Annotated in this window: 50 protein-coding genes and 1 tRNA gene (1 of these 51 running past the window's edge); 21 read left to right on the top strand and 30 right to left on the bottom strand. The window is 64.8% G+C overall.

The features are described 5' to 3' along the window. The 8 genes from ACODTW_RS21875 to ACODTW_RS21840 all read right to left on the bottom strand — a co-directional run. Nucleotides 1–2357: the 5' portion of a tetratricopeptide repeat protein gene (locus tag ACODTW_RS21875; RefSeq protein WP_488948208.1), read on the bottom strand. Its footprint begins 925 nt before the window's first position; the window shows 2357 of its 3282 coding nt (coding positions 1–2357); the start codon lies at nucleotides 2355–2357; its stop codon lies off the left edge, out of view. Beyond that, nucleotides 2354–3046: an OmpA/MotB family protein gene (locus ACODTW_RS21870; RefSeq protein WP_488948207.1), complete on the bottom strand. Its 693-nt coding sequence runs from the start codon at nucleotides 3044–3046 to the stop codon at nucleotides 2354–2356. The genes ACODTW_RS21875 and ACODTW_RS21870 overlap by 4 nt, the downstream gene beginning before the upstream one ends. Beyond that, complete coding sequence (locus ACODTW_RS21865; protein WP_488948206.1) at nucleotides 3046–3723, bottom strand: hypothetical protein; 678 nt, start codon at nucleotides 3721–3723, stop codon at nucleotides 3046–3048. Before ACODTW_RS21865 ends, ACODTW_RS21870 begins: the two co-directional genes overlap by 1 nt. 6 nt (nucleotides 3724–3729) lie before the next feature. Beyond that, nucleotides 3730–4386 carry a protein phosphatase CheZ gene (locus tag ACODTW_RS21860; RefSeq protein WP_488948205.1) on the bottom strand — a complete coding sequence of 219 codons (657 nt, stop codon included), beginning with the start codon at nucleotides 4384–4386 and terminating at the stop codon, nucleotides 3730–3732. Between the two features lie 69 nt (nucleotides 4387–4455). Then, nucleotides 4456–5382 (bottom strand): MotE family protein, encoded by a 927-nt coding sequence (locus ACODTW_RS21855; protein ID WP_488948204.1) that lies wholly within the window; start codon nucleotides 5380–5382, stop codon nucleotides 4456–4458. Further along, on the bottom strand, nucleotides 5379–5903 hold the full coding sequence (locus tag ACODTW_RS21850; protein WP_488948203.1) for a DUF6468 domain-containing protein: 525 nt from the start codon (nucleotides 5901–5903) through the stop codon (nucleotides 5379–5381). Before ACODTW_RS21850 ends, ACODTW_RS21855 begins: the two co-directional genes overlap by 4 nt. Next, on the bottom strand, nucleotides 5900–6985 hold the full coding sequence (gene fliM, locus ACODTW_RS21845) for a flagellar motor switch protein FliM (protein ID WP_488948202.1): 1086 nt from the start codon (nucleotides 6983–6985) through the stop codon (nucleotides 5900–5902). Before fliM ends, ACODTW_RS21850 begins: the two co-directional genes overlap by 4 nt. 19 nt (nucleotides 6986–7004) lie before the next feature. Then, on the bottom strand, nucleotides 7005–7547 hold the full coding sequence (locus ACODTW_RS21840) for a flagellar basal body-associated FliL family protein (protein WP_488948201.1): 543 nt from the start codon (nucleotides 7545–7547) through the stop codon (nucleotides 7005–7007). A gap of 304 nt (nucleotides 7548–7851) precedes the next feature. Between ACODTW_RS21840 and ACODTW_RS21835 the strand changes: the two genes are divergently transcribed. From ACODTW_RS21835 to ACODTW_RS21795, 9 genes are all read left to right on the top strand, one after another. After that, entirely contained in the window at nucleotides 7852–8430 is a 579-nt protein-coding gene (locus ACODTW_RS21835; RefSeq protein WP_488948200.1) for an isochorismatase family protein, read from the top strand. A gap of 2 nt (nucleotides 8431–8432) precedes the next feature. Then, the gene (locus ACODTW_RS21830; RefSeq protein ID WP_488948199.1) at nucleotides 8433–9440 is read left to right on the top strand and encodes a GlxA family transcriptional regulator; all 1008 of its coding nucleotides are present in this window, start codon (nucleotides 8433–8435) and stop codon (nucleotides 9438–9440) included. 100 nt (nucleotides 9441–9540) lie between these two features. Continuing rightward, nucleotides 9541–12861, top strand: a complete 3321-nt coding sequence (locus ACODTW_RS21825) for a transglutaminase family protein (RefSeq protein ID WP_488948198.1) — start codon at nucleotides 9541–9543, stop codon at nucleotides 12859–12861. Then, on the top strand, nucleotides 12854–15361 hold the full coding sequence (locus ACODTW_RS21820; protein ID WP_488948197.1) for a circularly permuted type 2 ATP-grasp protein: 2508 nt from the start codon (nucleotides 12854–12856) through the stop codon (nucleotides 15359–15361). Before ACODTW_RS21825 ends, ACODTW_RS21820 begins: the two co-directional genes overlap by 8 nt. Then, nucleotides 15339–16292 (top strand): transglutaminase family protein, encoded by a 954-nt coding sequence (locus tag ACODTW_RS21815; RefSeq protein ID WP_488948196.1) that lies wholly within the window; start codon nucleotides 15339–15341, stop codon nucleotides 16290–16292. The genes ACODTW_RS21820 and ACODTW_RS21815 overlap by 23 nt, the downstream gene beginning before the upstream one ends. A 112-nt stretch (nucleotides 16293–16404) precedes the next feature. After that, the gene (locus ACODTW_RS21810; RefSeq protein WP_488948195.1) at nucleotides 16405–17961 is read left to right on the top strand and encodes a helicase HerA domain-containing protein; all 1557 of its coding nucleotides are present in this window, start codon (nucleotides 16405–16407) and stop codon (nucleotides 17959–17961) included. Between the two features lie 153 nt (nucleotides 17962–18114). Then, complete coding sequence (locus ACODTW_RS21805; protein ID WP_488948193.1) at nucleotides 18115–19701, top strand: ABC transporter substrate-binding protein; 1587 nt, start codon at nucleotides 18115–18117, stop codon at nucleotides 19699–19701. A gap of 97 nt (nucleotides 19702–19798) precedes the next feature. Then, nucleotides 19799–20005 (top strand): cold-shock protein, encoded by a 207-nt coding sequence (locus tag ACODTW_RS21800; RefSeq protein ID WP_488948192.1) that lies wholly within the window; start codon nucleotides 19799–19801, stop codon nucleotides 20003–20005. A 119-nt stretch (nucleotides 20006–20124) separates the two neighbouring features. Then, entirely contained in the window at nucleotides 20125–20391 is a 267-nt protein-coding gene (locus ACODTW_RS21795; protein WP_488948191.1) for a hypothetical protein, read from the top strand. Between the two features lie 19 nt (nucleotides 20392–20410). Here ACODTW_RS21795 and ACODTW_RS21790 read toward each other — a convergent pair whose 3' ends face one another. After that, nucleotides 20411–20632, bottom strand: a complete 222-nt coding sequence (locus tag ACODTW_RS21790) for a hypothetical protein (protein ID WP_488948190.1) — start codon at nucleotides 20630–20632, stop codon at nucleotides 20411–20413. A 221-nt stretch (nucleotides 20633–20853) separates the two neighbouring features. Here ACODTW_RS21790 and ACODTW_RS21785 point away from each other — a divergent pair, with 221 nt between their 5' ends. Next, complete coding sequence (locus tag ACODTW_RS21785; protein ID WP_488948189.1) at nucleotides 20854–21309, top strand: hypothetical protein; 456 nt, start codon at nucleotides 20854–20856, stop codon at nucleotides 21307–21309. Here the strand turns inward: ACODTW_RS21785 and ACODTW_RS21780 are convergent. The 4 genes from ACODTW_RS21780 to ACODTW_RS21765 form a co-directional block, all read right to left on the bottom strand. Further along, the gene (locus ACODTW_RS21780) at nucleotides 21304–22899 is read right to left on the bottom strand and encodes an NTP transferase domain-containing protein (protein WP_488948188.1); all 1596 of its coding nucleotides are present in this window, start codon (nucleotides 22897–22899) and stop codon (nucleotides 21304–21306) included. The two genes, ACODTW_RS21785 and ACODTW_RS21780, sit on opposite strands and share 6 nt — an antisense overlap. A 2-nt stretch (nucleotides 22900–22901) precedes the next feature. Next, nucleotides 22902–23612, bottom strand: coding sequence for an XdhC family protein (locus ACODTW_RS21775; protein ID WP_488948187.1), 711 nt, complete (start codon nucleotides 23610–23612; stop codon nucleotides 22902–22904). Beyond that, nucleotides 23609–23941: an XdhC family protein gene (locus tag ACODTW_RS21770; protein ID WP_488948186.1), complete on the bottom strand. Its 333-nt coding sequence runs from the start codon at nucleotides 23939–23941 to the stop codon at nucleotides 23609–23611. Before ACODTW_RS21770 ends, ACODTW_RS21775 begins: the two co-directional genes overlap by 4 nt. A gap of 65 nt (nucleotides 23942–24006) precedes the next feature. Then, nucleotides 24007–24465 (bottom strand): SRPBCC family protein, encoded by a 459-nt coding sequence (locus ACODTW_RS21765; protein ID WP_488948185.1) that lies wholly within the window; start codon nucleotides 24463–24465, stop codon nucleotides 24007–24009. A 223-nt stretch (nucleotides 24466–24688) separates the two neighbouring features. On the opposite strand from ACODTW_RS21765, the gene ACODTW_RS21760 reads away from it, so the two are divergent. The 4 genes from ACODTW_RS21760 (at nucleotide 24689) to tatC (ending at nucleotide 27462) form a co-directional block, all read left to right on the top strand. Next, entirely contained in the window at nucleotides 24689–25897 is a 1209-nt protein-coding gene (locus tag ACODTW_RS21760; protein ID WP_488948184.1) for an ABC transporter ATP-binding protein, read from the top strand. Between the two features lie 110 nt (nucleotides 25898–26007). After that, a complete protein-coding gene (gene tatA / locus ACODTW_RS21755) occupies nucleotides 26008–26199 on the top strand; it encodes a twin-arginine translocase TatA/TatE family subunit (RefSeq protein ID WP_488948183.1) in 192 nt (63 codons plus the stop codon). 6 nt (nucleotides 26200–26205) lie between these two features. Further along, nucleotides 26206–26649, top strand: a complete 444-nt coding sequence (tatB, locus tag ACODTW_RS21750; RefSeq protein WP_488948182.1) for a Sec-independent protein translocase protein TatB — start codon at nucleotides 26206–26208, stop codon at nucleotides 26647–26649. Nucleotides 26650–26655: 6 nt separating this feature from the next. Next, nucleotides 26656–27462, top strand: a complete 807-nt coding sequence (gene tatC, locus ACODTW_RS21745) for a twin-arginine translocase subunit TatC (protein ID WP_488948181.1) — start codon at nucleotides 26656–26658, stop codon at nucleotides 27460–27462. Between the two features lie 52 nt (nucleotides 27463–27514). Here the strand turns inward: tatC and ACODTW_RS21740 are convergent, their stop codons facing one another. The 6 genes from ACODTW_RS21740 to ACODTW_RS21715 form a co-directional block, all read right to left on the bottom strand. Beyond that, nucleotides 27515–29296 carry an ABC transporter ATP-binding protein gene (locus ACODTW_RS21740; RefSeq protein WP_488948180.1) on the bottom strand — a complete coding sequence of 594 codons (1782 nt, stop codon included), beginning with the start codon at nucleotides 29294–29296 and terminating at the stop codon, nucleotides 27515–27517. Between the two features lie 97 nt (nucleotides 29297–29393). Beyond that, the gene (locus tag ACODTW_RS21735) at nucleotides 29394–29735 is read right to left on the bottom strand and encodes a PilZ domain-containing protein (RefSeq protein ID WP_488948179.1); all 342 of its coding nucleotides are present in this window, start codon (nucleotides 29733–29735) and stop codon (nucleotides 29394–29396) included. A gap of 2 nt (nucleotides 29736–29737) precedes the next feature. Further along, a complete protein-coding gene (locus tag ACODTW_RS21730; RefSeq protein WP_488948178.1) occupies nucleotides 29738–30928 on the bottom strand; it encodes a PP2C family protein-serine/threonine phosphatase in 1191 nt (396 codons plus the stop codon). Continuing rightward, complete coding sequence (locus ACODTW_RS21725; RefSeq protein WP_488948177.1) at nucleotides 30925–31695, bottom strand: ATP-binding protein; 771 nt, start codon at nucleotides 31693–31695, stop codon at nucleotides 30925–30927. The genes ACODTW_RS21730 and ACODTW_RS21725 overlap by 4 nt, the downstream gene beginning before the upstream one ends. 16 nt (nucleotides 31696–31711) lie before the next feature. Then, nucleotides 31712–32017: an STAS domain-containing protein gene (locus tag ACODTW_RS21720; protein WP_488948176.1), complete on the bottom strand. Its 306-nt coding sequence runs from the start codon at nucleotides 32015–32017 to the stop codon at nucleotides 31712–31714. Between the two features lie 18 nt (nucleotides 32018–32035). After that, nucleotides 32036–32869, bottom strand: coding sequence for a protein phosphatase CheZ (locus tag ACODTW_RS21715; RefSeq protein ID WP_488948175.1), 834 nt, complete (start codon nucleotides 32867–32869; stop codon nucleotides 32036–32038). A 523-nt stretch (nucleotides 32870–33392) separates the two neighbouring features. On the opposite strand from ACODTW_RS21715, the gene ACODTW_RS21710 reads away from it, so the two are divergent. Together ACODTW_RS21710 and ACODTW_RS21705 are read left to right on the top strand one after the other, a co-directional pair. After that, complete coding sequence (locus ACODTW_RS21710; RefSeq protein WP_488948174.1) at nucleotides 33393–34397, top strand: DUF2786 domain-containing protein; 1005 nt, start codon at nucleotides 33393–33395, stop codon at nucleotides 34395–34397. A 132-nt stretch (nucleotides 34398–34529) separates the two neighbouring features. Next, nucleotides 34530–34605, top strand: a tRNA-Lys gene (locus ACODTW_RS21705). 160 nt (nucleotides 34606–34765) lie between these two features. Here the strand turns inward: ACODTW_RS21705 and coaD are convergent. The 3 genes from coaD to ACODTW_RS21690 all read right to left on the bottom strand — a co-directional run bounded on the left by coaD (nucleotide 34766) and on the right by ACODTW_RS21690 (nucleotide 39622). Continuing rightward, on the bottom strand, nucleotides 34766–35293 hold the full coding sequence (gene coaD / locus ACODTW_RS21700; RefSeq protein WP_488948173.1) for a pantetheine-phosphate adenylyltransferase: 528 nt from the start codon (nucleotides 35291–35293) through the stop codon (nucleotides 34766–34768). A gap of 109 nt (nucleotides 35294–35402) precedes the next feature. After that, on the bottom strand, nucleotides 35403–38183 hold the full coding sequence (gyrA, locus tag ACODTW_RS21695) for a DNA gyrase subunit A (RefSeq protein WP_488948172.1): 2781 nt from the start codon (nucleotides 38181–38183) through the stop codon (nucleotides 35403–35405). Nucleotides 38184–38251: 68 nt separating this feature from the next. Then, on the bottom strand, nucleotides 38252–39622 hold the full coding sequence (locus tag ACODTW_RS21690) for an MATE family efflux transporter (RefSeq protein ID WP_488948171.1): 1371 nt from the start codon (nucleotides 39620–39622) through the stop codon (nucleotides 38252–38254). Nucleotides 39623–39977: 355 nt separating this feature from the next. On the opposite strand from ACODTW_RS21690, the gene trmFO reads away from it, so the two are divergent. Further along, nucleotides 39978–41330 (top strand): methylenetetrahydrofolate--tRNA-(uracil(54)-C(5))-methyltransferase (FADH(2)-oxidizing) TrmFO, encoded by a 1353-nt coding sequence (gene trmFO, locus ACODTW_RS21685; RefSeq protein WP_488948170.1) that lies wholly within the window; start codon nucleotides 39978–39980, stop codon nucleotides 41328–41330. A gap of 270 nt (nucleotides 41331–41600) precedes the next feature. Here trmFO and ACODTW_RS21680 read toward each other — a convergent pair whose 3' ends face one another. The 4 genes from ACODTW_RS21680 to ACODTW_RS21665 form a co-directional block, all read right to left on the bottom strand. Next, nucleotides 41601–43610, bottom strand: coding sequence for a patatin-like phospholipase family protein (locus tag ACODTW_RS21680; RefSeq protein WP_488948169.1), 2010 nt, complete (start codon nucleotides 43608–43610; stop codon nucleotides 41601–41603). Then, nucleotides 43610–44392: a hypothetical protein gene (locus ACODTW_RS21675; RefSeq protein ID WP_488948168.1), complete on the bottom strand. Its 783-nt coding sequence runs from the start codon at nucleotides 44390–44392 to the stop codon at nucleotides 43610–43612. The genes ACODTW_RS21680 and ACODTW_RS21675 overlap by 1 nt, the downstream gene beginning before the upstream one ends. 324 nt (nucleotides 44393–44716) lie before the next feature. Beyond that, entirely contained in the window at nucleotides 44717–45412 is a 696-nt protein-coding gene (locus ACODTW_RS21670; protein ID WP_488948167.1) for a VIT1/CCC1 transporter family protein, read from the bottom strand. Nucleotides 45413–45730: 318 nt separating this feature from the next. Next, the gene (locus ACODTW_RS21665; protein WP_488948166.1) at nucleotides 45731–46576 is read right to left on the bottom strand and encodes a phytoene/squalene synthase family protein; all 846 of its coding nucleotides are present in this window, start codon (nucleotides 46574–46576) and stop codon (nucleotides 45731–45733) included. Between the two features lie 209 nt (nucleotides 46577–46785). Between ACODTW_RS21665 and ACODTW_RS21660 the strand changes: the two genes are divergently transcribed. The 3 genes from ACODTW_RS21660 (at nucleotide 46786) to hpnE (ending at nucleotide 50595) form a co-directional block, all read left to right on the top strand. Continuing rightward, nucleotides 46786–47412 carry a superoxide dismutase gene (locus tag ACODTW_RS21660; protein ID WP_488948165.1) on the top strand — a complete coding sequence of 209 codons (627 nt, stop codon included), beginning with the start codon at nucleotides 46786–46788 and terminating at the stop codon, nucleotides 47410–47412. 166 nt (nucleotides 47413–47578) lie between these two features. Next, on the top strand, nucleotides 47579–49333 hold the full coding sequence (locus tag ACODTW_RS21655; protein ID WP_488948164.1) for a squalene/phytoene synthase family protein: 1755 nt from the start codon (nucleotides 47579–47581) through the stop codon (nucleotides 49331–49333). Beyond that, a complete protein-coding gene (hpnE, locus tag ACODTW_RS21650; protein WP_488948163.1) occupies nucleotides 49330–50595 on the top strand; it encodes a hydroxysqualene dehydroxylase HpnE in 1266 nt (421 codons plus the stop codon). The genes ACODTW_RS21655 and hpnE overlap by 4 nt, the downstream gene beginning before the upstream one ends. Here the strand turns inward: hpnE and ACODTW_RS21645 are convergent. The 3 genes from ACODTW_RS21645 to ACODTW_RS21635 all read right to left on the bottom strand — a co-directional run bounded on the left by ACODTW_RS21645 (nucleotide 50576) and on the right by ACODTW_RS21635 (nucleotide 55763). Continuing rightward, nucleotides 50576–51874, bottom strand: a complete 1299-nt coding sequence (locus ACODTW_RS21645; RefSeq protein ID WP_488948162.1) for a Xaa-Pro dipeptidase — start codon at nucleotides 51872–51874, stop codon at nucleotides 50576–50578. The genes hpnE and ACODTW_RS21645 overlap by 20 nt on opposite strands. 122 nt (nucleotides 51875–51996) lie before the next feature. Further along, nucleotides 51997–54060 carry a methyl-accepting chemotaxis protein gene (locus tag ACODTW_RS21640; RefSeq protein WP_488948161.1) on the bottom strand — a complete coding sequence of 688 codons (2064 nt, stop codon included), beginning with the start codon at nucleotides 54058–54060 and terminating at the stop codon, nucleotides 51997–51999. A 293-nt stretch (nucleotides 54061–54353) separates the two neighbouring features. After that, on the bottom strand, nucleotides 54354–55763 hold the full coding sequence (locus ACODTW_RS21635) for a class II 3-deoxy-7-phosphoheptulonate synthase (RefSeq protein ID WP_488948160.1): 1410 nt from the start codon (nucleotides 55761–55763) through the stop codon (nucleotides 54354–54356). Nucleotides 55764–56004: 241 nt separating this feature from the next. Between ACODTW_RS21635 and ACODTW_RS21630 the strand changes: the two genes are divergently transcribed. After that, nucleotides 56005–57360: an AmpG family muropeptide MFS transporter gene (locus ACODTW_RS21630; RefSeq protein ID WP_488948159.1), complete on the top strand. Its 1356-nt coding sequence runs from the start codon at nucleotides 56005–56007 to the stop codon at nucleotides 57358–57360. 48 nt (nucleotides 57361–57408) lie between these two features. Here the strand turns inward: ACODTW_RS21630 and ACODTW_RS21625 are convergent. Beyond that, nucleotides 57409–57671, bottom strand: a 263-nt coding sequence (locus ACODTW_RS21625; RefSeq protein ID WP_488948158.1) for a hypothetical protein, incomplete at its 5' end; no start/stop codon positions are given.

Raw genomic sequence — 57671 nt, 5'->3', positions numbered from 1 at the left:
GGATACTGGCCGGCAATGGCGTAAACCTCCCCGATCCGGCGCAGATTGGACAGTTCCAGCGCATCGCCACGCCAGGCGAAACGCATGGTTTCCATCTCCTTGGCCGCGACCTTCGGGTCCATCTTGCCGGCGGCCAGGGCGGTGTCGATGTAATCGCGTTTGCCGCGCATGGCATACAACCGGTCGCGGCCGTTGCGGGCCTTGTCGAAATAGGACAGGGCCTTGTCATTGTCGCCCAGTGCCCGGAACACCGCCCCGCGGAAATATTGCACGGCGGGCGCGCTGCTGCCGGTTTCACCGCCCCTTTTGGCGACACGGTCCATGATGATGGCGGCGCTTTCGGGATGGCCGGTCCGCAGTGCCGCGTCGGCGGCCGACAGTGCAAGGCCCGTATAGAACGGGTCGGGATAGTGGTCCAGCAGCTCCTTGTGCGCCATGAACCCGTTATAGGCACCGGCGAAATCCTGCTGCCCGGCCAGGGCTGCCGCACGCCACAGGGCCGTGTCGGGTTCGGCCGCCACCTGCCGGTTGGACAGATCCGCCATGGCGCCGGCTAAATCACCAGTCAGCACCCGTGCTACCCCGCGCACGGCCAAGAATTCCGGCCGCCGATCCACGTCGGGCTGCAAACCCTGGACGCGGGTCAGCATGCCCATCGCTTCGTACCCCATGCCATTGGCCAGATAGAAGCGGGCCACGTCCAGCCGCCCCCGCGTCCGTTCGGCCTCCGGCAATGAAACCAGCTGTTCCCACTTGGCCTGCCGAGCCTTGACGAAATCCTTTGGCTGGACCTGGCCCCAGCGTTTGAAATCGAACAGCTTTTCTTCTTCCACCACGGGCGGCGGCACCGGGGCTACGACCACGGTGTCTGTTGCCGGCGACAGGTGCAAACCACCGGGGACGGTGATTTCTACACCCTCCCGCACGGGCTGTACGGCCAGCCGGTCGTCCAAGGCCCGAATGGCGACACCCTGCAATGTCGGCAGCAATTGGGTTTCCGAAAACCGCAACGGCGCCGGCACATGCGGGCCGGGCAGCGCCAGCGGCACGACGAACAGCCGGTCGCCGACTACCGGATCATCGAAAGCCAGCACCTTCTCCGCGTCCGCGACCGGCACCACCAGACGGGCACCCAAGGCAAAGTCAGGATCAGGCTTGGCGGACAGGGCCATGGAGCCACCGGGCTCTTCATCGCCGGCATCCGTGGCCCGGGTGAAGGTCAATTGCCAGGCGGTACCTTCACGCCGGACGGATACATCGGTCAGGGCCGGCATGGTGGCCCGGAAGCCGCTGCCACCGGCCACGGTTACCGGTTCGATCACCAGCGGCAGATCGGCTGGTACGGCGGGCGCCGTCTGCGGCGGCACCTCATCATCAAACAGCACATAGAGATAGCCGGCGCGCTCATAGACGGCGGCCCCCCTGGCGACCTTCGGATCGAAGGTTAAGGTCACCGGGGCAGATACCGGTTCGGCTGCCTGCATCTGCGCGGCCGAGACCACCGACGCAGTGGCAGCAGCGGGTGCCGTGGGCACGGCGGCCGGGTCGCCACGCCCTGCAGCAGCAGGTGCGGGAGGAGGTGCCGCCCCAGGCTTCGCAGATGGTGGCGGCGAGGGCGTTGGGGCGACTGCGGGTGCCGGTGTGCCATGCGCAGGAGGGGCCGCTGCAGCGGCTGCCGCTGGCTTAACGGCTTCCGCAACCGTCTGTGTGGGCGGCGGGGCGAGAGATGTCGGTGCGGTTGTCGCGGCGGGCGCGGTGGCCGCAGTCTGTTGCTGCGGGGCAGGGCGCCCCCGCAATTCGAACAGCGGGGCCCCTTCCTTGGCAACACGGGGATCCGCCGCCTTAGGCGCAGGCGGTTTGTCGGATGGCTTCTCCGCACTGCTGGCGGCAGTTTTCCCCGCCGCCGCCGGCGACGCGGCGGCCGGTGGGGCCTTGTCCAGCACGTCCACAACGATGCGGCTTCCAGCCCGGCTATGCTTGATACCGGCGCCGTCGGGTATCTGGAAGGTCACGGTCACCGCCCCCTCCCCGCCCGTCTGGCTCAATGCCGTAATGCGGCGGGGATTGGCGCGCTGGACCGCAGCCAGATCGAGCGTGGCTGTAACCGGGAAGACAATGACGACATTGTTGCCGCCTTGGCCAACCTCGTAGGGTGTATTTGTCGGCCAGTCGAAGACCAGCCTCGTATAGTCCGGATGCACACCGGTGCGGACCGGCACACGGGGGACCGCAGCGGACGCAGAACTTGTCGCCGACGGACCCGGCTGGGCCCAGGCAGGGGCGCTCCCTGACAGCAAAGCCAGTGCGGCCACGGTCAGGGCCAGACGACGTGCCGATCTGTGGATCGTACCCGTCATGGCGACACACCATGTTCGCGTACGACCAGATCAACGCGGCGGGCCGTCGGATCGATGCGCCCACCCGACTGGCCGTCACCATGACCGCGCACGGTAATTTCCTTCAGATAACCCGCCTGGTGCAGCATATCGGCCACCGTCTGGGCACGGGCCAGGGACAATTCCCAGTTGCTGGGGTAGCGATGGGTCACCGGGCTGGCATCCGCGTGGCCGACCACATCCACAGCATTGCCGATATTGGCCGCGACCCCGCCCATGACGAACAAGGCCCGTTTGCCGCCCTCGGACAGGGTGGCCTCGCCAGGTGCAAACAGAAGGTCGGTGGGCAGGGACAGGATCAACGTTCCGTCGACCCGTGCGATGCGGATATCCGCCAGTTCCGGATTCTTCGCCATCTGGCTTTCGAACACACGGCCCAGATAGCCGATATCGATGGCCTTGCCACGGTCCACGCTGGCGGCGGAAAAGGCGGCTTCGGGTCTCTCCTCCCCCACCTGTTCCAGCTTGGCCCCCGGCGCCCCGGCGGCCAGGGCCCGGTATCGGGCCGGGTCGGGGTCCGACATGGCATACAGCATGACAAAGAAGGTCAGCAGCAGGCAGATCAGATCACTGAACGTGACCAGCCACGCCTTCCCCGCCGGCGTCTGCGGGGTCGCAAAGCTGAAAAGCTGGGACGGTGGGGTGGCCATCACGCCCCCTCCGTCGACAGCACGGCAAACAGCAGCCGCAACTGACCCGCCGTCTCGCCCTTTTCCAGGCCCACGGACATCCAGGCCGGATTGGCCCCCAGGCCGGACAATGCGCGGGCCAGGGCCCCGGCGCGGGCCACCAGCGGCGTCATGTCCGCCGCATCCTGGGTGGATAACAGCAATTCGGCGCGAACCGACACGCCGCGTCGGCGCGGCTCCAGCACCCGGGCCACCCGGTCCATCAGCCCCTGCTGTTCGGGCCGGATGTCCAGACCGTTGCCAACGAACAGGGCCCCGGCTGGCATGGTCACCTGCAGCGTTCCCGTCTCCGTCCCGGCTTCCACCTTGGCCAGTGGCAGTTCGGCACGGATCAGATCGCCCAAATCCTGCAGGGCACGCGCAGCTTCGGCGCGCGCCTGCTGTCGGTCGCCGGCGGCCCCGGTCAGCACTGCCTGGGACGAAAAGGCATCGTCGACGCTGCGGATGACGGCGCCCACCTTCTCGTCATGGAAATGCGAAATGCTGTTCAGCAGGATGAAGAATGCCAGCAGAAGGATGAAGACGCCCAGATAAAGCAACGTGGCGCCGTCCCCGCCATCGGACGAGCCTGGTCGGCCGAACCGCAGGGGAACCGCCAGGTCAGTATCGGCGCGTCCGGATGTTGGCGTCTCTGGCATTCAGCCTCAATCAAACAGGGAATCGATGAACGCTTGGTCGATGCCGGCGCCGGGCTTGGACGGGCCATGCAACAGGCTGGCATCGCTGTCTGCACTCGTCGCTGCGGCCGGTGCCGCGGCCTCCATCGCGGGATGACGGCGCTGCACTTCTTCGCCCAAGGCGACCAGCAGGGCCTCGACCTTCTGCTCGATATGTTTCAGGGCGCGCACGACCTTGGTGATGCGCTGGCCGGTAATGTCCTGAAAATTACAGGCCTCATAGATGCCGGTGGTGATGTCCATCAGCTTGTTGGACACTTCCGGGGGCACGTCCCCGGCCAGGGCCATCATCTGATCGCAGGCATCCATGATGCGGTTGGTGGCATCCTCCGTGGCACCGACGACAGCATCCAGTTCGTCGGTGGCCAGGGGGATATGCTCGGAATGGATGTCGGACGGCTGGATGGACGCGATCTCGCGCTTGGCATTGTTGATGAACCGGGCCAGCCCTTCCAGCTCCGCATAGACATGCAGATCATGCTGTCCCAGGTCACCGCCCATGGATGACAGCACGGACGCGACGATCGTGGCCACCTCCTCCCGCGACAAGGGCTGGCGGGCCTCCACGCGGGCAGTATCCAGGCGTTGCTGGAGAACGGGGTCAGTGGCGACGGTGCGGAGCATCAAAACACCTTCAAGCACGATTACTTCAAAACCGGCCGCCCACGGGCCGGCAGCGAGCGATACATACAATCATTCGGGCACGGTGGGCAGCCTCTTCCGTGCTGCCAGAAGGATGGTAACCTCCTGCGCGCGTTTTTCTTCCATCGCGGCAAGAACAGGCGCCACCTTGGCCTCCTTCATACGGCTGATCACGTTCAGCAGTACATCATTCTCAAGCTTGTTGAATATCTTGGCGGCATCGGCCGGCTTCATTGTCTCGTAAATCTTCACAAGACTGTCCAATTGGGCCTGCTGTTCGGCGTTCGCCTGGGTCAGCAATCCCTGGATTTCCTTCTTCAGGGTCTGCAGCTCGCCGATCTTCTGATCGAATCGCTGTTCGGCAGCGGTCAGCATCGCCTCACGCATGTCCAGTTCGCGCGCACGGCTTTCCAGCTGCTCCCGCCGTTCCTGCAGACGCTGCAACAGCTCCAGTTCCGTCGGAGTGAAGCTCTGGCCCGGCGCGCCGGACGGTGCTGCCCCTTCCGTCTGCACTGTGGCGGCCGGTGCTGCCGCCGGTGCATGGTCCTCGCCGGCCGGCTTGTGCTCTGGCTGGGCCTGTTCAGCGGAAGCAACCTGCAACGGCGGGGTCTGGCCGGCGGCGGTTGCAGGCGGGGCCACGGCGGCGGGCTTGGGCACGGTGACGCCCGGCTTGGCTTCCGTTTCCGGCAATCCCTGTGGGGCTGGCGTTTCAGCGACCGACGCCGAAACCAGCGTCAATCCCTGGCCCGTGGTCAGGGTCAGCCAGATGTCACCGATCTTGAACCCCAGTACCAGCATGCCGACAAAGATAGTGGCCGGCAGCAGCCCGGGGCGGATCAGGGCGCGACGGGGCTTGGCCGCCTTCGGTGCCGCTTTCCCCTTGGCCTTGGTGGCCGGCCTGGCTGCCGGACGCACGGCCGGCTTGACGGCGGCAGGCCGCTGGGGCTGGCCAGATTTTGGTGACGGGGCGTCGGTCATGGCCGCAGATTCTCCAGCGCCTGCAGCAGTTCCTTCTCCGCCCGCGAGCGGGGCTCAGCCCCGCCGGTCGGCTGCGGTGCCGCGGCTTGCTGCGGCGCGGGCGCCGGGGCCGCCGGGCGGGGTGCCTGCGGCGCAGACGTGCGCGGTGCCGACGATTGCTGCGGAACGGGGCCGGAGGGCATGACGGCCGCGCGCGCCTTGCCCGACGCCGACTCCAGCCGGTTGGCCAGACCATCGGCCGCCTGCACGATCAGTTCCATCTCCTCCTTCAACGTGTCCGCCCGCTTGATCAGGGCGGCCAGCGTCTCACCGGACTCATGCGCAGCCTTGCGCATGCCCTTGACGGAGCTGTCGGCCTGGGCCGTGGCCTCGGCAAAGCCGCGCACCAGTTCTTCCAGCTCCGCCCGGCTTTCCTTGACGGCTGAAAGCTGGCGGTTCAGGCGCAGGGCATAGATGATTGTCGCTACCAGAAGCCCGACGATGGCCACGTCCAGCAGAAGCGACAGGATGGAGGCGATCATGGCTGCGACTCCGGCTTGGGGGCTTCACGGTCGATGCGTACAGCGATGTTACCGCCCTTGCGGCCCATGCGACCCAGGAACATGGGCACATCGCCGCAGCGCAGTTCAATGGTTTCATCCGGCGCCACGTTCAGCAGCACACGGCTGCCGACGCGCCACGACAGCACTTCGTTCAGGGGCAGCACGATTTCATCCAGCACGGCCGACAGATGCACATCCGTCTGCCACAGTTCCGATGCCAGGTGGGTTTCCCAGATGCTGTCGCGACCGAACTTTTCACCCATGAACATCTGCAGCAGCAGTTCGCGCACAGGTTCCAGGGTGGCATAGGGGATCAGCAGTTCCAGGCGGCCGCCGCGATCTTCCATGTCGATGCGCAACTTCACCAGCACGGCGGCGTTGGCCTGGCGGGCGATGGTGGCGAAGCGGGGGTTGGTTTCCAGGCGGTCGAAGCGGAAGGTCACCGGCGACAGCGGATCAAACGCGGCCGACAGGTCCGACAGCACCACATGCACCATGCGTTCGACCAGGTTGCGTTCGATGGTCGTATAGGGACGGCCTTCGATACGCATGGCCGCGGTGCCGCGACGGCCACCCAGCAGCACGTCCACGATGGAATAGATCAGAGCCGAGTCGATGACCATCAGGCCGTAATTGTCCCATTCCTCCGCCTTGAACACGGCCAGCATGGCCGGCAGCGGGATGGAATTCAGGTAGTCACCAAAGCGGACGGAGCTGATCTGGTCCAGGCTGACTTCGACATTGTCTGAGGTGAAATTGCGCAACGATGTCGACATCATGCGGACAAGGCGGTCGAACACCACCTCCAGCATGGGCAGACGTTCGTAATTGACCAGGGCGGAGTTCACCAGCGCCATGACGCCGGTATTGTCGCCGTCGCCGCCGCCGTCCTTGTCAAAACCCAGCAGGCTGTCGATTTCGTCCTGGTTCAGGACGCGCGTGGCCCCGCCGCCCCCGCCGCCGCCAAGGTCACCAAAGGCGTCGCCGGCCCCCTCATCGGCCATGGCCGCCCATTCGGCGGCCATCCGTTCTTCTTCACTCAGCTCCTCGGGCCCGGCCATCACGTACCCTCTTGCGTCATCATTGCTGAATCAGGAATTCGCCGATCAAGACGTCCTTGACCTTTACCGGGGCGGTCACGGCATTGACGCGCATCAACAGTTCCTCCCGCAGGCGGTACATGCCGGCAGACCCGCGCAGATCATCCACCTTCAACTCGCGCAGATAGACCTGGAAGGCGTCGGTAATGCGGGGCATCGCCTCCTGGATTGCCGCCTTCTCCTCCGGTCGCGACAGTTCCAGCTTGATGCCCAGCTTCAGCAGCGTGGCCCGACGCTCGCCCGTGTTCAGGTTGACCAGCATGTCGGGCACATCCTCATAGGGCGTCGGACCATGATAGGGGGGCAGCTCCGGCTCTGCGTGCGCCTCCTCTGCATGCTCCGCGTCACCCTCGTGCTTCTTGCCCAGCAAGCCGTCAAGCGCACCGGTGAAGAAGGCAGCGGCGGCACCGGCCCCGATCAGCAGGATGGGCAGAACGAAGAACAGGACGATCTTCTTCCCGCTCAGCTTCTTTCGCGGCACCTCGGTTTCCGTGGATCCGCCATCGGTCTCCATCGACGTCATGCTGTGCTACCCCCATCCGACATCCGTCCCGCCCCTCTGCGCCCAAGGCGAATCCGGCATCGCTGTCGAACCGGAATGATACCAAGCCGATTCAACGCTTTCCATGGATTTGCGCCAAAGCCGCCACGAATTCTTGCATATTCGATGCCGCCGCCGCGTGCCAATGCCACATGGCGGGCATCCCGTGGCCGCGTCGTGACCGCGGGAATGTCCTTTTCCGTCCGCTCCTGGTCCGGCGCGTGCCTTTCGGCTATCATCGGTCATTCCTAAAGTCACGGCCATCACCACCCAGATGGAGCATGAAATGTCCGCCCGTGACACCGCCCTGATCGTCGTCGATGTGCAGGAGAGCTTTCGCCAGCGTTCCTACTGGCAGGAGAAGGACCTTCCCCGCTTCGTGGAACGGGTCCAGACCCTGATCGACGGGGCGAAGGCTGCGGGGCTGCGCATCGCCCAGGTCTTCCATGTCGACGCGGAAGGCCCCTTTTCCAAGGCATCCGGCACCATCGTGCCCCTGACCCCGGTGCGGGTGCCCGCCGACGCGGTATTCGAAAAGTCACGCCACAGTGCCCTGGTCGGCAGCGGCCTTGACATCTGGCTGGTGGCGAACGGCATTCGCCGCGTCATCATCTGCGGCATCCGCACCGAACAATGCTGCGAGACGACGACGCGCCACGCCTCCGACCTGGGCTATGCCGTTGATTACGTGACAGAGGCGACGCTGACCTTCCCGATGACTGACGCCCTGGGCAGGACCTGGACGGCCGATGAGATCACGGCCCGCACCGAACTGGTCCTGAACGGCCGCTTCGCCAGCATCGTCACCGTGGAACAGGCCTTGGCCCGGGCCACGACCGAAAACGACCAGCGCAAGGCAGCCTGACCATGATCGATGCGGTGGCCGGAACCGTTCGCACCCTTCCCGTCTATGTCGTGCTGCCGCCACGGACCATGCTGCTGGATGTGGCCGGCCCGGCGGAGGTGCTGCGCAGGGCCGGGGTGGAACAGTCGGCCATCCGCTTCGACATGCAGTTCGTGGGGCCGATGCCGGAACTGGCCTGTTCGGTGGGGCTGGTCCTGAGCCATATCGGCCCGCTGCCCGACCGCGTGCCGGCAGACGCCATCATCATGCTGTCGGGCAATATCGACCCGCTGCCGGGCCAGGATGTGCGGGCCGATGACTTGCAGGAACAGGTGATCGTCGACTGGCTGCGCCGTACCGTGCGGCCGTCGCACCTGGTCATGTCCATCTGTTCAGGGGCGGTCACGGCCGCACGCGCCGGCCTGATGGATGGTCGCGCCTGCACCACCCATCACAGCTCCTATGACCAGCTCCGCGATGCGGCGCCAAGCTGCCGCGTGCTGGAGAACCGTCTTTATGTGGAAGACGGGCAATGCTGGAGCAGCGCCGGCATCACGGCCGGCATCGATCTGGCCTTGCATCTGGTGGGTCGGCTGTGCGGGCCGGGGGTGGCCACGGCGGTGGCTCGCTATCTGGTCGTCTATCTGCGCCGGGCCGGCGCCGACCCGCAGCTTTCGCCCTGGCTGGAGGGGCGTAACCATCTGCACCCGGCCATCCACCGCGTGCAGGACGCGATCGCCGCCGATCCGGCGCGGGATTGGTCGCTGACCGGTCTGGCCGATATCGCCCATGCAAGTCCGCGCCACCTGTCGCGCCTGTTCCGCGAACATGCGGGCATGACGGTTCCGGACTATGTCAACCGGCTGCGCGTCGGGCTGGCCCGCCGGATGATCGAAAATTCCCGGCTGGACATGGAAGCCGTGGCCGAACGCGCCGGTTTCGGGTCCACACGCCAGCTGCGGCGCGCCTGGGGCCGGTTTTTTGACGCCCCGCCCAGTGCGGTCCGACGCGCACCCCGCCCTTCCGCCTGACAACAATTGCTGCAACGCACCTTAACCCCCTCCTCTTTTGGTGCTACCGTCACGGCTGCCGACCAATCGGCAAACAGGGATCAGTGGGGGACAGGGGCGAATGGGCATTCATGTCGCGTTGAACCACAAGACCGTCTACCGTTATGACCGGCCCGTCAACCTGGGCCCGCAGGTGGTCCGGCTCCGCCCCGCGCCACATTCCCGAACGCCGATCCTCTCCTATTCGCTGAAGGTCACGCCGAAGAAGCATTTCCTGAACTGGCAGCAGGACCCGCAGTCCAACTGGCTGGCCCGCTTCGTCTTTCCGGAAAAGACGACGGAATTCACGCTGGAGGTCGATCTGGTGGCCGATCTGGCTGCCGTCAACCCGTTCGACTTCTTCCTGGAGCCGGCGGCGGAGAAGGTACCCTTTGACTATGACCCGTTGCTGGCCAAGGAACTGAAGCCATTCCTGGAGACGGAACCGGCCGGTCCCCTCTTATCGGCCTTTCTGGCGGAAATCGACCGGTCCGAACAGCCGACCGTCAATTTCCTGATGGGCCTGAATGCCAAGCTGCAAAATGCGATCGGCTATGTCATCCGGCTTGAGCCGGGGGTGCAGACCCCGGAAGAGACACTGGAGAAATGCACCGGGTCGTGCCGTGACAGCGCCTGGCTGATGGTACAGGCATTGCGCCATCTGGGCTTGGCCGCGCGCTTCGCTTCGGGTTACCTGATCCAGCTTGTCGCCGACCAGAAGCCGCTGGAAGGACCGGAAGGCCCCACGGCCGATTTCACCGACCTGCATGCCTGGTGCGAGGTTTACCTGCCGGGTGCGGGTTGGATCGGGCTGGACCCGACTTCAGGCCTGATGGCCGGTGAAGGGCATATCCCCGTCGCCTGCACGCCCGACCCGTTCAGTGCCGCCCCCGTGACGGGCGGGCTGGAACTGTGCGAGGTGTCGTTCGAACACCAGATGTCGGTCACCCGCATCCAAGAACAGCCGCGCACGACCAAACCCTATTGGCCCGAACAATGGGCCGCCATCGAGGCCCTGGGCCATAAGGTGGACCGGGAGTTGGTGGATGGCGATGTGCGCCTGACCATGGGGGGCGAGCCGACCTTCATTTCCATCGACGACATGGACGGGGCGGAATGGAATACATCCGCCCTGGGCCCGACCAAGCGCTTATTGTCCGGCGATCTGATCCGCCGGCTGAAGCGGCGTTTCGCCCCGGGCGGGCTGCTGCATTTCGGCCAGGGCAAATGGTATCCCGGCGAAAGCCTGCCCCGCTGGGCGCTGCAGCTTTACTGGCGCAAGGATGGCGATGCGCTGTGGACGCATGACGAATATCAGGCGGACGAGCGCAAGGATTATGGCTTCAAGGCCGAGCATGCCGAGGCCTACATCACCACCCTGGCGGAAAAGCTGGGCATCCCCGGCTCCTTCGCCCGCGCGGCGTTCGAGGACCCCTGGTACTACATCAATAAGGAACGCAAGCTTCCCATCAATGTCGACCCGTTCGACAGCAAGCTGGAGAGTGCTGAGGAGCGCGAACGCCTGGCCAGGGTGTTTGAGCGCGGGCTGGACCAGCCCATCGGATTCGCCCTGCCGCTGAACCGCCGGCACGAGGCGACGGGTCCCGTCTGGCTGTCGTCGGGTTGGGCGACGCGTACGGAAAAGCTGCTGCTGGCCCCGGGCGACAGCCCCGTGGGTTACCGCCTGCCCTTGGGCTCCCTGCCTTGGGTGGCGCCTGCTCAATATCCCTATCATTACGAACAGGACCCGTTCGATAATCGTCCGCCGCTGCCGGCCTATGAGCAGATTTCCCAGCAGATGTCCGAGAACAAGGGCTGGACCGAAGGCATCGAGCAGCGTCGCCGCATGGCCGACGTGCGCGAGTCGGTCCCCGACAAGGGCGAGTCCGCCTGGTGGGTGGTCCGCACGGCCCTGTGCGTGGAACCACGCGACGGCCGTCTCTACATCTTCATGCCCCCCACCTCCTACCTGGAAGATTGGGTGGAGCTGATCGCGGCGATCGAGGCGACCTGCGTCGAACTCGACATGCCGGTGGTGTTGGAAGGCTATGGCCCGCCCAAGGACCCGCGCCTGGACAGCATTGCCGTGACACCCGATCCGGGCGTGATCGAGGTGAATATCCATCCCGCGTCCAGCTGGGATGAACTGGTACGCAACACCACCGACCTTTACGAGGATGCGCGGCAAAGCCGGCTGGCGACGGAGAAATTCGCGCTGGACGGCCGCCATGTCGGCACGGGCGGCGGCAACCATGTCGTGGTCGGCGGGCCGACGCCCGCCGACAGCCCGTTCCTGCGCCGGCCGGACGTGCTGCGGTCGCTGCTGACCTACTGGCAGAACCATCCGGCCCTGTCCTTCCTGTTCTCCGGCACCTTCATCGGCCCGACCAGCCAGCATCCGCGCGTGGACGAGGCGCGGCATGACAGTCTTTACGAGCTGGAAATCGCCTTCAAGATCCTGGACGAAGCCGGCACCAACTGTCCGCCTTGGCTGGTCGACCGGGCCCTGCGCCATCTGCTGGTCGATGTGCAGGGCAACACCCACCGCAGTGAATTCTGCATCGACAAGCTGTACAGCCCCGACAGTTCCACGGGCCGGCTGGGCCTGCTGGAACTGCGCAGCTTTGAAATGCCGCCGCATGCGCAGATGAGTCTGGTGCAGCAGTTGCTGCTGCGCACGCTGATCGCCTGGTTCTGGAAGCAGCCCTACCGGGCCAAGCTGGTGCGTTGGGGCACCAAGCTGCATGAACGCTTCATGCTGCCGCATTTCGTGGCCCAGGACATCCAGGACGTGGTGTCCGACCTGCGCGGGGCCGGCTATGCCTTCGATGAAAGCTGGTTCAAGCCGCACATCAATTTCCGCTTCCCCACGATGGGGCATGTCAGCCAGCGCGGCCTGACCCTGGAACTGCGCACCGCGCTGGAGCCCTGGCATGTGCTGGGCGAGGAACCGGGCGGCGGCGGCACCGTGCGTTTCGTCGACAGCAGCCTGGAACGGGTACAGTTGCGGCTGGCCGGTGCCACCGACGATCGGTTCATCGTCACCTGCAACGGACGCAAGGTTCCGTTGCACCCGACCGGCACGGAAGGGGAGTTCGTGGCGGGGGTACGGTACCGCGCATGGCAGCCCCCTACCTGTTTGCACCCCACGATACCCGTGCATACACCGTTGATCTTCGATATCGTGGACAGCTGGACGGGGCGCTCGATCGGCGGCTGCACCTACCACGTCGCGCATCCCGGGGGGCGGAACTTCACCACCTTCCCGGTCAATGCCAACGAGGCGGAGGGGCGGCGGTTGGCACGGTTCTTCCCGTTCGGCCACACGCCGGGGCCCTTGGCGGCACCGATCGAGATCCGAAACCCCGAGTTTCCGTTGACCCTTGACTTACGCCTTGGCTGATCTTGCCCGCGACAGTGCGGACGCTTCTGCGGAACCCTGGGACGAGATGGTCACGGGCGACGGGCATGTGCGCGCGCACTGGCAGGGCTTCATCTCGTCAGGCGCCAGTGATGCCGCCTCGATGGAGGAGCGGTGGGATGCCGGCCGCCGGCTGCTGTTCCAGAACGGCGTGACCTATCACGCCTATGCCGATCCGCAAGGCGTGGAACGGCCCTGGCCGCTTGATCCCATCCCGTTGCTGCTGCCGCAGTCGGAATGGCAGATGATCGCAGAGGGGGTGGCACAGCGCGCCCGCCTGCTGGAACGGGTGCTGGGCGATCTTTACGGCGAACAGCGACTGATCCGCGACGGTGTCCTGCCGGCCTCACTGGTGCTGGGGGATCCTGCCTTCCTGCGCGCCTGCCATGGCCTGGACGTGCCCGCCGGGTCGCGACTGACCCTGGTCGCCACCGATCTGGTGCGTGACCGCGACGGTATCTGGCGCGTGCTGGCCTGCCGGACCCAGGCCCCGACCGGCACGGGCTATGCCCTGGAAAACCGTGTGGTGCTGGGCCAGACCCTGGCCGAGTCGTTCCGGTCCTGCAATGTCGAGCGGCTGACGCCCTTCTTTGAACAGCTGCGTCAGACCCTTTCCGCCCTGGCCCCCCGCCGGTCCGGCCCCGATGGCAGCCCGCGTCTCGTCCTGCTGACGCCCGGCCCCCTGAACGAGGCATATTTCGAACATGCCTTCCTGGCCCGGCATCTGGGCCTGATTCTGGTCGAAGGCGCGGACCTGACGGTGCGTGATCAGGCCGTCTATCTGAAAACCCTGGGCGGGCTGGAACGGATCGACGTCATCCTGCGCCGCGTCGATGATGATTTCTGCGACCCGCTGGAACTGCGTCCCGACAGCATCCTGGGTGTGCCGGGGCTGGTGGAAGCGGTTCGCGCCGGCAATGTCATGGTCTGCAATGGCCTGGGCAGCGGCCTGACCGACAGTGTCGCACTGCTGCCCTGGATGGGCGCCCTGTCGCGCCATCTGCTGGGTGAGGCGCCGTTGCTGGCCGAGGTGCCAACCCTGTGGGGCGGGGACGCCCGGCAGCGGGCGGAAATGGTGGCAGGTCTGGACCGGCTGGTGTTCCGACCCGCCTATTCCAGTTTCGGGCACAAGGCCACCTATGGCTGCGACCTGGATGCGGCCGGGCGGGCCGATCTTGCCGCCGCCCTCCGCCGGCGTCCGCAGGATTGGGTGGCGCAGGAGCCGGTTGTGCCCTCCACCGCCCCGGTCTGGCGGGATGGGCGCAAGATCGCGCGTCCCCTGGTGCTGCGCGCCTTTGCCTGCGCCACGCCTGAAGGCGACTGGATGGTCATGTCGGGGGGGCTGGCCCGTATCAGCGCCGACGAACGTTTCGCCTCCGTATCGTTACAGACGGGTGCCGGTGCCAAGGATGTCTGGATCGTCGGGGCCACCATCGGCCAGACGCCGCGCCGCCGCGGCTCCGGCCCGCCGATGCTGCCCGACGGCACGGGTGACACGGGCCCACGGGCGGGCGACCTGCCGTCGCGCGCGGCCGATCATCTGTTCTGGGTCGGGCGCTATGCCGAACGGGCCGACATGGCGGTGCGCGTCCTGCGTGCCGCCGCCCGCCGCCTGTCCGATGATGCCCATCCGGGGGCGGAGGAGGAACTGGTTCCCCTGCTGCGCCTGATGGGCTTTGTCGGCATGATCCCGCAGGAAATCGCCAGCCTGCCGCAGACGGATGCCGTGCGCGGCATGCGTCAGGCGCTGGAAATTGTGGCCGACCGCAGCAATCCCGGGGGCTTGCGCGCCACGATGGACCGGCTGCGCCGCGCCGCTGCGGGTGTGCGCGACCGGTTGCCTGGGGAATTCAGCCGCGTGCTGGCCGTGCTGGACGATGTGGCGTCGCGCCCGCTGAAGGCGGACCCGGCGGCCGTTCACCTGCGGCTGGATGAGATTTCACGCCTACTGGCATCGCTGGTCGGGCTGGAACTGGACGGCATGTCGCGCGGGCCCGCCTGGCATTTCCTGGTTCTGGGTCGCCGGCTGGAACGCGCCATCGGCATTGTCGGTGGCTTTACCGGATGCGGCCTGGGTTCGGGCACAGCGGGCGCTGTCGCTGCCCTGTCGGTGCTGCTGGAACTGGCGGCCGCCGGTGCTGCCTATCGCGACCGTCATCCGGTCGGCATCCGGCGGGAGTCGGTGCTGTCGCTGCTGCTGGCCGATGATGAACATCCGCGCTCCCTGGCGTTCCAGATCAAAACGGTACAGCGCCAGTTGCGCAAGCTGCCCGTCATCGATGCTGAAGGGCTGGAGGTCAGCCCCACCAAGCTGGCCCACGACCTGCTGGAAACAGCCGCCTTCATGGTGGCCGACCCACAGCCGACCCGCGACCCGCTGGCCCTGGCCGACCTGACCGATCGGTTGACCCGGCTGCTGCCCGAAATCTCCAACCTGTTGAGTCAGGCCTATTTCAGCCATGTCTTTGCCCGCCCGACGTGAACAGGACGCGCTGCAGGTGCCGGCAGCGGACGATGCCGCTGGCGCGCCGACGGTGCCTGTCGCCATGCGCTATCATTGCCGGCACGTCACCCGCTATAATTATGGCGACATGGTGACCAATGCCCAGATGCTGGCCCATCTGGCGCCGCGCGCCCATCCGCGCCAGACCTGCCACATGGCTACCCTGTCCATCGTGCCCTGGCCCGCCATGGTGACCGAACGTCGTGACTGGTTCGGCAATCCCGTCACCTATGCCGCCTTGCAGGCGCCCCATCGCGACCTGACCGTGACGGCGGAGATTGAGGTGACGGTGCAGCCACCGCCGCCCTTCCACCCCTCCGCGACGCCTGTTTGGGAGGAAGTGGCGGCACAGGCCGCGGGCTTGGCCGAAACGGTGGAATTCGTGCGCCCCTCCGCGCGCGTGCCGCAGGCCGATACGGCCTTGACCTTGTTTGCGGCGTCCTTCTTCCCCTCCGGCAAGCCGGTGGGTGAAGGCGCGCTGGATCTGACGCGGCGCATCCACAGCGATTTCAGCTTCGATCCCACCGCCACAACCGTCAGCACCCCCATTTCTGAGGTGCTGGCCCGTCGGCGGGGCGTGTGCCAGGACTTCGCGCATCTGATGATCGGGGCGCTGCGGGCCTTGGGCCTGCCGGCGCGCTATGTGTCGGGCTATCTGCGCACCCTGCCGCCGCCCGGCAAGCCGAAGCTGCAAGGCGCGGACGCCAGCCATGCCTGGGTGCAGGTGTGGTGCGGCCAGCAGGTGGGCTGGATCGACCTGGACCCCACCAATGGCCGGCAATGCGACACCGATCATGTCACCCTGGCCTGGGGCCGCGATTATGACGATGTCTGCCCCCTGCGCGGCGTCATCCTGGGCGGTGGCAGCCACGGCGTGCTGGTCGCTGTGGACGTGGACCCCGTCGACTGACCGGCAAGGGGCGGCCCACGCGGATCATCCATGGCGCATAAGCATCGCAAGAATGGGCTTCATGCGGTATAGAAGCGCGCTCCACAGCAATCGGGTTCGGGGTTAGGGGCGGATGCAGGTCGGCATCGACATGGGTTTGACGGCGGAAGGCAAGTCCGCCCAGATGGACCTGGAGGAATTGCTGGCCACCCGTCTGCTGGTGCAGGGCAATTCCGGCTCGGGCAAATCGCACCTGCTGCGCCGTCTGCTGGAACAGTCGGCCCCCTGGGTGCAGCAATGCGTCATCGACCCGGAAGGTGACTTCGTCACGCTGGCGGAAAAGTTCGGGCATGTCGTGGTCGACGCCGCCCAGCACACGGAATCCAGCCTGCAAAAGGTGGCCGCACGCGTACGGCAGCACCGCGTCTCCGTTGTTTTGAGCCTGGATGGCGCCGATATCGAGGGGCAGATGCGTCTGGCCGCCGCCTTCCTGGGCGGTCTGTTCGATGCCGAACGCGATTACTGGTACCCGATGCTGGTCGTGGTGGACGAGGCGCAGCTGTTCGCCCCTGCTGCCGCCGGCGAAGTGTCGGACGAGGCGCGCAAGGCCAGCCTGGGCGCCATGACCAACCTGATGTGTCGTGGCCGCAAGCGCGGCCTGGCCGGCATCATCGCCACCCAGCGTCTGGCCAAGCTGGCCAAGAATGTCGCGGCAGAGGCCAGCAATTTCCTGATGGGTCGCACCTTCCTGGATATCGACATGGCGCGGGCCGCCGACCTGCTGGGCATGGAGCGCCGGCAGGCCGAGATGTTCCGCGATCTGGCGCGCGGCCATTTCGTGGCGCTGGGCCCGGCAGTCTCGCGCCGGCCCCTGCCCATCCGCATCGGTCATGTGGAAACCGCGGGCCGCGGCGGCAGCCCCAAGCTGATGCCCCTGCCCGATCAGCCGCCGGCCGATGCGCGCGATCTGATCCTGACCCCGTCAGCCGACGAACTGCTGGCCCCGCCCACGACCGTGCGCCGTACCCCGCCCCCACCACCGGCCGATATCAACGCCGCCCTTCGCCTGGCCGGGCAGCGTCAGGCGGAAATGGCCGCCACGGCCGCGCTGAACCCCGAGCCGTCGCTTTTCGAAGCGGCGGAAAATGACGAGAAGCTGGACGAAGTGCTGCGGCAGGTCCTGTCCGATCCTGACGCCGCCTTCCGCACCGATGCCGTGCTGTACCAGGATTTCCTGGTCCGCTGCCGCATCCACCGACTGCGGGGGGAGACGCTGGACATGCCGGCCTTCCGCCGCCGCCTTTCCGTCATCCGCGCGGGCGTGGATGCCGAAGGCGCCGACGATCCCGACTGGACGGCGGCCGAACAGGCGGCCAAGACCTTGCCGGAGGATATGCAGGGCGTCTTCCTGCTGCTGGCCCGCGCGGCCCTGGGCGGGGCGCCCTGTCCGTCGGATGCCGAAGTGGCACGGGCCTGCGGCAGCCGCTCGCCTGGACGCGCCCGCCGCCTGCTTTCCTATATGGAACAACGCGGTGTCATCGTGCAGCGCACCTTGCTGGGCGGGCTGCGCGCCATCGGCCTGCCGCATCTGGGCCGGGAGACGGCGGCCGGCGATCCCAACGCCCCCGATCCCGCCGACATCGCCGAGGCCGCGCGACCGGAGAATGATCTGCTGACCCGCATCGGTTAGAGGCCAGCCACGGTATTTCCCTTACTATCCAAGCACGTCCGGTTATCCTAGAATTGCAACCCTGTGACGCATGGGTAGGCAGATTTGAACGTGAACCGTCGCCCGCACCGGTTTGGGATGCCCGCCCTTAGGGGGTGCTGGCTGACCGGATGCGTGTTTCACGCGCTGCTGTTGACCTTTATCCTGCTGCCATTGCTGGCCTTTACCGTGAACGCAGCCGGGACGACGCCGGCCGTGCTGCGTATCGGGCTGGATGGCGTTTCCGCGACGGCCGACCCGCACGCCTTCAATTCCGCCGATACACGCAATCTGGCCTTCCATATCTTCGAACCGTTGATTTTGCCGGATGAGGCCCTTGGCCTTCAGCCCTGGCTGGCCACCGGCTGGCAGCAGGAGGACGCGCGCCGCTGGGTCGTCACCTTGCGGCCCGGCGTGCGGTTCCACGACGGCAAGCCCTTTGGTGCCGCCGATGTCGCCTTCACCTTCTGCCGGCTGGACCGGCTGGCCAACGGGACCATGGCCGGTTTGATCGCCGGGGTGGAGGAGGTGTCAGCGCGCGATCCGCTGACTTTGGTCATCACCACGCAGACCCCCGTCCCGCTGCTGCCGCATCTGCTGACCTTGTTCGGCATCGTACCGGCACCGGACGGCTGGCATCAGGCGTTCCGGCGCGGCGGCTGCGCAGAGGCGGAAGCGGGTCTGGCCGCCCTGTCGACGCAGCGCTTCGAACAGGGGCAGGTTCCGGGCACGGGTCCCTTCCGGCTGGAATGGTTCAACCGCGGCGGCCCTGTTGATCTGGTGGCGGCGGCGGGCTATTGGGGAAACCGGCCCGCATGGGAACATGTGCGCCTGATCCCCATCACCACCGGGGCGGCGCGGGCCCGGGCGCTGGTGGCCGGTGAAGTCGATATTATCAATCAGGTCGTGCCGGAAAGCCTGGATTTCCTGGCGTCGCGTCGCGACATCCGGCTGACGGCCAGCAGGCCGATGCGAACGCTGCTGTTGAATATCAACCCATATCATGCCGATGGCAGCGTATCGCCGCTGCAGAACCTCGCGGTGCGCCGGGCCTTGGCCATCGCGCTGGACCGGGCAGCGCTGGCGCAGCGTCTGTCGGAAGACGCCGCCATCGGCGCGCCACAGCTCGCCCATCCCGACATTCTCGGCTACACACCCGATGCCGATCTGCCCTACGATCCCGTGCAGGCGCGCGAATTGCTGCACGGCGCGCTGGCGGGCAAGCCGCTGGAACTGGATTTGGTGACGGTCGAACCATTTGCGCGTGTTGTGGATGGCATTGCCCGCTATCTGCTGGCGGTCGGTGTGCGGCTGAAGGTTCGCTACATAACCGTGGGCGAGGTGCTGCCCACGCTGCACGACCGCAAATTCGATCTGTTCCTGTCAAGTTGGGTGCCCTTTACCGGCGAGCTGGGCTATGCCGGATGGGAATTGCTGCATTCTCCCGACCCCGCCCGCAAGGCCGGCGCGCAGAATTTCAGCCAGTACAGCGACACGACCCTTGACCATCTGCTGGAAGAGGCCAGGGGTGAGTTGGACGCCGGACGCCGGGCCATCCTGTTGCAGCAAGTCTCCCTCCTGGTGCGCGACCAGGTGCCGCTTATTCCCGTGCTGCATCTCAGCCGGCGCTGGGCCATGCGGGCGGATCTGCGGTTTGACGGGCGGCTTGACGGCAACACCCTGGCAACCCTCATCACGCCGGCCGCGGCCCGCACGCAATAGCACATGCCTGACCGGGAGCGCCGTGGCTTGCATCGCGGACCGTTTGCCGCCATGGTGCGCGGCTTGTTCCATGTCCAGCGCGGGGGAGTTTCGCGCCATGCCGACCGGCACCGTCAAATGGTTCAACAGCGCCAAGGGTTACGGCTTCATCACCCCCGATGATGGCAGCCCTGACGTGTTCGTCCATATCAACGCCGTCCAGTATATCGGTCTGCCCACCTTGAAAGAGGGGCAGTATCTGCAATACGAGGTCGAGACCAACCGCAAGACAGGCAAGCCGCAGGCCATCAATCTGCGCAACTGACGGGCCTTTGCGCAGCAGTTCTGCCGCAGCCGGACTTGCATTGGCCCCTGGCCCTGCTATGACGGCGCAAGAAGGTGCCGCCGACGGCGCCCCACAATCGGAAATCAGGGATCGGACCCATGTCCACTCTCCACAAGCAGGCGATGGAAGCCGTTCTGAAGGCCGCCGAGATGGATGTTCTCGGCACGCTGGAAGAACAGGGAATCAAGGATCGGTACAGCGAGGAAGGTGATCAGGCTGCCCTGGACGTCGCCATCCTGCACGGCTATCGCGTTTTCATGCGCATCTGCGAGGCCAATGGCCTGCAGGCCGACGCCGAGCTGTTTGCCGAAATGGCGGGCGAACTGGCGGATGATATCGCCAATGATCGGGGCGACGCCGACTGATCGCCGCGGGGCCACGGGATCAGCCGTCGCCATCAAGCAGGCTGCGCCCGTCCCATGGACTCAGCATCAAGGTGAAGCCAGGGCAGGTCCGCTCGACATGCTGGACCAGCAGCCGGGCGGCCCGCCGGTCAATCTCCGTCTCCACCGACAGGGCCACGCTGTCCAGGTCCGGACAGCGCACGCGCATCTGGTTGACCAGACGGATCAACCGCACCAGGGCCGCGGCCAGATCGTCCGGCAAGCTCGATAAATCCGGATATGGCACACTGGCGGACATGGCAACCGGGCCCTGACATCGATCCCTTTGCAGTGACTTAAGCTTTATCGCCCCTGGCAACCGGCCTGCACCTGTTCTTCCAGGCAGGTCGACGGAAATTCATTGGACCTATCCGCCAAGCCCCCTATAACGGATAGAGGATGTCTTTCCGCCAAGGGCGGGTATGCCAAGGGGAGAGTGACCCGGTGTCACAGGCGCTTCAAACGGTTGCCAAGCTGGCCCGCGCGGCGGAAAAGGGTCTGCCGATCGGTCCGGGCGCCGTCCGCATGGATGACGCGGGCGAGTTCAGTGTGAACAGCCCGACGGAAGCGTCGCGTCACCATTTCTTCCTGGACGGGCTGATGTTCCATGTCAGCCTGACGCCGGATGGTGACAACACTTTGTTTCAGATCTGGGCCGATGTCGGCTATCTGCCCTACACCATCGAATCACCGGAAAAGCGGATGAAGCTGTCGCGCATTCTGCGTGGCGCCGCCAATCTGGAAAATGCCCGCTTCACCGTCGATGACAGGCAGAAAATCATGGTGCTGGGACAGGCCACGGTTTCCGGACACCTGACCCTGCCCGACCTGATGTTTGAGGTGCTGACCTTCCTGCAGGAGGCACGGCCCTATCTGAAGGTGCTGGGCCTGTATCTATAGGGCGGCCAGCGCGTCCGGCGTGTCGACATCCAGCAGCACCCCGTCATCGGCGACGTCCAGTTCGCACAGGCGATCGGCATGGCGCATCAGCAGGGAACGGGCGCCGACATCACCTGACAGCGCCATCATCTCCGCCACATAGGCACGATCCCAAAGCACGGGATTGCCGCGCTTGCCGCCGCTGGTCGGCACAATGATGGCGCGGCCATCGTTGGGTGAGTAAGCCGCGACCATGCGGTTGATGATGCCGGACGTCACACGGGGCATGTCCCCCAGCATCACGATCACCCCATCAATATCGTCCGGCAGGGCCGACAGCCCGGCCTTCAGCGTGGCCGACAGCCCTTCCGCATGGTCGGGTGCATGGGCGATATCGATCGGCAGGTCACAAAGTGCCGCGGCCACGGCGTCGGCCTGATGTCCGGTGACAGCCGTGACGCCGACCAGTTGGGCTGCCAGGGCCGCCTCCGCGACATGACGCACCAGGCATTTGCCATGCCAGTGACGCAGCAGCTTGTTGCCGCCCTCGCCCATCCGCCGGCCAAAGCCACCGGCCAGCACCAGACCCGCGATACGCGGCGCCCGGGGCAATGCCGTGGCCAGCGCCCGCGGCAGCGGCCGGCCCGGCACCTCTGCCAGCAGCCCGCCAACCCCCATGCCCATGATGCTGGCGGCATCCACCGCCAGCCCGGCGCCAAGGCGTTGCAGCACCCAATCCACGCCGTTCATGCGGGAGGAGCGTGCGCAGCCCGGCAGGCCCAGCACCGGCCTTCCGTCCAACTCACCCAGCAGCAGCAGGTTGCCGGGGTCGACCGGCATGCCGAAATGGCGCACGCGCCCGCCCGCCACCTCCAGCGCCGCCGGGATCACGTCCCGACGGTCGGTGATGGCCGACGCCCCGATCACCAGCAGGATATCGCCTTCCGTCTCCCGCAGGGCCCGGGCCAGCGGTTCCACCGCATGCGGGACCCGTCTCTCCATGATCAGGTCACCGCCGATGGCGGCCAGACGGTCCGCCGTCACCCCGACGCTTTTATCCAGCACCGGCGTCCGTGTCCCCGGCAGCATGGTCTGGATCAGGCCTGCGCCCAGCCCGGCCCAGGGGGCCAGGGCAACAGGACCGGTGCCCGTCAGCATCCATTCCATATTCGAAATGATGCTTTCCTTCAGACCGAAGGGGATGATTTTGATGGTCGCCACCATCTGACCCGCCAGAACCGGCGTAAAAGGTGAAACCGTGGCGATGGTTACCGCCTCGTTCACCCGGTTCAGGGCATGGATGGTGGCGCTGTCGATGGTGACCAGTCCATCCTTGGCCGCGAACAGGTTGACCCGCCCCGTATAGGCGGCACTGACGGTCAAATGCGGACCGGCCAGCCTGGCTGCCACGCGGGACGCTGCCGCATCCTCGCCGATATCCCCTGGTTCCAGCCGCGCCGCCACCACCACTTCGATACCGGATCGATTAAGGATGGCGATGTCGTCGGCACTGACGACGCGGCCTTTGGCAAAGCGGCCGTCGGCATGATGGACAGCGTGGGCCAGGATCGCCCCTTCGGCCTGGGCGACGGGAACCGGTCCGAACCACATGCCTACATCACCTTCTGCCTGGATCCGCGCAGCGCCACCACAATCTCCGCCAGGATGGAGACGGCGATTTCGCCCGGCGTCACGGCACCAATATCCAGGCCGACCGGACCATGGATGCGGGCCAACGCCGCATCGTCCAGGCCGGCTGCCCGCAGCCGTTCCAGACGCGCGGCCTGTGTCTTGCGGCTGCCCAGGGCACCGATATGGAAGGCGGGGCTGGCCAGGGCCCGGATCAGGGCCGGATCATCGAATTTTGGATCGTGGGTCAAGGCGACGATGGCCGTGCGCGCATCAGGTTTCAGCCGGTCCATCGCCTCGTCCGGCCAGTCCACGATCAGGTTGCTGGCGGGGAAGCGCTCCGGCGTGGCGAAGGCCGCGCGCGGGTCGATCACCGTCACATCGAAACCCGCCAGCCGCGCCGCGGGCGCCAGCGCCTGGGCCAGATGCACAGCACCGACGATCAGCAGCCGGGACGGTGGCGGGAAGGTATTGATGAAGAACCGCCCTTCATAGAATTCCACCATCCCCCGCCGGTCGCGGTTCAGCGCCTCCAGAACCGTGGGCAGGAACTCCTCCTCCAGCCCGGCATCACCCTGCTGGCGGCCATCGGCGTCGACCAGGGTTTGCAGACCCGTCCCCATATCGGTGACCAGGGCCACCGGCCACCGTTCCGCCTGTGCCGCCCGCAGGGCCAGGAAAACCCGCTTTTTCATGCCAGCGGCTCCACATAGACGTCCAGCTTGCCGCCGCACGCCAGCCCGACCTCCCACGCCATTTCATTGCTGATGCCAAAGGACAGCAGCCGCGGCTCGCCGTCCGTCATCACCCGCGACGCCTCGAACGCGACCGCCCCTTCGATGCAGCCACCGGACACCGATCCGGCCATGCCACCGCGATCGGATACCGCCATCAGGCTGCCGATCGGTCGCGGGGCGGATCCCCAGGTGGCGGTGACGGTGGCAATCGCTACCTTGGCTCCCGCCTCCAGCCAGGCGGCAGCCTGATCCAGGACGGCGGCGTTATCATCTATTGTCTCTGGCATGGGTCTGACGTCGCAGCGGGTTGATGGAACCCAGATGGGCGTTGCAGGGGCTGATTTGCAGGGGGTCATTCCGCCGCTGGCATTTCCGCCATCACGCCGGCAAAGGCCGCGAAGAAGTCATCCGCCATCTTCCTCGCCGCTCCCTGGACCAGACGCGAACCGATCTGGGCCAATTTGCCGCCCACGGAAGCCTCAGCCACATAGGTCAGCAATGTCCCGCCCTCCTCGGTCTCGATCAGCCTGACCACAGCCCCGCCTTTGCCGAAACCGGCCACACCGCCCTGCCCTTCGCCGGTGATGCGATAGCCGTTGGGGGCATCAATCTCCGACAGGGTGACGCGGCCGGTGAAGCGGGCGGCAACGGGCCCGATCTTCACCTTTGCCTTGGCTGTCAGTTCGGTATCGGAGAGTTTCTCCAGTTCCTCGCAGCCGGGAATGCAGCGCCGCAGCACCGCGGCGTCGTTCAAGGCCGTCCAGACGGCGGCGCGCGGCGCCGCAATCTTGTATTCACCCGCCATGTCCATGGGCTGAAACCATCCATTTCCTGAATATTGCGACGCACAGTGCCACAAAGCCGCACCGGGCGGGAAGCCGCGTCCCGCAGGTCGTCACCACCGCTACAGCCTTGGCCGCATGGCGGCATAGCGACTAATAACGGTTTGCAAAGGCAGGGGTGGCGTCCTAAGTATGACAGGACATGGGCAGCGTCCCGAACGGGACAATGACAGGAAGAAAGCGTCGGCCGAAATGGATGCGACGATCAGCGACGAATTGCGGTCCGGATTCGACGTCGGCCGGGATGAAGCCGGCGGTGAGGGCGGCTCCACCGGCACCCGGCGGGCCGTGACGCCCCTGGATGCCGCCGGACCGGCGCGCGGCCGGCCGGCGGCCCTGCCGGCCCTGGCGCTGGATCATGTCAGCCATCGTTACGGCGCCAAGCAGGCCCTGATCGACGTGTCCCTGGCCATCGGCCCGGGGGAGATTGTCTGTCTGGTCGGTCCTTCCGGCTGTGGCAAATCCACCCTTCTGCGCCTGGCAGCGGGTCTGGAAACGTTGCAGCAGGGCGAAGTCGCCATCGGTGGGCAGACCATTGCGCGGCCCGGTCAGGCCCTGCCGCCGGAACGACGGGGCATCGGACTGGTGTTCCAGGATTATGCCCTGTTCCCGCATCTGACGGTTCTGGACAATGTCCGCTTCGGCCTGAACCGGCTGCCATCGGCAGAACGGACCCAGCGCGCGCAGGCGGCGCTGGCCCAGGTCGGCATGGAATCCTATGTCAGCACCTACCCGCATGCCCTGTCGGGCGGGCAGCAGCAGCGTGTGGCCCTGGCCCGCGCCATGGCGCCGCGCCCGTCGGTGCTGCTGCTGGATGAACCTTTCTCCGGCCTGGATACGCGGCTGCGTGAAACTGTGCGGGATGAAACCCTGCATGTGCTGAAACGCAGCGGGGCGGCGACGATGATCGTTACCCACGACCCCGAAGAAGCCATGTTCCTGGCCGACCGCATCGTCCTGATGCGCGACGGCAAGGTGGTGCAGGTGGGGTCCCCCACCCAGCTCTATACCCGACCCGTCGATGCCTTCGCCGCCAGCTTCTTTGGCGAAGTGAACACGCTGCCGGGTCGTGTGGCACATGGACGCGTGGATACCCCTGTCGGTTCGATGGCCGTATCGCACCTGGCCGACGGACAGGATGTAGAGGTGCTGATCCGGCCGGAGGCGCTGCGCCTGACCATGACCGGTGATGGCGACGGCAGCGCCGTGCCCAACCTGGGCCGGGTGGAGGCGTCGCGCCTGCTGGGCCGGACCAGTCTGGTGCATCTCTGCGTGACAGACCGCGATGGCCGGCCGCACCATCTGCATGCGCGGGCACCGGGGCATTTCCTGCCCGAAGATGGCAGCCATGTCAGCGTGGAGCTGGAAACCCGCCAGGCCTTCGTGTTTGCCAAAGCGTAACAGCCGGCCGCATTGCAGCGGAGTGGGCTTTCTGCCATGATCCCGCGCCTTTCGGGCATCGGGCCCGCGGCTTGATTCATGCGTCCTGGCCCTGATTGGCGGAGTGAACGATGGGTGGTCTCGGTTTCTGGGAAATCCTGGTGATCCTGGTGATCGTCCTGGTCATTTTCGGCGCAGGCAAGCTGCCGAAGGTCATGGGCGATCTGGGCCAGGGTATTCGCAATTTCAAATCCGGCCTGTCCGACGGCGATGCCGCGGGCACAACGCCACCCGCCAAGTCCGACGACACGCCGAAGGTCTGATGCATCATGTTTGATATCGGCTGGTCCGAACTCCTGCTTATCGGCGTCGTCGCCCTGATCGTCATCGGGCCCAAGGATCTTCCCAAGGCCCTGGCGACAGCCGGCAAATGGATGGCCCGGGCACGCGCCATGGCGCGTGAATTCCAGAGCAATGTCGATGACATGATTCGACAGTCCGAACTGGATGATCTGCGCAAGCAGGTCCAGCAGGCCCGCAGCTTCAATATCCAGGACGAGTTGGAAAAGAGCATCAACAGTCCGGCCGAACCGGCCAAGCCGCTGGCCGTGGAGGATTACGCCACACCCGCCGGTGCCGTCACCGCCGCCGCTGCCAATCCGGTCGACAGTCCGGCGGTGACTTTACCGCAGCCGGCGCCCGAAGCAGTGACGGTCCCCACCGTCGAGACCTCGGCACCGACGCCCACCCCCACGGACCCCACCAAGGGATAAGCCACCTTGAGCGAACCGACCGATCAGCACGACGAACTGGAATCCGGCAAGATGCCGCTGCTCGATCACCTGATCGAGCTGCGCAACCGCCTGATGTGGTCCGGCGGCGCCCTGATCCTGGCGTTCCTGGCGTGCTTCGCCGTCGCCGATCATATCTATCAGTTCCTGATGCACCCGCTGGTGATGGCCCTGGGGGACAAGGCCGCAGAACGGCGCATGATCTTCACCGCCCCGCAGGAATTCTTCCTGACGCAGGTGAAGGTGGCCTTCTGGGCCGGCACCATGCTGGCCTTCCCCATCATCGCCAGCCAGATCTGGAAATTCGTGGCGCCTGGCCTTTACAAGCATGAACGCCGCGCCTTCCTGCCCTTCCTGGTGGCGACGCCGGTGCTGTTCGCCCTGGGCGCGGGGCTGGTCTATTTCTTCATCATGCCCATGGCGCTGAAATTCTTCTTCAGCTTCGAAACGGCGGCGACGGCTACCAGCCTGGCCGTCCAGGCGGAAACGCGTGTGGCCGATTACCTGTCGCTGATCATGGCCATGATCTTCGCCTTCGGCCTGGCCTTCCAGCTGCCGGTGCTGCTGACCCTGCTGGCCCGTGTCGGGCTGGTCACGGCGGATGGACTGGCCTCCAAGCGCCGCTATGCCATCGTCTTCATCTTTGTCGTCGCCGCCGTCCTGACCCCGCCCGACGTGATCAGCCAGGTTGGCCTCGCCGTTCCGCTGCTGCTGCTTTACGAAGTGTCGGTGTTCATGGCGCGCCGCATCGAAAAGAGGCGGGCGGCCAGCGAAGCGGCGGCCGAACTGGAATGATGCTGGTGACCGGGCGGCGGCCCCATCGCCACCGCCGCCCGGTCACCCCTGTTTACGACCCGTCCCCGCCCTGCAGGGCCTGGTACCGGGCATAGGCGCCGCCAAGGGCCAGCAGCTCATCATGCGTGCCCTGTTCCACCACCCGTCCATCCTGCATGACATGAATGCGGTCGGCGTCGGCGATGGTGGACAGGCGGTGGGCAATGACCAGGGTGGTCCGGCCCGATTGCAGGCGGCGCAGCGCATCCTGCACCGCGCGCTCGGACTCGCTGTCCAGCGCCGACGTGGCCTCGTCCAGCAGCAGGATCGGCGCGTTCTTCAGCATGGCGCGGGCAATGGCGATGCGCTGGCGCTGTCCGCCGGACAGTTTCAGGCCGAATTCCCCCACCATGGTGTCATAGCCGTCGGGCAGCGCCATGATGAATTCATGCGCCGCCGCGTCGCGGGCCGCCGCTTCCACCGCCGCGCGGTCGACCCCAGGCCTACCATAGGCGATATTGGCGTGGATCGTGTCGTCGAACAGCGCTGTTTCCTGGCTGACCAGAGCGATGGACGCCCGCAGAGATGCCAGGGTCAGGTCGCGCACATCATGTCCGCCCACCATGACCGCCCCACCCGTCACCTCATAGAAGCGCGGGATCAGGTTCAGCACCGTCGTCTTCCCCGACCCCGACGCCCCGACCAGCGCCACGGTGCGCCCGGCCGGAATATCGATATCAACCCCGTTCAGTGCCGATTTCTCCCCGTCATAGGAGAATTGGACGTCACGCAGGACGATATCGTGGCTGCTGTCGGGCGGCAGGGCGACCGCCTCCGGACGGTCGGTGATGGAAGGGTGGCTGTCCAGGACGGCCAGCACCCGCTCCGCCGCGGCCAACCCGACCTGCAATTGCGCGTTCAGCTTGGTCAGGGCCTTCATCGGCTGGAAGGCCAGCATGAAAGCGCCGATGAAGCTGACCAGCTCGCCAGCCGTGCGGCTGCCCTCGGCGATGGCGAATCCGCCATAGACGATGACGCCGACCACGGCCAGACCGCTGAACACCTCGTTGATGGGCAGCATGGAAGCACCGGTGCGGAAGCTCTTGGCCGTCAGCTTGCGCAGCCGGTCGATGGTCTGGCCGACACGCTGTTCCTCATAGGCCTCCATGCCATAGGCCTTGACGTGGCGCGCGCCCTGGAAAGTCTGTCCCAGCACGGCGGAGAAATTGCCCAGCTCCGTCTGCTGGCTGGCGGCGATGCGGCGCAGCCGCTTGCCCAGACGCGCCAGCACCCAGCCGGAAAACGGGAATACGGTGAAGGCGATCAGGCCCAACAGCCAGTCGCGGTAGAACATCATGCCGATCAGCACCACCAGGGTCAGCCCCTGGTTCACCGACCCGGTCAGGCATTCCGACACGGCCATGCGCATCTGGTTCACATCATTGACCAGATGCGAAATCCACTGACCGGAGGCGCGGCCGTGCAGATAGGCCAGATCCGACCGGATCAGGTGGCCATAGACCTGCGCCTGGATGCGGGCCACGATGCGCTGCCCCACATGGTTGACCAGCACCGAATGGCCATAGGCAGCGGCACCGCGCACGACGAAGGCCGCCATGATCATGGTGGCGAACGGCAGCAGATACCCTTCATTGTTGGGTTGAAACGCCTTGTCCAGCAGCGGCTGGAACGCCCAGGCCACGACACCGGTCCCCGCGGCTTCCATCGCCATCAGCAGCAGCGCCGCCACCAGCCGCAGCTTATAGGGGCCCAGATAGGCGCGGGAAAGCCGACCCAGCAGGGCCTTGGTGTGCGCGGGCTTGGTCTTGCCCGGCACGGGCGTGGAAACGGCCAAGATCTTTATCCGGTCGGTGGCGATACAAAGACCATAGGAAATGGTCCCACCTTCTCACGGACGCAAGGAAATGCGCTTGTCGTCCGGCGAAACCCTTCTATTCCGAAGACGGGCTCAGCCCCATGGCCCAGCCGGCGATGATGGCGCCGACGCCGTCCTTGGAAAATTCGATGCCGATTCCCTGTTCGGTCCGGCGGACGACACGGGCATCGGCCGCCAGGGCGATCTGGGGGATTTCCAGGACGGTCAGCGTGCCGATGGGCAGGTTGGGCGCATCCACCAGCATGGCACCCGACGGGGAAACGTCACACATGCGACAATCGAAGACACCGTCCCCCGCCTTCAGCCTTACGCCATAATGCACCGCGTGCCGGTCATACCGGCGGCGGTTGGGCTTGAACAGGGACGTCAACCAGGAAGGGAGGGAGAGGGCCGGCATGCTCACACCCTGCTGATACAAATGGCCGTCAGATCATCGGCCAGGGGCCGCGTAACCATAGTGTCAAAGGCTGAGAGCAAACGCGCAAGTCTGTTCTCGCCTGCCGCGAAAGTTTGCTGCACCAACCGAACCAGTCCATCCTCGCCGACCAGGTGCCCCTGCCGGTCCTCCGCCTCGGTCATGGCGTCGGAATAGATCAGCAGCGAGGCACCGGCGGGGAATGCCACACAGTCCGATGTCAGGAAGGGTGAATTGGACACGCCCAGCATCACGCCGCTGGCATCCAGCATGCTGGTCCGCCCGCCATGATACATGACGGGGCTGGGTGCGCCCGCCGCCGCATAGGACAGGGTGCCGGCCGCGCTGTCGATGATGCCGTAAAAGCAGGTGGCAAACTGCCCGACCGGCAGCAGATCCTTCAGCGGCCGGTTCAGCATGGACAGCCATTCCACCGGCTCGAAGCCCAGCGGGGGGATACGCTCGATCAGGGTGTGGAAGCGGAAGGTGTTGATGGCGGCGGAGATGCCATGGCCGGAGAAATCCGCCGACAGCACCCCCAGCCGGCTGTCCCCCAGATCGAACAGGGTCCAGAAATCCCCCCCCAGCTCATCAGAGGGTTCAAAATGGCCTTCAATGCGCAGATTGTAGCGGCCGGAAGCGTTGGCCAGGACGCGTGCGTCGGGGATCAGCGATTTCTGCATGCTGCGCGCCAGCTTCAGGTCGCTTTGCAGCCGGCGGTGAAAATCGGTCAGGTTGCGGAAAAAGAACTGCTTTTCCAGATGCAGGCGGACGCGCGCCATGCACTCGCCAGGATTGATGGGCTTGGTGACAATGTCGCTGGCACCGGCTTCAAAACATTTCACCCCGGCCGGATCGCTGCCGGCCGATGTCTGCATCAGCACCGGCAGGTCGGCCCAGACCGGTTCCTGGCGAATGCGGCGGCAGGCTTCCAGCCCGTCCATGACCGGCATGTCGATATCCAGCAACACCAGATCGTAACTGGTTTCGGCCAGGCGCTGCAGGCCCTCCTGCCCGTTGGCGGCGAAATCGATGCGGCCGATGCCGACCCATTGCATGAAACGTGACAGGATCTCCCGGTTGAACCGGCTGTCATCCACAATCAGGATGCGGCAATCCGCAAAGCTGATGCGATGGGGTGCCGGCATGGACGGCTGTGTGATCGGTCCCGTCATCGGCGGAAATGCAGATGGATGCGCCGCCCCGCATCGGAAAACCCGACATGGTCAGCCAACTGGCCCATGATGCCAAGGCCCCTGCCCGACTTGGCCAGACTGCCCGCGGGACCGGAATCCTTGGCGACGCCCGGATGCCCGTTCCCTTCGTCCGCAACGACCAGGGCCAGTTCCTCACCAGTCCAGGCCGCCTCAACCGTGACCCGGCGCAGGGCGCGCAGCCGGTCCGTCAGACGTTCCTTCACCTGGCGATAGAAATCGTCGAAAGCCTGCGCACCACCATCCGGGCCAGAACTGATGCCCAGATTGCCGTGAATGACGGCGTTACTGACCGCTTCATGCAAACAGATTTCCACATCCGGCCGCCGGTTATCACCCAGCCAGCCCAGTTGCACCAGCCGGCGGCAGAGGACCGGTGCCAGATCCAGCCCGAAGCAGGTCACCGTCGATACGGACAGATGCAGCCGGTCGGGCCTCTGCAGCCACTCCGGCAGGCCGGGCGGCAGCGGGGCGGCGCCATCTTCAATCTCGACATAGGCGCGGGCATCCAGGCTCAGGGCCAAGCCCATTTCCCGGATACTGCCCCGCAGCGTCAGCAGCAAGGCCGGGGCGGTGGCAATTTCCCCGGCTTCCGCCGCGTCAATTGCCCAAGGCTCCACCTTGAACCGATGCTCGGCCGCCAGCCGCATCACCAGGGTCGGCGCCAGTTCCCCGCCGACCGACAGGGGTCGGGCGGCCCGATCCGTCGCGGTGGGCTCACCGGCCACGGCCCCGTCCTCCGGTTCAGGGCTTGACGCTGAACAGCGTCTGGAATTTGGCGATCTGCAGGATGCGACGCACCGATTCCTGGGCGTTCAGCAACTGGATCTCCATTTCCTTGGGCAGGGCGACATCCCGTGCGATCAGGAACATGCCCAGACCGGAACTGTCGACGAATTCCAGGCCCGACAGATCGAACACGCACAGCTTGGCTGTCGACTTCTCGATCGCATCGACCACATTGCGGAACTTCTCGTGGTCGATCAGCGTCATACGGCCCGTCAGGGTGACACGCAACCCGTCTGCGGCGGTGTGGACGGTGTAGTCCATCAGAAACTCTCCGTTGGATCAGTCGAACAGGTTGTCGATTTCGGATTGGTCTAGCGGGTTCGGCGGCTCGATGTCGACGACAGCGGACCGTGTCGCCGCACTGGCCGGCGCGGAAGCAGGGGAAGGAGCCGCCTTTGGCGCCACAAAGGCACCGGACAGCAGCGCATCAACCTCGCTCTGGTCAACACCATCATCGCGCGGCCCGCCCAGCAGGTGCGCGTCCGGCCGTGCGTCGGTGGGCCCCTGGTCGGCAGACGCCTTCACGCCTTCGATGCTCCAGATGGAGATCATGGCATTGATGCGCTGTTCGACATAGCGCAGCGCATTCACCACCTTGCTGGTGCGCTGGCCGGTCAGGTCCTGGAACGAGCAGGCGGTGAAGATGTTGGTGACTTCGCTCTCGATATCGGCGACCAGGTCGCGATCGGCACCCAGTCGCTTCAACCGGCCCGCCACTTCCATAAGCCGCTCGGCCGATTGCAGAATTTCGTTCGACGCCCGCTCCGTGGTGGACACGATAGCGTCCAGCTCGTTGGTGGCGATGTCCAGGCGGTTATTGTTTGTGTCCTTGGGACGCAGCGCCGCGATTTCGCGGCGCGCCTGCTCGATGGACGCGGCCATTTCCAGCAGTTCGCTGCGCAGCGCCTCGGCCCGGCCCGTCGTCTGATGCAGCGCCGCCTGATTCTCGAACAGGGCGCGCAGCTCGCGCATGGCGACGGCAATCTGCGTCTGACCCGCCTCCCCCGCCCTTCGCGCATGTTCGCGCAGGAAGGCGATGCCTTGAGGCGAATGCGCGATGCGGTCGTAAAGCGCGGCGTAGTCCTGTTCGGTCAGACCCGGAATGTTACCCATCTCGTGCAAGGCTGCGCACTCTTCCACTGCTGACGGGGTCGCCCTTCCGCCCGCCCCACGCGTCGGACCCTGGCGACACCACCTCTATTGCTACCACCATCGGGGCGAGGGCAGCAAATGATTGCACCCTTTCCGATGCCGGATTCTGCGCGCCATCGACAAATGATCATCAACATTTCATCGCGTGTCCCTGGCTGCAGGGTAACATGCTTGCGTTTCCGAATTGGCGATGCCCGTATCCACCACTTGCGACATCACGCCGTGATGGGCGGCCCGCAAGGACCGCCGATGGCAGGTGACCAGAAACCAAGGCGGCAGCCCTGGCAGAGATTCGGGCGGGGACGGACCGAGGTTGGGCGTGAGTCGCGGCGGTCTGCAGCCGCAACCAACGGTTCTTCCCGAAGGCCCCCTTGCTGGAATCGGGGCGATACGGCTGGAACGCGATGTTTCCGCCGGAAAGACCGTCCAATCTGGACAAGCGCCCCGGGACTGCTATGCTGTCCGTCCAAAATGGACGGTGCGCATGTTGGATCTGGTGAAGCTGGGCAAGGTCCTGGCCCTGGTGGACAGTTCGAACGAGGGTGAGGCCGCGGCCGCCATTGAAACCGCACGCCGGCTGCTGGCCCGCGACGGCAAGCGTTTCGCCGATCTGGCCACCATGCTGATGGATGTGGATCGTCGCGCACCGCCAGCGGTGGAGCCGCCACCACCGCCGCCGCCGCCGCCGCCAGCGTCCCCAGCGCCACGCCCGGATTTTCGCGGACGCCGGGCAAGGGCAGAGCCGCCCGACGCGCAATCGGTCATGGCACGCCATGGCAGCCGCGATGCCGTCCTGGCGCCTTGCTCGCGGGAGAAGTTGCTGCGCGCCGCCGTCTCCCGCTGGTCGCAGTCCCAAGAACCGCCCAACGAACGCTGGACCCGCAGCCTGTCCGGCTGGACCCGCAGCAGCCTGCCGCGGCACATGCCGCCGGAGGTGAAGCGGGCCGTGGAAGGGGCCTATTCGCTGCCCATTACGGTGGCCGGGGCCCTGGCGGAACTGGAATATTGGGAACGGCGCGGTCAGGAAATCGCCGCCATCCGCGGATTGGATGGAACCGATACGGAGGACGCCTCCGTCGATCCGACCAGCCATCTGGACCTGCCCGCCTATGCCCGCGCCATTGTCATCCGGCGGCTGGTGGAACACAGCCTGCGCGCCGGCTCCATTCAGGATGCGCTGGCCCGGGCAGAATATTGGCGGGCGCATAGCGGGCGGGGCAGCTGGGTGGAGGCGGCGATCCTGGCCGACCTGCGCCATCTGGCCAGCCTGGATCGCGTTGCACGCGAACAGGACGGCGATGCCGCCGCCATCGGCCAGCCGACCCATTTCCGCACGGCGTCGGAACGGCGGGAGGAAGTGGTGCGCCTGTTGTCCGATCCGGCCACGGCCGCCCTGCCGGACCGGGAAATCGCCCGCCGCGTCGGGGTGTCTCCGCAGACGGTCGGCAATCTGCGCCGTCGCGTCGGGGGTGATGGGGGGGCCACCTGATCCGGACACGGCCGGTTCGTCCGCCCTTCATGCGGCAGAACTGCATGGGGCCGTTGCAGCCGTCCGGTGCTGCATCGCACATGTTGACGTAGCCGCCTCACCCGCCTATGTTGCGCGCCACTTCGCGAGGATGATCCCGTAGCTCAGCCGGTAGAGCACGTGACTTTTAATCATGGGGTCTCGGGTTCGAATCCCGACGGGATCACCATTCTCGAAGGCAGTACCAAAAGCAAAAGGCCCGGGATCGCTCCCGGGCCTTTTGCTTTTGGGCTTATGCCACGTCCCAGTGATCGGAACCGGTCACTGGGCTTCAATTACCAGCGCCGCCGTACCAGTTCCCGATGAGGCTTACTCATCGGGAACTGGTATTATACCGCCTTTCCGGCCGCGGCACGCTCCGCCTCGAACTGGGCTTGCAGACTGGTCGCCACGCGCGGGCTGACGAACTGGCTGATATCGCCGCCTAGCCGTCCGATCTCCTTCACGAATCGTGAGGAAATGAACTGGTGCTTGTCGGACGCCATCAGGAAGACCGTGTCGATGGCCGGGTTCAGCCGGGCATTCATGCCGGCCATCTGGAATTCATATTCGAAATCCGACACGGCGCGCAGGCCGCGGATGATGACATTGGCACCGCATTCAACGGCGAACTTCATCAGCAACTGGTCGAAGGGCCGGACTTCCACGCTGAAGCCCTGCTGGCTCAGCGTGGCCAGTTCACCGGTGACCAGCGCCACACGCTCGGCCGTGCTGTAGAGCGGACCTTTGCCAGCATTGCTGGCGACACCGACGATCAGATGATCGACCATACGCACGGCGCGCTGGATAATGTCGAAATGGCCGTTGGTGATCGGGTCGAAAGTACCCGGATACACGCCGATACGCCGTACCGCCATATTGGAAATCCCCTTCCCCTGGTGCCCAGTCGGTCCGGGTCCTTCGCCCGGACACATTCTTTCACTGGGGCCGTGCGGGGGATCCATCGCCCCCTGCGGCATGTGGAACTCACTCGGTTACGGATTCGGTGTCGCCGGAGACAGCATCGCCACTGCCATCATCCTCAAGCCGCGCCACAGACACGACCTTCTCCTCACCCGACAGACGGAACAGGGTCACGCCCTTGCTCTTGCGGCCGGTCAGGCGGATGTCGTGGACAGGCATGCGGATGACCTGGCCGCCATCGCTGACCATCATCAGCTGGTCTGTTTCATGGATGGGGAACACGGCCGCGATGGCCCTGTTGCGGTCGCCCATGTCCATGTTCCAGATGCCCTGCCCGCCACGGCCCGTCAGCCGGTATTCATAGGCAGACGTGCGCTTGCCGAAGCCCTGTTCGGACACAGTCAGGATGATCTCCTCCCGCGCCTGCATCTCCGCGAACTGTTCGGGCGTCAGGGCCGCTTCGCCCACGGGCTCGGCATCCACATCGACGGCATCGTCGGTATCCTCACCCTCGGCCCGACGCAGCTCACGCGCCTGCTTCAGGTAGGCGGCCCGCTCCTCCATCGTGTAGTCGGTATGGTGCAGGATCGACATGCCGATGACGCTGTCGCCGTCGGCCAGCTTGATACCGCGCACGCCGGTGGAGGTACGGCCGGAGAACACGCGAACTTCCGTCACGGGGAAGCGGATGCAGCGCCCCAGATGGGTAGCCAGCAGTACATCGTCCTGATCGGTGCAGGTGCGGACAGAAATCAGGGTCTCGCCCTCCTCCTCCAGCTTCATGGCGATCAGGCCGTTGGCGCGGATATTCTGGAAGTCCGACAGCTTGTTGCGGCGGATGCCGCCCTTGCTGGTGGCGAACACGATCTCCAGATCGCCCCAGGTGCCCTCATCCTCCGGCATCGGCATGACGGTGGAGATGGTTTCCCCCTCCTCCAGCGGCAGCAGATTGACCAGTGCCTTGCCGCGCGTCTGCGGCGTGCCCTGGGGCAGGCGCCAGACCTTCAGCTTGTGGACGATGCCGCGGCTGGTGAAGAACAGCATGGGCGTATGCGTGTTGGCCACGAACAGGTCGGAGACATTGTCCTCCGCCTTCAGGCTCATGCCCGACCGTCCCTTGCCGCCGCGCGCCTGGGCGCGATAGGTGGAGACCGGCACGCGCTTGATATAGCCGCCCTGGGTGACGATGACGACCATGTCCTCGCGCTGGATCAGATCCTCGATATCGGACTCGAACTCCGATTCCTCGATCTGGGTGCGGCGCGGGGTTGCGAAGCGGGCCTTCATGTCGCCCAGCTCGTTGCGGATGATGTCCAGCAGCAGGCCGCGGTCTGCCAGCACAGCCAGGAAATACTTGATCTGGTCGGTGACGCCGGTCAGCTCCTCGCCGATCTTGTCACGCTCCAGCCCGGTCAGGCGGTGCAGGCGCAGATCCAGGATGGCACGGGCCTGGGCTTCGGACAGGCGGTAGCCGCCGGCGTCCGACAGGCCACGGCCCGGCTCATCGATCAGGGCGATCAGCGGGGCGACGTCGGTCGCCGGCCAGTCGCGGGCCATCATCTGCTCACGCGCCGACTGCGGGTCGGGCGCGTTGCGGATCAGCGCGATCATGTCGTCCAGATTGGCGACAGCCACAGCCAGGCCGACCAAGATGTGGGCGCGTTCGCGCGCCTTGCCGAGCTCGAACTCCGTACGGCGGGTCACCACCTGCTCGCGGAAGCGGACAAAGGCGGCGATGATGGCCTTCAGGTCCATCAGCTCCGGCCGGCCGCCATTCAGCGCCAGCATATTGACGCCGAAGCTGGTCTGCAGCGCCGTGTGGCGGAACAGCTGGGCCAGGACCACGTCGGCCACGGCGTCGCGCTTCAGTTCCACGACAACACGCACGCCGTCGCGGTCGCTTTCGTCGCGGACGTCGCTGATGCCCTCGACCAGCTTCTCATTCACGCATTCGGCGATGCGTTCCAGCAGCTTGGCCTTATTGACCTGATAGGGAATCTCGGTGGCGACGATGGCCCAGCGATCCTTGCGGATCTCCTCCACCTCCGTCTTGGCGCGCATGATGACGCTGCCGCGGCCGGTATGGAAGGCGGACCGGATGCCGGACCGGCCCAGGATCAAAGCACCCGTGGGGAAGTCCGGGCCGGGAACGATCTCGATCAGCTCGTCGATGGAGATGTCGGGGTTTTCGATATAGGCCAGACAGGCATCCACCACCTCGCCCAGATTGTGGGGCGGGATGTTGGTGGCCATGCCGACGGCGATACCGCCGGCGCCGTTGATCAGCAGATTGGGGAACTTCGCCGGCAGGACCGTCGGCTCTTCTTCCGACTCGTCATAGTTCGGCTGGAAATCGACCGTCTCCTTGTCGATATCGTCCAGCATGAACTCGGCCACCTTGGCCAGGCGCGCCTCGGTATAGCGCATGGCCGCCGCGGCATCGCCATCCATGGAACCGTAATTGCCCTGACCGTCGATCAGGGGCAGGCGCATGGAGAAATCCTGCGCCATGCGGACCATGGCATCGTAAATGGCGCTGTCACCGTGCGGATGGTATTTACCCATCACGTCACCGACGATACGCGCCGACTTCTTGTAAGGCTTGGTGCTGTCGTAGCCGCCTTCCTTCATCGCATACAGAATGCGGCGATGCACGGGCTTCAGGCCGTCGCGCACATCGGGAAGGGCCCGGCTGACGATCACGCTCATCGCGTAATCGAGATAGGATCGCCGCATCTCATCTTCGATGGTGATGGGCGTGATATCGGACGGCAGAGCGGGCGTTGAGGTCACCGAGCGGAACTCGTCATTACGGGTCTGGAATCGCGGCCGGGTCCCGGCCATCGGACGCCCCTTGTAGCACCATTCGCGGGTGCGAACAATGAAAGGGGCGGCCCCGGCTCAAGCGGCTGTCAGAGGGGCGGCAGCGGCCGCCGCGACAGCCACCAGAACCGCCCCGCCAGGAAGCCGACGGAGACAAAACTGGCGATGAAGATGCCCTGGAACAGGCCCAGCACCCCCTGCCCCTGCGGAAAGGCCAGCCAATAGCCGACCGGCATCATGATGGCGTAATAGCTGATGAAATGCAGGGCGGTGGGCACCCAGGTGTCGCTGCGCCCGCGCAGGGCCTGGGCCATCACCACCTGCCCCCCATCGGCGACCAGCAGCCAGGCCGACAGCGCCAGCAGCGGGGCTGTCAGGGCGATCAGGGCGGGATCGGCCGTGAACTGCGCGGCGACCCAGGCGGGGAAGAACAGGAAGATCACCCCCACCAGGGCCAGGATGACGCTGGTCACCCCCAGCCCGGTCCAGCCCGCCACCTTGGTTTCCAGCGCGTCGCGGGCGCCATAGGCGTTGCCGACCCGCACCGACGTGGCCGTCGCCATGCCCAGTGCGCACATGAAGGGCAGTGCTATCAGGTTCAGCCCGATCGTGTAGGCGCCCACCGACATGGCGCCCAGCCAGCCGGCGAACAGGGCCAGCGCTGCGAAAGCTGACCCTTCCAGCCCGTTGGACAGGCCAGCGGCATAGCCGACCTTGCGCTGGTCGCCGCTGTCGCGCCACCAGCCGCGGAACCCGCCCCGGATGCCCCATTCCTGCCGCTGCGGCAGCCACCAGACATAGGCGATCAGGCCGATGGCTCCCAGCCAGCGCAGGATGGTGGTGGCCCAGGCCGCACCCTCCGCCCCCATGGCGGGAAAGCCCAGATGGCCCCAGACCAGCACCCAGTTCAGCCCGACATTCAGGACATTGCCGATCAGCATGGCGACCATGCCGGGGATGGGCCGCTTCATGCCTTCCAGATAAAGGCTGGTGGCCAGGTGCAGGCCCGCCGCCGGCGTGCCCACGGCGATGACGGCCATGACGCCGCCGCCGCCGGCCGCCAGGTCCGGCGCCTGCCCCGTGGCCAGCAGGAACCGCTCGCCCAGCATGCACAGGGCCGCGGTCAGCCCGCCGATCAGCACGGAATAGGGCAAGGCCCGGCGCCAGATGGCGCCCGTCGCCGCCTCCTCGCCCCGCCCCACAGCCTGCGCAGTCATGACCACAACGCCCAGCATCAGGCCGATCATGACGCCCATCAGCACACCCACGGGCATGTTGCCCAGCCCGTAATAGGCCAGTTCCTGCGCCCCGAACCGCCCCACCATCAGCGTATCGACCAGGGCCATGCCCATGATCCCCGCCCGTGCAATGATCACGGGAAGCGCCAGCCGGAACAGTTCGCGCACATGGCGACGGATCCGGTGGGACAGGTGTTCGGCCTGAAGAAGGGCGGCGGTCATTTGGGGGGAAGGTCCGGAATTCTGAAAACGACGCGCACGATACATCCGATATCGGAAATGTCTAGCCTTGCAATGTATGGGGAACAATGCGGCCGGCGCGGGGTTGTCAACGGGTGACAGGAACAAATGCAAAGGCCGAAACCATGGGCATCATCCCCCCGCTTCCCGGCGCCACCCCACCGGACAAGACCGAACTTCCCCCACCGGGGGAGGTGCCGGCGCCCCAGCCGGGTGGCCCGCCCGACCCTTCGGACCCGCCGGCCCCCGCACCCGAACCGCGCCCGGTGCGGATGTAAACCATCATATGCACCGCCGGGACTTGACGCCGGGCCTTGGGCGCGCGACATCACCGCCCATGACCCAGAAGAACCCCATCCACGTCATCGGCGCCGGCATGGCCGGCAGCGAAGCCGCCTGGCAGATCGCCCAGGCCGGCATCCCCGTCATCCTGCACGAGATGCGCCCGGTGGTGAAAACCGACGCGCATCAGACGGAGCATTTCGCGGAGCTGGTCTGTTCCAACTCCTTCCGCTCCGACGATGCCGACTATAACGCTGTCGGCCTGCTGCATGAGGAGATGCGGCGCTGCGGCTCGCTGATCCTGACGGCGGCCGACACGCACAAGGTGCCGGCCGGCGGGGCGCTGGCCGTGGATCGCGACCATTTCGCCGAACATGTGACGGCGACCCTGACCAGCCATCCGCTGATCAGCGTGGAGCGTGGCGAGGTTGCAGGCATCCCCCCCGAAGACTGGGACAATGTCGTCATCGCCACGGGCCCGCTGACCAGCATGAAGCTGGCCGAATCCATCCGGGCGTTTACGGGCGAGGAGCAGTTGAGCTTCTTCGACGCCATCGCCCCCATCGTGCATACCGACAGCATCGATCTGTCCAAGGCCTGGTTCCAGTCGCGCTATGACAAGGTCGGCCCCGGCGGCACGGGCAAGGACTATATCAACTGCGCCATGGACAAGGAGCAGTACCAGGCCTTCATCCAGGCGCTGATCGACGGCGAAAAGGGCGACTTCAAGGAGTGGGAGAAGAACACCCCCTATTTCGAAGGCTGCCTGCCGATCGAGGTGATGGCCGAACGCGGCGTCGACACCCTGCGCTATGGCCCGATGAAGCCCGTAGGCCTGACCAACCCGCATGAGGGCAAGCGCCCCTATGCCGTGGTGCAATTGCGCCAGGATAATGCGCTGGGCACGCTCTATAATCTCGTCGGGTTCCAGACCAAGCTGAAATATGCCGAACAGGCGCGGGTGTTCCGCATGATCCCCGGCCTGGAAAATGCGGAATTCGCCCGTCTGGGCGGTCTGCACCGCAACACCTTCATCAATTCCCCGCGCCTGCTGGACGGGTCCTTGCGCCTGAAGGCCCTGCCCCGCCTGCGTTTTGCCGGGCAGATCACGGGCTGCGAGGGCTATGTGGAAAGTGCGGCCGTCGGCCTGCTGGCCGGCCGCTTCGCCGCGTCCGACCGCCTGGGGACGGAGCCCAGCCTGCCGCCGCGCACGACGGCCCTGGGCGCACTGCTGGCCCATATCACCGGCGGGGCGGAGGCGGAGACGTTCCAGCCCATGAACGTCAATTTCGGCCTGTTCCCGCCCGTGACGGAACGTCAGCCCAACGGCAAGGAACTGCACGGCAAGGACCGCAAGAAGGCCTATAGCACGCGGGCGCTGGCTGATCTGACGGGGTGGCTGGGGTAATCCGCTCCCCACGCCTGCACAGCGCTTGTCGGGTTTGCGTTGAAGCATCCTCCACCGCCACCATTGCCGCCGCCGGGGTGGTGGTCGTGAAGGGGGCCGATGGCGGACGAGCTGGTTTCAACCTTACGATACACCAAATCAGACGAAACAAGTTGGAGATTGGTGGCTACATTCGGCTGACGTTCATCCACTCGGTGATGACTAGCCGCCAAGGAAGGGGAGTGGTCGAGCAGGAATGGCATCGCAGCAGTTTCAATTGACGATAACTGGTCATGTAACGCTGTCTTTTGCAATCAGTTGCTGATAAAATTCCTTACTCGCTGACTCTTTTGGGCGCAGAGCCTCATCAATTTTTCTAAAGTGCAAATCGTTCAAACCCTTCATATTATCAGACATACTGGTTGTCCCAGTTATCAGGCGCAATTCGTTTAATTCGAGCGGTGTGCCCGGCAGTGGGCTTTCGACATTTCTGACGACCACGGCTCGGATGCGGCGAATTCCGTTCTTCAAGCAATGAAATGTTCGCACATGGCCGTCGATTAGAACTAACCGATCATTATCAATCTCAAACACAGGCGGCGATATGATCGATGTTGAGCCGTCACCGAATAACAGTTCCTGGGGGTGAAACAATTCAATTCCATTATTCTTGAAATCACATATCAGCCCATCAATTTGCATCAACTTATATTCTTTGACATATTTTTGGATTATGCATATTTTATGCTCTAAGTTTACCTCTGCAACATCAAATTTTGCCCGCATGTATTGCGGGACTTTTGCAAGGCGCCCGATCAATTTTTCCTCAGAACACACCTGAATCGTGAAGGTTCGCTTTTCTGGCGCCACCCTCCGGCCCATGACAATTCCCCGGCGGATACTTTCTACGACTGGGCTGTCATTCACAGCGGAGTAGAAGCGAACTCTTTCACCTTTGAAATCGTAATCAACGTTGATATAGCCTAGTACTGAGCTGAGCGCTGCTGATTCATGATCTGTGCCGGGATCTAGCAGAATCCCATTGAATAGGGTTTCTTCCACAATATGAAGGTGCACTCCCATCTGCGCCAATAGGATCCGACGCTGGATCTCATCAGTTGAGGTGTTGTCATTACGTGGAACTGTGGTCACGAAGTGGATAGCGACTTTACGGCGCAGGGCGCTAAAAATTGAGGGGAAAAGGAACCAAATCCAATACGAACTTTGATCAGATATCCAAACACTCTCAGTGGCATCGCTAAGCATCTGAACGTATACTAAGAGGCGCTCCTCGAACCCATTATAGTTCGTATCAGGCCGCAGTTTAGAGACAATCCCCCTTTCTGAATTCACAAAAATTCTTACCGCTTGTTCGCCTTTCTGGTACAGATTTTCCTTCTCAGCTTTACCAACCTTGTCGAAGTCTGTTGCTTGAATTGGACCAGTAGGAATATCGATAGTGAACACATCGGGTTGCAGTTCAAGTTGGATAGCTGTGCTAGCCTTTACGACAGTGTTCGCAATCGCGGCGCCAAAATCCAGAAGGCTGCCTATTTTCTTGCTGTTGTGCGTACCATCATCCCTCAGTCGGAATGCGAGTATCCTCTCTGAAAACCTGCCTCGGTGAGGCGGGCTCGATCCAGCAAATACAAAAGCAGGTAAATTGCTCAACATGCCGCCGTCCACCATTACGTGGTTCTTCTCCCAAACAGGCTGAAAAAAGAATGGAATGCTCGCCGAACATTGGACGGCATAAGCTACATCTTCATTGGGCGTCGACTCTTTGCTCCAAACACGAGCGTCAGCAACCACAATATCTGCAGAGACTATGGTGCACGGAAGAAGTAGATCCGAAAATCTCACTGGCCTATGAGCGACATCAGGCTTTTGGGCCAGGAGAAGTTCTTTTAACATCGCCTCGACCCATTCCCGGATACTATCCGATTTGTAGAACCCTCCATACTGCGACAGAAAAACTGCTTTTTTGGCTTGCTCTCCGAGGGCGGCCGAGAAAATTTTCATCCCGCACGGCGGCTTGGCAAAAGCGGCGTCCTGTTTAGCGGGTGGGGTAAGGAAGTCCTTAAAATCTTTCCCTAGAAGCTTTGCCGTCACAAACGAGGGAGTTGCTCCCGCGGCAATTAAAGCTGCAACTATCGATCCGGCTGAAGTACCCGCGACCTTCACAAAGCTTATACCGACTTCGCTGGCCGCGGCATAAGCGCCAGCAAAAGCTGCAGCACGGACACCTCCGCCTTCAAACACCGCGGCACAATTACTAAAGAACTGTGTTTTGATCGCCATTAGCTTTTTAACCGCTCTAGAATTTCAATCGCTCGGCCCAGAGCTTGAACTGGGCAGTATCTTCGGATGCCTTCTTCAATGTCTTTCACATCGGGCGAAGAAGACAGGTGCGAATGCACGAAGCGAGCAACATCGGTATCGAGATCAAGCCTGAGCTTGGCAGCGTAAATAATGGCTCGAGACACCTGGATCCTTGGAAATGATAAAGTTGAATACTGGAATTGAAGCCGTGCTGATCTGAGAGCCGCTACACAACCAGAATCCCAAACAGAAGGTGAACGCCACAGCTGTGATGGCTTGAAGATGATCGCATTGATTGTAAAGTCGGCAACATTGGCAAGGTGGTGGAAGTCAGGCGCAAGATTGAAACGCTCAAACATGAATGTCTTATTCAACGGCCATAAATCGATCTCGACACCGCTGGCCATGAAATTCAGTCCACCAAATATCGTTTTCCGCGTGGGGATTCCAAGAAGAATCTCGACGAAGATTCTCGGATCAATAGCATCGACTACTATGTCTAGATCTCGCGGATTAGAGTACGTACGGCCTAACGACGCCGCAACGTGGTCACGTGCCCAGCCACCGAATACCACGCCACGGACACCTGAGGATTCTAGATAAGCAAACAGGGCCCGGACGACTGGATTACCTTCTAGGACTAGGTCCAAGTTGTGCTGAAGGCGGGAGACGATTGGGTCGCCTTCAGCAAATTCCGAGCCAAGGTGCAACCCTGTGGATGCGCCAACCACCTGTTCAATAGGAACGCTATCGATATCCATTCGCAAATCCATTCTTCCAATGACACAACCAATACCAGACTCAAGAGCGTCGTGAAACCCGTAACACCCTCCTCTCCGTCGCGATTCTATGGATACCATTCCCTCAAGGGTCGCCTCGAATCCCCTGAGATGGCTATTTCTATTCTCATTGACCTGAATACCTAACCGATCAGACCATTTTGTCTCTAGGCCTAGGCACCTCGGGTGGCTTAAATGGTATGGGCAATGACCCTAAATATTTCCGCTTTCTGACGTCGTCACCGCCCCTCTAAACGACCACAATGAGGCGCAAACCCGCCCCCTATAACCACTGCACCACCCCCGTCACACCACCGTGCCGAACAGGGCACCGACCCCGGTTGTCAGGGCCATGGCCAGGGCGCCCCAGAACATCACGCGCAGCGTCGGCTTGACGATGCCGGCCCCGCCGGCCTTGGCGCCGATCATGCCCAGCAGTCCCAGAAAGGCCAGCGATCCAACGGCGACCACCGGCAGCAGCAGGGCGGCGGGCGCAATCAGCGCCAGGATCAGCGGGGCCGCCGCCCCGGCCGTAAAGGTGGCGGCAGAGGCCAGGGCGGCCTGGATGGGTCGTGCGCTGGTCATCTCGGAAATGCCCAGCTCATCGCGTGAATGCGCGCCCAACGCGTCCTTGGCCATCAGTTGCACCGCCACCTGCCGCGCCAGGGCGATATCCACGCCGCGCGCGGCATAGATCTGGGCCAGTTCCTCCGTTTCATAGACGGGGTCGTTCAGAAGCTCCGCCCGCTCCCGGTCAAGATCGGCCCGTTCCGTATCGGCCTGCGAACTGACGGAGACATATTCGCCGGCCGCCATCGACATGGCCCCCGCCACCAGACCGGCCACGCCGGCGACCAGCGCCCCTTCGGCGCCGGACGCGGCGGACGCCACGCCCAGAACCAGGCTGGCCGTGGAGATGATGCCGTCATTGGCCCCCAGCACGGCCGCCCGCAGCCATCCGATGCGGGCGACAAGATGGGTTTCCCTGTGGACTGCACGCATTGTTCACGCCTTTCGTCAGACCAGGGCGCGGGGGGCCCCGCACCGTGCCAAGCAGGTCCGATCATCGACCAGGATGCCGGGCGACGCCAGCCTCACCGGCTGCGGCGCTATTCCGCACGCGACGATGCTGATCTTCCCACAATCCTGCGCTATTATTCCTATCCCCATCGCCCGACGCCGGCATCCAAGCAGAGGAGACATCCATTCGCAGCAGAGGGCGCCCCCGCTCTGAAACGCGGGTCGCTGTGATGTTGCATCTGGTTGCAGTGGGGCCGTTTTTTTTCGGAGCGGCAATGTCGGCCATTGCGAAGCCAGGTCCTACCAGCGGCCCAGGGTCGCGGCCCAGGCCACGGCCAGAGGCCGGCGCACGGTCGGCCTCAGCAGGGCCGGGGACAGCAGGTCGTAGCCGGCCCGCTGCATCCGGTCCAGATAATGGTCGGCCAGCACGGCCGGCAGCAGGGCCGGCAGGGCGGCGCGGGGCACCTCGCGGCGCAGGGCACGGGCCTCGCGCAGCTGGCCGCGGGCCAGATCGGCCACGGCGGCGGCCACCTTGGACAGGCCGGGTTCGGGCTTGCCCTCGAACAAAGCCGGCTCCGTCACCCCATGTTCGATCAGCAGCGACAAAGGCAGGCGGGACCGGCGGCCCCGGGCCAGGAAGGGGGTGGCACGCAGGATGCCGGTCAGCGCCCAGGCCGTGCCGACCAGCCGCGCCGCCTCCATGGCGGCCGGGTCACGCACGCCCAGCACCTGGCAGGCCAGCCGGGCCAGCGGCGCGCCCGTGACCTGGGCGTAATTGACCAGGCAATCAGGGTCGGCCGGCGCCTCGTCATCCAGATCGGCCTCGCGCCCGTCGATAGCCATGTCGAACTGGGCGCGGTCCAGACTGTGGCGGGCGATGGCCTGGCTCAGGGGTTCCACCACCTCGTGCCGGCGCGGGCTGCCGGCGTAGGCGCCGTCAATGCTTTCCCGCCACCATTGCAGGCGGATCTGGCCCAGGGTCGGCTCGGTCACCACCTCGCGGGTCTTGGCCACCTCATGGTTGAAGGCATAGAGCGCGAACAGGTCCTCGCGGCAATCGGCCGGCGCGAACAGGGCGGTCAGGAACCGGTCATTATCATGCTTGCGCACCGCCTCGGCACAGGCGGACAGGGCGGGCGGCGCCATCGTCGCTTCTTCCAACCAATTGTGATGGCGCCTTATAGGCGTTCCTTCATCCAGGGCAAAGCATGACATCCAATAAAGATAGGCAGAACAAATATTCAGGGGTGGATCGGGTTGACCCGTGCCCGTGGCGGTCGTATCTCTCAACCCCGTGTCCGGTCGCTCTGCTCGTCAGGGGCGACCCCCACCCCAGAGATCACAGGAGCCATCCCATGGCCTTCACCCTGCCGGCACTGAGCTATGACACCGCGGCGCTGGAGCCGCATATCGATGCCCTGACCATGGCCACCCACCATGGCAAGCACCACCAGGCCTATATCACCAACCTGAACAACGCGCTGGCCGACCACAGCCAGCTGCACGACCTGTCGCTGGAAGACCTGTTGAAGCGCCTGGGCGAGCTGCCGGAAAGCATCCGCACCGCCGTGCGCAACAATGGCGGCGGTCACGCCAACCATTCCATGTTCTGGTCGATCATGGGCCCCAATGCCGGTGGCGACCCGACCGGTGAAGTGGGCGCCGCCATCACCCGCGATTTCGGCAGCTTCGAGGACTTCAAGAAGAAGTTCAACGAAGCCGGCACGAAGCAGTTCGGCTCGGGCTGGGTGTTCGTCACCGCCGATACCGCCGGCAAGCTGGCCATCGTCGCCCAGCCGAATCAGGACACGCCGCTGTTCAACGGCACGCCGATCCTTTTCGGCAATGACGTGTGGGAACACGCCTATTACCTGAAGTATCAGAACCGCCGCGCCGACTATCTGGCTGCCTGGTGGAATGTGGTCAATTGGGACGCCGTGAACGCCCGCCTGACCAAGATCAAGGACGGCGCCCTGATCTAACCCTCTGCGGGATCAGGACTTTTTGTGAACCCCGCCGTGCCTTCCGGGCCGGCGGGGTTTTCTATTCCGGCCCTTGGGTACAGGTGCCGCATTATCGCCACTTCTACATGGCCCCTTGTCGTGGCAAAGTAGCGCCCCTGACCGACGACAGAGCCCGCCCCCCGCCATGGCCGAATTCCGCCTGTCCGCGCAAAGCCCGGCCCAGCCCGGCGATCCCGCCGCCCGCAAGGGCGCGGAAGGGGAAAATTTCCCGGTCGCCTCCCGTCTGATCCCGGCCCTCTACCGGCCGCATGTCATCGCCTTCTATGCCTTTGCCCGGCTGGCCGATGACATTGCCGACGATCCGCATGTCGAGCCCGACATGAAGATCGCGCAGATGGATGCGCTGGAACGCGCGCTGGTCAGCGGCATCGGCAACCAGCCCTGGCTGGCCCCGGCCCTGACCTTGAAGGCCACGCTGACCGCCACGGGCGTGTCGGGCCTGCATGCCAGACAGTTGCTGCAGGCCTTCCGTCGCGACGCCATGGGCAGCCATTGCAAGACCTGGCAGGACCTTGTCCTTTACTGCCGCTATTCCGCCAACCCGGTGGGCCGCTTCCTTCTGGAACTGCATGGTGAAGGCATGGCGGCGGCACCGGCCGCCGATGCGCTGTGTACCGCCCTGCAGATCCTGAACCATATCCAGGATTGCCGGCACGATTGGGTGGAACTGGGCCGCTGCTATCTGCCGACCAGCTGGTTCAAGGAAGCGGGCGGGTCCATCGAACATCTGGTGGAAACCGAAGCGACGCCGCCCGTGCGCGCCGTCATCGACCGCACCTTGGACAATGTCGATTCGCTGCTGCGGCGGGCGTCTGCCCTGCCCCGCCTGATCGCCAATCCCGGCCTGCGGCTGGAATCGGCGGTCATCGTGGAAATGGCCATCGCCCTGTCCAAGCAGCTTCGCCGCCGCGATCCGCTGTCCGGCAAGGTGCAGGTAGGGCCGCTGAACCGGCTGGGGGCCGTCCTGCTGGGCGTGCTGCGCGGCATGTCCCGGCGTCCGCCGCGCCTGTCGCCGGAAAGCGGATTGGCCAAGTCCGGCAGTTGCGGGGCCAGCACCTTCTACTGGCCCCTGCGTCTGCTGGGCAAGCGCAAGCGCCGCGCCATGTTCGCCATCTATGGCTTCTGCCGCGCCGTCGATGACATTGCCGATGGCAGCGAAAAGCAGGAAGTGAAGCGCGGTGCGCTGACCGACTGGCAGCGCCGCATTGATGCCATGTACGGCATGCCGGGCGCCAGCCGCCACCATGGCCGCCTGCGCGACCTGACCGCCGCGATGCGCCGCTACAACCTGCCCCAAGCTGAATTCCAGGCCGTGATCGACGGCATGATGATGGATGTGGAAGGTCCGGTCCGCGCGCCCTCGCTGGGCATGCTGGCCCAATATTGCCGCCGCGTGGCGGGTGCCGTGGGCCTGCTGTCCGTCCGTGTCTTCGGCAAGGGCGATGCCAGCGCCGACGCCTTCGCGCTGGCGTTGGGCGAGGCATTGCAGCTGACCAACATCCTGCGCGACCTGGAAGAGGATGCGCGCGATGGCCGCTGTTATCTGCCAGAAGAGATGCTGGAGGATGCGGGCATCGACGCCTATACCGTTCAGGGCGATCCGCAGATCATCCTGACCCATCCTGGCCTGCCACAGGCGTGCGAGGCGCTGGCCGACCGGGCCGAGGCCGCCTACCAGCAGGCCCTGGGCCTGTTGAAGCAGCCCCATGGCAAGCTGTGGCCGGCGGCCGCGATGATGGTGCTGTATCATCGCGTCCTGGTGCGCCTGCGCCAACGCGGATGGGCACCGGAAGACCTGCCGCACCGCCCGAAGCTGGGGCGGTGGGAGAAGATCAGCGTCGCCCTGTCCTGCGCCCTGGGCCGTCCGCCGCGCCTGTGACCGGCACCATCCATGTCATCGGGGCGGGTTTGGCGGGCTTGGCCTGTGCCACCCGTCTGGCCGAACGGGGGCACCGCGTCGCCCTGCATGAAGCCACCGACCATGCCGGCGGACGCTGCCGCAGCTGGCATGACGCGGCGCTGGACCGCACCATCGACAATGGCAACCACCTGATCCTGGGCGCCAATCCGGAATGCTTCGCCTATCTGGATCGGATCGGTGGACGGGGCGGGCTGGTCGCCATCGACCCGGTTCGGCTGCCATTCCTGGATCTGTCAGATGGTTGCCTGTGGTCCCTGCGCCCCGGCAATGGCCCCCTGCCCCTATGGCTGGCTGATCCGGCCCGGCGTGTCCCCGGCAGCCGGCTGCTGGACTATCTGGCCATCCTGAAGCTGGCCCTGACGGGGCGAAATGATACCGTGGCGGACCGGCTGCCCCATTCACACCGGCTGACCCGGTCCCTGTGGCAACCACTGGCCGTGTCGATCCTGAACACACCCTATGACCAGGGATCGGCCCGCCTGCTGTGGCAGGTGTTCCGTCGTACCCTGCTGCGGGGTGCTGAAGCCTGTCGCCCCCACATCGCCGGACCCGGCGGTCTGTCCGCGGCCCTGGTCGATCCGGCCCTGGCCTATCTGCGGATCCATGGTGCCGACATCCGCTTCGGCCGACGCCTGCGGGCATTGGAACGAACCGATGACGGCCAAGCAACGGCCCTGGTCTTCGGCGACCAGAGGCGGCCCCTGGCCAGCGGCGACAGGGTGGTGCTGGCCGTACCGGCGGAGATGCTGCCGTGCCTACTGCCCGGTGTCCCCGCGCCAGACCACTTCCACCCCATCCTGAACGCGCATTTCCGTCTGGACAGTCCGACGCCGCTGCCCGGTGGGCTGCCATTGCTGGCCGTGCTTGGCGGCACGGCGGAGTGGCTGTTCACCCGCGATGACATCCTGTCGGTCACGGTCAGCGCCGCCGACAGCCTGATCGACCAACCGGCCGCAACCCTGGCCGACATCCTGTGGCGCGACGTCGCTCAGGTCTTGGGATGCAGGGGAGCGCCGGTGCCACCCTACCGGATCGTGAAGGAAAGGCGGGCCAGTTTCGCCGCCACACCGGCCATGGAAAGGCGCCGACCCGGTCCCAGGGTGGCGCGCAATCTGTTCCTGGCCGGAGACTGGACCGATACCGGCCTGCCCGCCACCATCGAAGGGGCGGTGCAGTCCGGGCATCGGGTGGCAGACCTGATTACTTCATCGGCGCCTTGAACAACTCGCCACCCTTGATGACGGCGTCGACATGTTCAAGCTGGGTGACATCGGCAAGCGGGTCGCCCTTCACGGCAACGATATCGCCATAGCGGCCGACGGCCAGCGCGCCCACATCCGCCGACTTGCCCAGGACCTCCGCCGCCGTCACGGTAGCAGCCTGGATCGCCTGCATCGGCGTCATGCCCCAGCGCACCATATGGGCGAACTGCTTGCCATTATCACCGTGCGGGTAGACGCCGGCATCGCTGCCGAACACCATCTTCACCCCGGCCTTGAAGGCCTTCTGGAAATTCTCGCGCTGGACCCGGCCGACCATGCGCTCCTTTTCCAGGCTTTCGGGCAGGATGCCGTTCTTCTCTCCCTCAGACAGGATGAAATCGTCGTTGTAGATATCCATGGAGAAGACGGTGCCGCGTTGCTTGGCCAGCTTGATACCCTCGTCATCGACCAGCGACGCATGTTCGATCGTGTCGACACCGGCCAGGATCGCGACCTTGATCCCGTCGGCCCCGTGCGCATGGGCGGCGACCTTCAGGCCCAGGCGATGGGCCTCCGCCACCAGGGCATTCATCTCCTCCTGGCTCAGTTGCTGGGCGCCAACCGCGTCGCCCTTGGACAGCACACCACCGGTGGCACAGACCTTGATCAGGTCGGCGCCATATTTCTTCACCTCGCGCACCTTCTGGACCAGCGGCCAGGGGCCGTCCGCCACGCCCTCGGCAACGCGGTGATATTCGGGCGGCAGCAGATTGTCATCGCAATGCCCGCCCGTGGCGCCCAGCAACGGACCGGAGGCGAAGATGCGCGGACCCGGCACCAGCCCCTCATTGATGGCATTGCGCAGGGAAATGTCGGTGTAACCGGCCGCCCCGACATTGCGGATGGTGGTGAAGCCGGCATTCAATGTCGTTCGGGCATTGGCGACCCCGGCGATGGCCTCGTCCGGAATGGAGACAGCCAGGGCGTTATAGCCATGCCAGGAATGGCGGACAGTGACATGGGTGTGCATGTCGATCAGGCCCGGCAGGATCGTGTGGCCGGTCAGGTCGATCCTCTCCGCCCCCGGCGGTGCCGCCACCGTCGTCTGCGTTCCGATGGCGCTGATGCGGCCATCAGTGATGACCAAAGCAGGCCTTTCCACCACCTTGCCATTGATGACATCGATCATCCGGTCTGCCTGGACATAGACCGTAGCAGCCTGTGCCGGCAGAAGGGCGCACAGGCCGGTGGCAGCCAGCAAGGCAGCGGCAAAGCACCGCTTGGACAGGGACGGCATGGTATGGAAACCCGTTTGTTGTTTTTTGACGGACAGCGGGTTTAGCACAGGGTCCCTGTGAAATTAAGCGGACTGTATAAAGTCGACGGTCCGCACGGGACGGACCGTCGACTTCAGGTGCATCAGGACCGGATGCTGGTCACGAAACGCTGAACCTCCTGTCGCAGTAGAACCGCCTGCTGCGACAGCATGTCGGATGCGGCGCGGGCCTGTGTCGCCATGCTGCCTGTCTCACTGGCCGCGCGTGTCACGCCCTGGATAGTGTGCGACACTTCCCGCGTGCCCGTCGCTGCCTCCTGCACATTGCGGCTGATCTCCCGCGTGGCCGCCCCTTGCTCCTCAGCGGCGGCAGCGATGGTGGTCACCGTCTCGGAAATGTTCACAATGGTGCGACCGATGGACTGGATGGCGCTGACGGCATTGCCGCTGACCGACTGGATATCGGCGATCTGAGCCGAAATCTCTTCCGTCGCACGGGCCGTCTGCGTCGCCAGATTCTTCACTTCCGATGCCACGACCGCGAAGCCCTTGCCCGCCTCGCCGGCGCGGGCCGCCTCGATTGTGGCGTTCAGCGCCAACAGGTTGGTCTGCGCCGCGATGGACTGGATCAGGTTGACCACATCCCCGATCTTCTGTGCCGCCTGGGCCAGGCCGGCGACTGTGCCATTGGTACGTTCAACCTCCTCGACCGCGTCGCTGGCCATGCGGGAACTGTCGGTGATGCGCTCGTTGATTTCCTGGATCGACCGGGCCAGTTCCTCTGCCGCCGCAGCCACCGTCTGCACGTTTGCGTTGGCGATATCGGCGGCATTGGCGACGGCCGTCGCCTGGGAATTGGTCTGGGTGGCGATGGCGGAAAGGGCTTCGGAATCACCGCGGATATTCTCCGACTGCTCCGCCACCTGGGCCACCACGCCACCGACCGAGCCTTCGAAATCATCGGCCAGACGATTCAGGTCGCGACGGCGATGCTCGGCCGCCGCCTGCTCATCGCGACGGCGCTGTTCCTCCATCTGCGCGACACGCGCGGCATTTTCCTTGAACAGCTGCAAGGCCTGGTTGATCGCACCGATCTCGTCGCTGCGATCACGGTCCATCACCTCGACGTCGTTGTTGCCCGACGTCAATGCCTGAACCGTCGCGATGATACGGCGCAGCGGCACCCCGACGATATGCCGGGTGGAAAGCCAAAGCGCCAGCAGCAGCGCCGCGGTCAGAACCAAGGCGCCGACAATGATGACTGTACGCAGTTCATTCTTCGGCACCTCCACCTTGTCCACGGGCATATTGACCAGGATGGACCAGGGTGTAGGGCTGGAGCCGACATGGATGGGGATGAACAGTTGCTTCACGTCCGTCTTGAGGCTTTGGGAGAAGGACATCTGCGAGAACATCTGTCCTTCCTTGATCGCACCAAGGGCGTTCTTCAGCCGCTCGTTCGTTTCGACAATGGGCTTGCCCAGATGCTCCCGGTTGGCGTAGCCGACCCACTTGCCTTCGTTGGAAATCAGATAGACGGCACCGGTGCCGAAGGGTCTGGCCCCCTTCAGGTCCTCCCATATGCCATCTGTGCCCAGATCGACGCCGGCATTGCCGATGAACTTGCCATTCTCGATGATCGGAACGACCAGGGACACCATCAGGATCGACTTGCCGGCAACGACATACGCATAGGGCTCGACGACCACCTCGCGCAGAAGGCGCTTGGGGACCTGATAATAGGCCCCATCTGCGCCCTGATCCTCATAGGCCGTCAACGCCTCCAGCGCGATCTGGCCTGACCCGCGGTTCCAGTAGGGGATGAAGCGGCCCGACGCGTCGGTGCCGGGCGTATTGAGAAAGACGCTGTCCTTACCGTCCAGAACGTTGGGCTCCAGGCCCACCCAGACCCCCAGAAGATTGGTGTTCGCCTCCAACTGGCTGCGCAGCATGGCGTTGATCTGGGCCCGATTGGTCACGCCTGCCGCCTTCAGGCTGACAATCGAACTGGCGATGAAGCGACTGACATCCATGGCATCATTCAGGCGGCGTTCCACCAGCGCCGCATTGTGCTGCCCAATGCCTTCGCCAACCTTGTAGGAGAGCGCATCTGTATGTTCGCCGGCCTTTTCCGTGATGGCAACCAATCCCGCCCCAAGGCCGACCACCAGCACGATGGTGATCGTCAGAATCAATTTGGTGACCAACGGCAATTTCTTAAACATTTCCGCCCCCGAAGTGAGGTTGTTTTCTACAACCTACACCCGAACTGGCAAAAATTGAAATAAGTTCTGAATATCTGCTTTTGGCACTGTCCTTGCCGATCAATCACCAATGGGCTGGAATATCCGCCCCTCGAAAGGTCCCAACTGGCAATAAGAATTGATATCAAATAAACAAACGTTTGATACTGACCCTTATCCTGCAACGGTAGTTCAGAATCAAAAAGGCCCGCCGGGATGACAGGAGCCATCCCGACGGGCCTTCTGATTTGAAGGCACTATTCCGCAGCGACGCGCGTGCGCGGTTGACCATCACGGACGGCCTTCAGACTTTCCGCAATCAGGAAGGCCAGTTCCAGCGACTGGCTGGCATTCAGGCGCGGATCGCAGGCCGTGTGGTAACGCAGAGCCAGGGCATGATCGCTGATGGCCTGCGCCCCGCCCGTGCATTCGGTGACATCCTGACCGGTCATCTCAAAATGGACACCGCCCGGATGCGCACCTTCAGCCCGGATGACCTCCATGAAGCCCTTCACCTCGGCCAGCACGCGGTCGAAGGGGCGCGTCTTGTAACCGGTGGAGGACTTGACGGTATTGCCATGCATGGGGTCGCAGGACCAGACGACCTGGCGGCCTTCCTGCTGAACCTTGCGTACCAGCGGCGACAGCTTGTCGGCCACCTTGTCGGATCCCATGCGCACGATCAGGGTCAGGCGCCCAGCCTCGTCCGCCGGATTCAGGATGTCGATCAGGCGGATCAGATCGTCCGGGTCCATCGTCGGCCCGCACTTCAGACCGACCGGGTTCTTCACCCCGCGCAGGAATTCCACATGGGCACCGTCGGCCTGACGTGTGCGGTCACCGATCCACAGCATATGGGCCGACACGTCGTACCAATCGCCCGTGGTGCTGTCGATGCGGGTCAGCGCCTGCTCATACGGCAGCAGCAGCGCCTCATGGCTGGTGAACAGCTCCGTCTCGCGGATCTGGGGCGTCGTTTCGCCCGTGATGCCGCAGGCGGCCATGAAGGACAGGGTTTCGTCCAACCGGTTGGCCAGATCCTGGTACCGTTCGCCCTGCGGGCTCTTCTCCACAAAGCCCAGGTTCCACTGGTGCACCTTGTGCAGGTCGGCATAGCCACCCTGGGCGAAGGCGCGCAGCAGATTCAGCGTGGCGGCCGACTGGTTAAAGGCCTGGACCATGCGCTCCGGATCGGGGATACGCGCCTCAGCCGTAAAGTCAAAGCCGTTGATGATATCGCCGCGATAGCTGGGGAGTTCGACGCCATTGATGATCTCGGTATCGGCCGACCGCGGCTTGGCGAACTGCCCCGCCAGACGGCCCACCTTCACCACGGGCGTGGCAGCGCCAAAGGTCAGGACCACGGCCATCTGCAACAGCACGCGGAACGTGTCGCGGATATTATTGGGATGGAACTCGGCAAAACTTTCGGCGCAGTCGCCCCCTTGCAACAGGAAGGCCTCCCCGCGCGCCACCTTGCCCAGATAGTCCTTCAGCCGCCGCGCCTCGCCCGCAAAAACCAGCGGCGGATAGGCCGCCAGCTTGGCTTCGACGGCCTTCAACCGGGTTTCGTCGGGATAGGACGGGACCTGCCGGATCGGCTTGGCGCGCCAGCTGTCAGGCGTCCAGCGCCCCGCGGTCCCCACCTTCTGCGTTTCCGTCGACATGATCCTACCTCATCCTTCTCATCATCGCCGCACCGGCCTCTTCCCGGCGGCGGGATGTGCATATGGGTTACCCAGCATCGGAATTCACCGGTGGGTCGATTCTTGTAAGCGACCAGCGCGGGTATTTTCCAGTCCAAACGACCTGCGTTTTGCGCAATGTTCGTGCGCAAATAGGCCGCGCAGTCGCACAGCACCTTGCTTATACTTCCCCAACCCATTGAGGAACCGACAAGGAACGCCGATGATCAACGCGCAGACGACCGCAGATGCCGCCACCCCGATTGGCTGGCGGCAGGTTTTGCGGTCCTTGGGCCAGCGCAAAGTGCTGGTCATGCTGCTGCTGGGTTTCTCCTCGGGCCTGCCTTTTCTGCTGACGGGCAACACGCTGGGTTTCTGGCTGCGTGAGGGCGGCGCCGATCTGGCGACCATCGGCTTCATGTCCTGGGTCGGCATCGCCTATTCGCTGAAAATCTTCTGGGCGCCGCTGGTCGACAGGCTGGACGCGCCCATCCTGGGGCGGCTGGGACGGCGGCGGGGCTGGATGGTCCTGTCACAGTTGCTGGTCGGCGCCGGCCTGTTAGGCATGGCCGCGGTGGGGCCCGGCGGCGGAGACCTCTGGCTGCTGGGCAGCTTCGCCATTCTGGCGGCCTTCGCGTCGGCTACCCAGGATATCGTGGTTGACGCGTGGCGCATCGAAAGCGCCGATGATGGCGCCGAACAGGGCCTGCTGTCAGCCGCCTACCAGACCGGCTACCGTGCGGCCATGCTGGCAACCGACAGCCTGATCCTGCTGCTGGCCGCCGGCATCGGCTGGCAGGCATCCTATGGCGTGGCGGGTGCGGTGATGGCGGTGGGCGTTGTGGCAACGTTGATCGCTACCGAACCGGTCCGCCATGCGCCGGCCGGCGGCATGGCATCGGCCCCGCTCTGGACCCCCGCCGGCCTGTTCGATGCGGTTCTGGGCCCATTGATCAGTTTCCTGCAAACCTATGGTGCCTTGTCGGTGCTTATGCTGCTGGTGGTGATGACCTTCCGGCTGGGTGACTTTCTGATCGGCCCCATGGTCAATCCCTTTTATGTCGATCTGGGCCTGACGAAAGAGGTGGTGGGCGCCGTGCGCGCTTCTGTCGGATTGTGGGCATCCATCGCCGGGATCGCGCTGGGTGGTCTGGCCTCGGTAAAACTTGGGTTCCGGCGCACCTTGATCCTGGGCGCCATCCTTGGCCCCTTCTCCAATCTGGCCTTTTCGGCAATGGCGCTCAGCGGCCCGGATATCAGCGTCTTCACCGCGGCCATCATTGTGGACAATATTGCCACGGGATTCGCGGGCGTTGCGCTGACAGCCTATATGTCCAGCCTGACCAGCTTGGGTTACACGGCCACGCAATATGCGCTGCTGTCCTCGCTCTATACGGTCTTGGGCAAGGTGCTGAAGGGCTTCTCTGGCCAGATGGTGCAGGCGCTGGAGCCTGCAGCCGGGCAGATGGGGGCCTACGCCCTGTTCTTTGCCGGTACCGCCGCGATCGGCATTCCGGTGACACTGCTCTGCCTGTTCCTGGACCGTGCCGCCAGTAGGGCCGCCACCAGCAAAAACTGATCTGAAACCGGGGCACGCCGATCAGGGTGGATCGGCGTGCCAAAATCATCAGAACCCACAGGGACAAGTGCACATCGCCGGACCTCCAGGATTGGTCCCGCCACCGCCAGGGTTCGTGCCACCACCGCCGGGGTTCGTGCCGCCACCGCCAGGGTTCGTGCCGCCACCGCCAGGGTTCGTGCCGCCACCGCCGGGGTTCGTGCCACCACCGCCAGGGTTCGTGCCACCACCGCCAGGGTTCGTGCCACCACCGCCGGGGTTCGTGCCACCACCGCCGGGGTTCGTGCCACCACCGCCGGGGTTCGTGCCAC

It is taken from the genome of Niveispirillum sp. FG148 (assembly GCF_057809655.1).
Note: the sequence above shows the minus strand (reverse complement) of the source record. Positions and strands in the feature narration are given on the sequence as shown.

Excerpts from the sequence above, each read along its gene's own strand:
- tatA (WP_488948183.1), top strand. The coding sequence starts at position 26,008 with ATGGGTGGTCTCGGTTTCTGGGAAATCCTGGTGATCCTGGTGATCGTC.
- ACODTW_RS21680 (WP_488948169.1), bottom strand. The coding sequence starts at position 43,610 with ATGGCGATCAAAACACAGTTCTTTAGTAATTGTGCCGCGGTGTTTGAA.
- ACODTW_RS21765 (WP_488948185.1), bottom strand. The coding sequence starts at position 24,465 with ATGGACATGGCGGGTGAATACAAGATTGCGGCGCCGCGCGCCGCCGTC.
- ACODTW_RS21810 (WP_488948195.1), top strand. The coding sequence starts at position 16,405 with ATGCAGGTCGGCATCGACATGGGTTTGACGGCGGAAGGCAAGTCCGCC.
- ACODTW_RS21665 (WP_488948166.1), bottom strand. The coding sequence starts at position 46,576 with ATGGCGCCGCCCGCCCTGTCCGCCTGTGCCGAGGCGGTGCGCAAGCAT.
- ACODTW_RS21730 (WP_488948178.1), bottom strand. The coding sequence starts at position 30,928 with ATGACGGGACCGATCACACAGCCGTCCATGCCGGCACCCCATCGCATC.
- ACODTW_RS21800 (WP_488948192.1), top strand. The coding sequence starts at position 19,799 with ATGCCGACCGGCACCGTCAAATGGTTCAACAGCGCCAAGGGTTACGGC.
- ACODTW_RS21715 (WP_488948175.1), bottom strand. The coding sequence starts at position 32,869 with ATGGGTAACATTCCGGGTCTGACCGAACAGGACTACGCCGCGCTTTAC.
- ACODTW_RS21840 (WP_488948201.1), bottom strand. The coding sequence starts at position 7,547 with ATGACGTCGATGGAGACCGATGGCGGATCCACGGAAACCGAGGTGCCG.
- ACODTW_RS21870 (WP_488948207.1), bottom strand. The coding sequence starts at position 3,046 with ATGGCCACCCCACCGTCCCAGCTTTTCAGCTTTGCGACCCCGCAGACG.
- trmFO (WP_488948170.1), top strand. The coding sequence starts at position 39,978 with ATGACCCAGAAGAACCCCATCCACGTCATCGGCGCCGGCATGGCCGGC.
- ACODTW_RS21670 (WP_488948167.1), bottom strand. The coding sequence starts at position 45,412 with ATGCGTGCAGTCCACAGGGAAACCCATCTTGTCGCCCGCATCGGATGG.
- ACODTW_RS21635 (WP_488948160.1), bottom strand. The coding sequence starts at position 55,763 with ATGTCGACGGAAACGCAGAAGGTGGGGACCGCGGGGCGCTGGACGCCT.
- ACODTW_RS21835 (WP_488948200.1), top strand. The coding sequence starts at position 7,852 with ATGTCCGCCCGTGACACCGCCCTGATCGTCGTCGATGTGCAGGAGAGC.
- ACODTW_RS21850 (WP_488948203.1), bottom strand. The coding sequence starts at position 5,903 with ATGATCGCCTCCATCCTGTCGCTTCTGCTGGACGTGGCCATCGTCGGG.
- coaD (WP_488948173.1), bottom strand. The coding sequence starts at position 35,293 with ATGGCGGTACGGCGTATCGGCGTGTATCCGGGTACTTTCGACCCGATC.
- ACODTW_RS21760 (WP_488948184.1), top strand. The coding sequence starts at position 24,689 with ATGGATGCGACGATCAGCGACGAATTGCGGTCCGGATTCGACGTCGGC.
- ACODTW_RS21770 (WP_488948186.1), bottom strand. The coding sequence starts at position 23,941 with ATGCCAGAGACAATAGATGATAACGCCGCCGTCCTGGATCAGGCTGCC.
- ACODTW_RS21720 (WP_488948176.1), bottom strand. The coding sequence starts at position 32,017 with ATGGACTACACCGTCCACACCGCCGCAGACGGGTTGCGTGTCACCCTG.
- ACODTW_RS21795 (WP_488948191.1), top strand. The coding sequence starts at position 20,125 with ATGTCCACTCTCCACAAGCAGGCGATGGAAGCCGTTCTGAAGGCCGCC.
- ACODTW_RS21655 (WP_488948164.1), top strand. The coding sequence starts at position 47,579 with ATGGCCGAATTCCGCCTGTCCGCGCAAAGCCCGGCCCAGCCCGGCGAT.
- ACODTW_RS21645 (WP_488948162.1), bottom strand. The coding sequence starts at position 51,874 with ATGCCGTCCCTGTCCAAGCGGTGCTTTGCCGCTGCCTTGCTGGCTGCC.
- ACODTW_RS21735 (WP_488948179.1), bottom strand. The coding sequence starts at position 29,735 with ATGCCGGCCCTCTCCCTCCCTTCCTGGTTGACGTCCCTGTTCAAGCCC.
- ACODTW_RS21660 (WP_488948165.1), top strand. The coding sequence starts at position 46,786 with ATGGCCTTCACCCTGCCGGCACTGAGCTATGACACCGCGGCGCTGGAG.
- ACODTW_RS21815 (WP_488948196.1), top strand. The coding sequence starts at position 15,339 with ATGTCTTTGCCCGCCCGACGTGAACAGGACGCGCTGCAGGTGCCGGCA.
- ACODTW_RS21675 (WP_488948168.1), bottom strand. The coding sequence starts at position 44,392 with ATGGATATCGATAGCGTTCCTATTGAACAGGTGGTTGGCGCATCCACA.
- ACODTW_RS21825 (WP_488948198.1), top strand. The coding sequence starts at position 9,541 with ATGGGCATTCATGTCGCGTTGAACCACAAGACCGTCTACCGTTATGAC.
- ACODTW_RS21865 (WP_488948206.1), bottom strand. The coding sequence starts at position 3,723 with ATGCCAGAGACGCCAACATCCGGACGCGCCGATACTGACCTGGCGGTT.
- ACODTW_RS21780 (WP_488948188.1), bottom strand. The coding sequence starts at position 22,899 with ATGTGGTTCGGACCGGTTCCCGTCGCCCAGGCCGAAGGGGCGATCCTG.
- tatB (WP_488948182.1), top strand. The coding sequence starts at position 26,206 with ATGTTTGATATCGGCTGGTCCGAACTCCTGCTTATCGGCGTCGTCGCC.
- ACODTW_RS21710 (WP_488948174.1), top strand. The coding sequence starts at position 33,393 with ATGTTGGATCTGGTGAAGCTGGGCAAGGTCCTGGCCCTGGTGGACAGT.
- ACODTW_RS21630 (WP_488948159.1), top strand. The coding sequence starts at position 56,005 with ATGATCAACGCGCAGACGACCGCAGATGCCGCCACCCCGATTGGCTGG.
- ACODTW_RS21775 (WP_488948187.1), bottom strand. The coding sequence starts at position 23,612 with ATGAAAAAGCGGGTTTTCCTGGCCCTGCGGGCGGCACAGGCGGAACGG.
- ACODTW_RS21855 (WP_488948204.1), bottom strand. The coding sequence starts at position 5,382 with ATGACCGACGCCCCGTCACCAAAATCTGGCCAGCCCCAGCGGCCTGCC.
- ACODTW_RS21860 (WP_488948205.1), bottom strand. The coding sequence starts at position 4,386 with ATGCTCCGCACCGTCGCCACTGACCCCGTTCTCCAGCAACGCCTGGAT.
- gyrA (WP_488948172.1), bottom strand. The coding sequence starts at position 38,183 with ATGGCCGGGACCCGGCCGCGATTCCAGACCCGTAATGACGAGTTCCGC.
- ACODTW_RS21690 (WP_488948171.1), bottom strand. The coding sequence starts at position 39,622 with ATGACCGCCGCCCTTCTTCAGGCCGAACACCTGTCCCACCGGATCCGT.
- ACODTW_RS21830 (WP_488948199.1), top strand. The coding sequence starts at position 8,433 with ATGATCGATGCGGTGGCCGGAACCGTTCGCACCCTTCCCGTCTATGTC.
- fliM (WP_488948202.1), bottom strand. The coding sequence starts at position 6,985 with ATGGCCGGGCCCGAGGAGCTGAGTGAAGAAGAACGGATGGCCGCCGAA.